Annotated in this window: 39 protein-coding genes and 8 pseudogenes (1 of these 47 running past the window's edge); 24 read left to right on the top strand and 23 right to left on the bottom strand. The window is 73.7% G+C overall.

Annotation, left to right across the window (positions count from 1 at the left end; all coding sequences use genetic code 11):
- Positions 1-100: 100 nt before the first annotated feature.
- The 3 genes from ABGB16_RS06450 to ABGB16_RS06440 form a co-directional block, all read right to left on the bottom strand.
- Positions 101-427: a hypothetical protein gene (locus tag ABGB16_RS06450; RefSeq protein WP_347667017.1), complete on the bottom strand. Its 327-nt coding sequence runs from the start codon at positions 425-427 to the stop codon at positions 101-103.
- A gap of 129 nt (positions 428-556) precedes the next feature.
- On the bottom strand, positions 557-1,153 hold the full coding sequence (locus ABGB16_RS06445) for a hypothetical protein (protein WP_347667016.1): 597 nt from the start codon (positions 1,151-1,153) through the stop codon (positions 557-559).
- Between the two features lies 1 nt (position 1,154).
- Positions 1,155-5,327: a hypothetical protein gene (locus ABGB16_RS06440; protein WP_347667015.1), complete on the bottom strand. Its 4,173-nt coding sequence runs from the start codon at positions 5,325-5,327 to the stop codon at positions 1,155-1,157.
- Between the two features lie 380 nt (positions 5,328-5,707).
- On the opposite strand from ABGB16_RS06440, the pseudogene ABGB16_RS06435 reads away from it, so the two are divergent.
- From ABGB16_RS06435 to ABGB16_RS06420, 4 genes and pseudogenes are all read left to right on the top strand, one after another.
- Positions 5,708-6,103 (top strand): annotated as a pseudogene (locus ABGB16_RS06435) (type II toxin-antitoxin system RelE/ParE family toxin).
- Positions 6,100-6,414, top strand: a complete 315-nt coding sequence (locus ABGB16_RS06430) for a helix-turn-helix transcriptional regulator (protein ID WP_347667014.1) — start codon at positions 6,100-6,102, stop codon at positions 6,412-6,414. Before ABGB16_RS06435 ends, ABGB16_RS06430 begins: the two are co-directional and overlap by 4 nt.
- 240 nt (positions 6,415-6,654) lie before the next feature.
- On the top strand, positions 6,655-7,008 hold the full coding sequence (locus ABGB16_RS06425) for a hypothetical protein (RefSeq protein WP_347667013.1): 354 nt from the start codon (positions 6,655-6,657) through the stop codon (positions 7,006-7,008).
- 2 nt (positions 7,009-7,010) lie between these two features.
- Positions 7,011-7,250: pseudogene (locus ABGB16_RS06420) on the top strand (nucleotidyl transferase AbiEii/AbiGii toxin family protein); the annotation flags it as partial.
- A 305-nt stretch (positions 7,251-7,555) separates the two neighbouring features.
- On the opposite strand, the gene ABGB16_RS06415 reads toward ABGB16_RS06420, so the two are convergent.
- Complete coding sequence (locus tag ABGB16_RS06415; protein WP_347667012.1) at positions 7,556-8,311, bottom strand: DUF4157 domain-containing protein; 756 nt, start codon at positions 8,309-8,311, stop codon at positions 7,556-7,558.
- A gap of 219 nt (positions 8,312-8,530) precedes the next feature.
- Here ABGB16_RS06415 and ABGB16_RS06410 point away from each other — a divergent pair, with 219 nt between their 5' ends.
- Positions 8,531-9,337 carry a hypothetical protein gene (locus ABGB16_RS06410; RefSeq protein WP_347667011.1) on the top strand — a complete coding sequence of 269 codons (807 nt, stop codon included), beginning with the start codon at positions 8,531-8,533 and terminating at the stop codon, positions 9,335-9,337.
- 9 nt (positions 9,338-9,346) lie between these two features.
- Here ABGB16_RS06410 and ABGB16_RS06405 read toward each other — a convergent pair whose 3' ends face one another.
- The 4 genes from ABGB16_RS06405 to ABGB16_RS06390 form a co-directional block, all read right to left on the bottom strand.
- Positions 9,347-11,425, bottom strand: a complete 2,079-nt coding sequence (locus ABGB16_RS06405) for an ATP-binding protein (RefSeq protein ID WP_347667010.1) — start codon at positions 11,423-11,425, stop codon at positions 9,347-9,349.
- 3 nt (positions 11,426-11,428) lie between these two features.
- On the bottom strand, positions 11,429-12,055 hold the full coding sequence (locus ABGB16_RS06400) for a DUF4255 domain-containing protein (protein WP_347667009.1): 627 nt from the start codon (positions 12,053-12,055) through the stop codon (positions 11,429-11,431).
- Positions 12,056-12,059: 4 nt separating this feature from the next.
- Entirely contained in the window at positions 12,060-15,797 is a 3,738-nt protein-coding gene (locus ABGB16_RS06395; protein ID WP_347667008.1) for a VWA domain-containing protein, read from the bottom strand.
- 71 nt (positions 15,798-15,868) lie between these two features.
- Positions 15,869-16,492 (bottom strand): response regulator transcription factor, encoded by a 624-nt coding sequence (locus ABGB16_RS06390; protein WP_347667007.1) that lies wholly within the window; start codon positions 16,490-16,492, stop codon positions 15,869-15,871.
- A 158-nt stretch (positions 16,493-16,650) separates the two neighbouring features.
- Between ABGB16_RS06390 and ABGB16_RS06385 the strand changes: the two genes are divergently transcribed.
- Positions 16,651-17,961, top strand: a complete 1,311-nt coding sequence (locus tag ABGB16_RS06385; protein WP_347667006.1) for a hypothetical protein — start codon at positions 16,651-16,653, stop codon at positions 17,959-17,961.
- A gap of 580 nt (positions 17,962-18,541) precedes the next feature.
- On the top strand, positions 18,542-19,327 hold the full coding sequence (locus tag ABGB16_RS06380; protein ID WP_347667026.1) for a S1 family peptidase: 786 nt from the start codon (positions 18,542-18,544) through the stop codon (positions 19,325-19,327).
- Positions 19,328-19,345: 18 nt separating this feature from the next.
- On the opposite strand, the gene ABGB16_RS06375 is transcribed toward ABGB16_RS06380, so the two are convergent.
- From ABGB16_RS06375 to ABGB16_RS06365, 3 genes are all read right to left on the bottom strand, one after another.
- Positions 19,346-20,311, bottom strand: a complete 966-nt coding sequence (locus ABGB16_RS06375; RefSeq protein WP_347667005.1) for a sensor histidine kinase — start codon at positions 20,309-20,311, stop codon at positions 19,346-19,348.
- A gap of 143 nt (positions 20,312-20,454) precedes the next feature.
- Complete coding sequence (locus ABGB16_RS06370) at positions 20,455-21,252, bottom strand: TAXI family TRAP transporter solute-binding subunit (protein WP_347667025.1); 798 nt, start codon at positions 21,250-21,252, stop codon at positions 20,455-20,457.
- A 26-nt stretch (positions 21,253-21,278) separates the two neighbouring features.
- A complete protein-coding gene (locus ABGB16_RS06365) occupies positions 21,279-21,632 on the bottom strand; it encodes a DoxX family protein (protein WP_347667024.1) in 354 nt (117 codons plus the stop codon).
- 376 nt (positions 21,633-22,008) lie between these two features.
- Here ABGB16_RS06365 and ABGB16_RS06360 point away from each other — a divergent pair.
- Both ABGB16_RS06360 and ABGB16_RS06355 read left to right on the top strand, forming a co-directional pair.
- A pseudogene (locus tag ABGB16_RS06360) lies at positions 22,009-22,779 on the top strand (Gfo/Idh/MocA family oxidoreductase); the annotation flags it as partial.
- Positions 22,780-22,883: 104 nt separating this feature from the next.
- Positions 22,884-23,510 (top strand): maleylpyruvate isomerase N-terminal domain-containing protein, encoded by a 627-nt coding sequence (locus ABGB16_RS06355; protein WP_347667004.1) that lies wholly within the window; start codon positions 22,884-22,886, stop codon positions 23,508-23,510.
- Here ABGB16_RS06355 and ABGB16_RS06350 read toward each other — a convergent pair.
- Positions 23,507-24,479 (bottom strand): annotated as a pseudogene (locus ABGB16_RS06350) (IS256 family transposase); the annotation flags it as partial. The gene ABGB16_RS06355 and the pseudogene ABGB16_RS06350 sit on opposite strands and share 4 nt — an antisense overlap.
- A gap of 3 nt (positions 24,480-24,482) precedes the next feature.
- On the opposite strand from ABGB16_RS06350, the pseudogene ABGB16_RS06345 reads away from it, so the two are divergent.
- The 7 genes and pseudogenes from ABGB16_RS06345 to ABGB16_RS06315 form a co-directional block, all read left to right on the top strand.
- Positions 24,483-24,876: pseudogene (locus ABGB16_RS06345) on the top strand (NUDIX hydrolase); the annotation flags it as partial.
- 245 nt (positions 24,877-25,121) lie between these two features.
- Positions 25,122-26,318: a helix-turn-helix transcriptional regulator gene (locus ABGB16_RS06340; RefSeq protein WP_347667003.1), complete on the top strand. Its 1,197-nt coding sequence runs from the start codon at positions 25,122-25,124 to the stop codon at positions 26,316-26,318.
- A gap of 151 nt (positions 26,319-26,469) precedes the next feature.
- The gene (locus tag ABGB16_RS06335; RefSeq protein WP_347667002.1) at positions 26,470-26,715 is read left to right on the top strand and encodes a hypothetical protein; all 246 of its coding nucleotides are present in this window, start codon (positions 26,470-26,472) and stop codon (positions 26,713-26,715) included.
- A gap of 59 nt (positions 26,716-26,774) precedes the next feature.
- Positions 26,775-27,038 (top strand): hypothetical protein, encoded by a 264-nt coding sequence (locus ABGB16_RS06330; RefSeq protein WP_347667001.1) that lies wholly within the window; start codon positions 26,775-26,777, stop codon positions 27,036-27,038.
- Positions 27,035-27,409 (top strand): hypothetical protein, encoded by a 375-nt coding sequence (locus tag ABGB16_RS06325; protein ID WP_347667000.1) that lies wholly within the window; start codon positions 27,035-27,037, stop codon positions 27,407-27,409. Before ABGB16_RS06330 ends, ABGB16_RS06325 begins: the two co-directional genes overlap by 4 nt.
- A gap of 86 nt (positions 27,410-27,495) precedes the next feature.
- Positions 27,496-27,663, top strand: coding sequence for a hypothetical protein (locus ABGB16_RS06320; protein ID WP_347666999.1), 168 nt, complete (start codon positions 27,496-27,498; stop codon positions 27,661-27,663).
- 518 nt (positions 27,664-28,181) lie between these two features.
- Positions 28,182-28,271, top strand: a pseudogene (locus tag ABGB16_RS06315) (NUDIX hydrolase); the annotation flags it as partial.
- A gap of 16 nt (positions 28,272-28,287) precedes the next feature.
- On the opposite strand, the gene ABGB16_RS06310 reads toward ABGB16_RS06315, so the two are convergent.
- Together ABGB16_RS06310 and ABGB16_RS06305 are read right to left on the bottom strand one after the other, a co-directional pair.
- A complete protein-coding gene (locus tag ABGB16_RS06310; RefSeq protein WP_347666998.1) occupies positions 28,288-28,917 on the bottom strand; it encodes a hypothetical protein in 630 nt (209 codons plus the stop codon).
- A 43-nt stretch (positions 28,918-28,960) separates the two neighbouring features.
- Entirely contained in the window at positions 28,961-29,419 is a 459-nt protein-coding gene (locus tag ABGB16_RS06305; RefSeq protein WP_347666997.1) for a cold shock domain-containing protein, read from the bottom strand.
- Between the two features lie 121 nt (positions 29,420-29,540).
- Here ABGB16_RS06305 and ABGB16_RS06300 point away from each other — a divergent pair, with 121 nt between their 5' ends.
- A complete protein-coding gene (locus ABGB16_RS06300; protein ID WP_347666996.1) occupies positions 29,541-30,203 on the top strand; it encodes a 4'-phosphopantetheinyl transferase superfamily protein in 663 nt (220 codons plus the stop codon).
- A 14-nt stretch (positions 30,204-30,217) separates the two neighbouring features.
- On the opposite strand, the gene ABGB16_RS06295 is transcribed toward ABGB16_RS06300, so the two are convergent.
- Positions 30,218-31,627 (bottom strand): acyl-CoA synthetase, encoded by a 1,410-nt coding sequence (locus tag ABGB16_RS06295; RefSeq protein ID WP_347666995.1) that lies wholly within the window; start codon positions 31,625-31,627, stop codon positions 30,218-30,220.
- Positions 31,628-31,693: 66 nt separating this feature from the next.
- Positions 31,694-33,958 carry an ATP-dependent RecD-like DNA helicase gene (locus tag ABGB16_RS06290; RefSeq protein WP_347666994.1) on the bottom strand — a complete coding sequence of 755 codons (2,265 nt, stop codon included), beginning with the start codon at positions 33,956-33,958 and terminating at the stop codon, positions 31,694-31,696.
- 203 nt (positions 33,959-34,161) lie between these two features.
- On the opposite strand from ABGB16_RS06290, the gene ABGB16_RS06285 reads away from it, so the two are divergent.
- Positions 34,162-34,287 carry a hypothetical protein gene (locus tag ABGB16_RS06285; RefSeq protein ID WP_347666993.1) on the top strand — a complete coding sequence of 42 codons (126 nt, stop codon included), beginning with the start codon at positions 34,162-34,164 and terminating at the stop codon, positions 34,285-34,287.
- A 9-nt stretch (positions 34,288-34,296) separates the two neighbouring features.
- Here ABGB16_RS06285 and ABGB16_RS06280 read toward each other — a convergent pair whose 3' ends face one another.
- Positions 34,297-34,812 (bottom strand): 2'-5' RNA ligase family protein, encoded by a 516-nt coding sequence (locus tag ABGB16_RS06280; protein ID WP_347666992.1) that lies wholly within the window; start codon positions 34,810-34,812, stop codon positions 34,297-34,299.
- A gap of 81 nt (positions 34,813-34,893) precedes the next feature.
- Here ABGB16_RS06280 and ABGB16_RS06275 point away from each other — a divergent pair, with 81 nt between their 5' ends.
- Together ABGB16_RS06275 and ABGB16_RS06270 are read left to right on the top strand one after the other, a co-directional pair.
- Positions 34,894-35,403, top strand: a complete 510-nt coding sequence (locus ABGB16_RS06275) for a DUF664 domain-containing protein (RefSeq protein WP_347666991.1) — start codon at positions 34,894-34,896, stop codon at positions 35,401-35,403.
- Positions 35,404-35,479: 76 nt separating this feature from the next.
- Positions 35,480-35,659: pseudogene (locus tag ABGB16_RS06270) on the top strand (hypothetical protein); the annotation flags it as partial.
- Between the two features lie 58 nt (positions 35,660-35,717).
- Here the strand turns inward: ABGB16_RS06270 and ABGB16_RS06265 are convergent.
- A complete protein-coding gene (locus tag ABGB16_RS06265) occupies positions 35,718-36,482 on the bottom strand; it encodes a hypothetical protein (protein ID WP_347666990.1) in 765 nt (254 codons plus the stop codon).
- A 142-nt stretch (positions 36,483-36,624) separates the two neighbouring features.
- Between ABGB16_RS06265 and ABGB16_RS06260 the strand changes: the two genes are divergently transcribed.
- Entirely contained in the window at positions 36,625-37,539 is a 915-nt protein-coding gene (locus ABGB16_RS06260) for a DUF72 domain-containing protein (RefSeq protein WP_347666989.1), read from the top strand.
- Between the two features lie 25 nt (positions 37,540-37,564).
- Here ABGB16_RS06260 and ABGB16_RS06255 read toward each other — a convergent pair whose 3' ends face one another.
- Genes ABGB16_RS06255 through ABGB16_RS06245 form a run of 3 tightly spaced genes read right to left on the bottom strand, consistent with a single transcriptional unit; the run spans position 37,565 to position 40,043 of the window.
- Positions 37,565-38,806 (bottom strand): cytochrome P450, encoded by a 1,242-nt coding sequence (locus tag ABGB16_RS06255; RefSeq protein ID WP_347666988.1) that lies wholly within the window; start codon positions 38,804-38,806, stop codon positions 37,565-37,567.
- A 47-nt stretch (positions 38,807-38,853) separates the two neighbouring features.
- Entirely contained in the window at positions 38,854-39,330 is a 477-nt protein-coding gene (locus ABGB16_RS06250; protein ID WP_347666987.1) for a hypothetical protein, read from the bottom strand.
- 32 nt (positions 39,331-39,362) lie between these two features.
- Positions 39,363-40,043 (bottom strand): hypothetical protein, encoded by a 681-nt coding sequence (locus ABGB16_RS06245; protein WP_347666986.1) that lies wholly within the window; start codon positions 40,041-40,043, stop codon positions 39,363-39,365.
- Between the two features lie 159 nt (positions 40,044-40,202).
- Here ABGB16_RS06245 and ABGB16_RS06240 point away from each other — a divergent pair, with 159 nt between their 5' ends.
- On the top strand, positions 40,203-40,373 hold the full coding sequence (locus ABGB16_RS06240) for a hypothetical protein (protein WP_347666985.1): 171 nt from the start codon (positions 40,203-40,205) through the stop codon (positions 40,371-40,373).
- A gap of 84 nt (positions 40,374-40,457) precedes the next feature.
- Here ABGB16_RS06240 and ABGB16_RS06235 read toward each other — a convergent pair whose 3' ends face one another.
- Positions 40,458-41,324 carry an alpha/beta fold hydrolase gene (locus ABGB16_RS06235; protein WP_347666984.1) on the bottom strand — a complete coding sequence of 289 codons (867 nt, stop codon included), beginning with the start codon at positions 41,322-41,324 and terminating at the stop codon, positions 40,458-40,460.
- 61 nt (positions 41,325-41,385) lie between these two features.
- Entirely contained in the window at positions 41,386-42,603 is a 1,218-nt protein-coding gene (locus ABGB16_RS06230) for a glycosyltransferase (protein WP_347666983.1), read from the bottom strand.
- A 395-nt stretch (positions 42,604-42,998) separates the two neighbouring features.
- Here ABGB16_RS06230 and ABGB16_RS06225 point away from each other — a divergent pair, with 395 nt between their 5' ends.
- Positions 42,999-45,056: a DNA topoisomerase IV subunit B gene (locus ABGB16_RS06225; protein ID WP_347666982.1), complete on the top strand. Its 2,058-nt coding sequence runs from the start codon at positions 42,999-43,001 to the stop codon at positions 45,054-45,056.
- Positions 45,057-45,091: 35 nt separating this feature from the next.
- A pseudogene (locus ABGB16_RS06220) lies at positions 45,092-45,188 on the top strand (DNA gyrase subunit A); its annotated part runs 311 nt beyond the window's last position; the annotation flags it as partial.

Below are 45,188 nucleotides of genomic sequence, written 5' to 3'. Positions count from 1 at the left end.
GTTCAACAAGCTCAAGCAGTTCCGGGCGGTCGCGACCAGGTACGACAAGCGCGACTACATGTACCAGGCCACCGTCGACATCGCCACGATGAAGATCTGGCTACGCGACCTCACCCAAGATCGACGAGACACGGCCTAGGCGACCACCTTGTACGTGTCGAGGATCGCCGCCGACCCGCACGGTGTACGCGGCTCCGCCGCCCTGCATGAAGTACCCGTAGACGGCGTGGCCCAGGTAGCAGTCGGGGGCGAACTCGCCGAAGATCTGCGAGTGCTGGCTCCAGTTGGTCACCAGTGTTGGGGTGTTGAACGGGCCCTGCGCGGCGAAGCCGACGAACGCGGCGACGGCGGTGCCGACGCCCTCGATGGGGCGGGAGGCGGACTCCACTTCCTCGACGTACACGCCCGGCGCCAGGTAGTTGGGCATCACGCCTCCTCGTCCCTCGTCAGGGTCGAGTCGAGCGTCCCGCGTGCGTGGCGCCGGTCAAACGTCCGGTGGGCCGCTTGATCGGGAACCCTTCACTGCCCGTACGGGCAGGTCGGCTGGAAAGGAGGTCTATGGCCGCGGGTTCGCGTCTCCCGAGCGCTGCTGTTCCTTGATCGATCCGATCGCGTTCTCGGCGCCCTGTCGGATCACCTCTTCAGGCTCTCGGTCCGTGGTCAGTTCGGTCAGATCCGGAATCAGCTCGGCCCATGGCAGGTAGAAGGAGGCGATGACCGCGGCCAGGCGTACGTCTTTGTGACTGTCATGTAGAGACGACGACAGCAGTTGGTAGGTCTCCTCGTCGTACGCCACTGGCGCGGTTACCGCCATCATGGGGATGAGGAAGACCTTCTTGTCCCAGCTGTCGGCCGCCCGATACCAGTCCCGCACTTCTCGCGGGTCATATGCCGAGAAGCGAGAGGTGATCAATTCCTTGGTCTCACGGATTGATTCCTGCGCCTCGGGTGGGCCGTTCAGGGCCGTGTAGGAGAGGCCGAGTATCTCATCGTTCACACGATGAACATCGACTCCCGTGCCGGTCTCCCAGATGAATTCCTCGGGCTGCCCCGGCTCGGCCGGCCAGTGGTCCACGAGGGTCCATTTGTTCGCCTCGGCGAAGGCGACGAACTCAGCTGGGAGCACGCTCTGCTTGAACAGCAGTCTGATCATCTCAGACTCTACCCATGTAATGTCTGAAATCTTTTCGCAGCCGCATGGTCAGTTGCTCCTCCACTAGCTTTCGAATGTCCGCAGCGAACTGTTCCTCAGTCTGGTATACGACCTGACTGTTTTTGAGCATCGCGTACACGTAGGCGGTGGTCGCCGCCTTTTCCTTCCTGACCATCTCCTGCTGGGTCGCGGACCGGAGGTTCTCCGGCAGCCTAGGTGCGACTGGCTGCTTGCGGAAGTTTCCCGCCGCCAGCCTCTTCTCGTAGCGCTCCGTTCGTCGCTTGAGTGTCGCCTGGTGACGGACGAGCGAGGCGTCCGTGGCCCTGGCCCGCTGGCCCGCCAGCTGGTCCGTCATCGGCATCCAGTGGTCAATGGCTTGCCCTATGGTGCCCTCCCCCGCGGCCACTGCGGCAAACGACATGTAGTTGGTGGTCAACGATCCAGTGTGCCTTCCCGGCTCGATGTCCAGCAGGAGGCGGGTGAGATTGTTGACGAGTTTGGTCGCGTGCGGGTGACTCGTCAGTGTCGGGTCTAGGGGCTGTCCCGCTGCCACCTTAAGTGCCGCGCCGGCTATCTGTGCATCGGATAGGCCCGTGGCCTTGCGGATCGCGGCGACGTCATTCTTGACCTCTGCGTACGAACCGTCGTTGGGGAATCCCTCGAAGAACATGAGCCCGGGGATGCTCGGGGGATAGGCGTCTCTGGCTGGCGGTGTTCTCCCCTGCTTGACCGCCTCGTCCGCTGCCCGGTCCTGAGCGTCCTGCCATGCTTGCCGAATGTCCGGGTTCTGGATCCGCGCCCGTCGCTCTCGGGTCGGGTCGCCCGGTCCGTGAGAAATGTGCTCACGATCATGTTCGTAGCGTATCGACCTGCCGAGTTGGTTGCGCGCCGCGAGCTGCTCCGGCGTGTCCAAGGGTGACGAGAGGTACCTGTCGTAGTAGAGCGACGGGTTGTTCTTGATTGCCAGGGATTCCGCAGCCGGGCTCTGTCGTGCGCGCGGAGCGTCGAAGCTGCGACCCTGGCCCGCCGCCCAGTCGCTCTTGATCTGCTCGTACTGCTTGCTCACGCCACTGTCCTGCTGCAGTTCGTCGGCCATGTTCCGCAGGTCGAGATGGAGCTGCAGGCCGATGCTGTCGACGACGCGTTCGACATCTGCGCGGGTGACCTGATGGGCGGTCCCGACCTGTTTCTCCGTAGCGCGTGCGACGACGATTAGGTGACTCGACTGAGTCCGGGCGGAGAGTGCCCTGATGCCGAATTCTGCCTTCCACCGCCGGTTTGTCGACGCCACTTGGCGGCGACTCGGCTTTTGGCTGAAGAGATTCTCGTAGCGCCGGGGAAGCTCCCGTTCGGCGCGGGCGAGCTTCTTCGCGTATTCCCCGTCGCTCTCGTGGTGATCGGGGTGGGTATTTTTCCCGTTGGCCCGCCGGCCTGCGCGAGCCTTGATTTTCGCCCAGAGTTTCTTGCCGAGTCCGACGATCTTTCCGACCACCCAGTCCACGGCCTTCATGACCGGTTTGCTGAGGGCCTTGAAAAACTTCTGGACCTTTTGCGCGATCCCGCCGATGCCCAGCACCGCCGCCAGCACCCCGATCAGCACCGGCACGGACCGCGCCAGGGCCTTCTCGATCAGCGCCGGCACCCCACCAGTCCCGCCGCCCGCGATCGCGATGATCGCGTCGAGCACCGAGTTGACGAATTCGAGGATCTGGGCGCCCTGGGTCACGATGAACGTGACGAAGTCGATGATCATCTTGACCGCGCGGACGAACGCCGACGCGGGGTTGAGCAGCGAGATGATCCAGGTGATGCCGGCCATGAGCACGGTCGGGATCAGGTATTCGCTGATTTTGGAGAACAGGTTGGCCTTGAGGTCGCCGACCTTGTCCTGGATCTCCTCCCACATGCCGCCGAGGCCCTGCGCCTGGACCTTCTGCACGAGGGGCACCGAACTCTCGACCGCGCTCATGGCCGGCTCAGGCACGCCCTTCTGGATGATCCGGCCGCGGATCGATGCCCAGGTCAGGCCGAGCAGGGAGCCGATCATCAGGACGATGCCGCGCAGGTCGAACTTCGCCGGCAGTTCCAGCCCGGCCCCGGCCATCGCCCCGGTGACCCAGCCGACGAGGCCCTTCTTCAGGTGCTCGCCGATGTTGGCCAAAAAGGCCCGCAGCCCCGCGCCGACGGCGCTGACCAGGTTGCCGAGGAAGCCGATCGGGTCCTTGATGATCGCCATGACCGCCTGGGCGGCCTTGGCCAGGACGCCCATCAGCATGTCCTTGAGCTGCATGATCGTCTTGATGACCCCGGCGACCGCGTCGACGGCCTTGGCGACCAGGCCCTTGTTCTTCTCCTTCTCGGCGGCGATCTCCTCGTCGACCGATTTGAGCGCCTCGTTGTACTTGGACGCGAGGGTCTGCACCAGCTCGGTGCCCTTGCTGTCGACCTGCTCGGTCAGCTCGTCGAACTTCCCGGCGAACTCGCCGGCCGCCTCCTTGCCGATCGCCTGGAGGTCGGCCGGGAGCTTGCGCACCTCGGCCTGCAACTCGTTGCGGCCGGCGGCGATGCGCTGCTTGGCCCGGGTCAGTTCCGCGCCGATGACGTCGGCGACGCCGGAGATGACCTGCTGCATCCGGTCGACGTAGCCCTTGCGGGCGACGACGAAAATCTGGTTGGCCTCCTCGGGCAGCCCGGCGAACTTGTCCTTGATCCACCGGCCCTTGCCGACGATCCCCGAGTACCGCTTGTCCTTGTACTCGTCCATCCGCCGCTTGTGCTCGGCGGTGAACGCGTCCCGCGCCGCCTTCTCACCCGCGCTGAACTTGTCGTCGACCTTCTTGTCCAGCCCGGACAGGATGTCCTCGACGTCCTTCTTCGTGGCGTCGAAGACCTTCTGCAGAACGGCCGTGACCTTCGCCCGCTTGGCCTCGTCTGCGGACTTCGCCTCCTCCTTGCCCGCCCCGACCTGCGCCCCGGCCTGCTTGCGGTCGGTGGCGAGGGCGGTCATGGCCGCCGCCCCGGCCTGGCCCGCCGCCGCCTTCGCCCCGGCCAGGGTCTGCGCCTCGGTGGCGCGCACCTGGCCGGGGGCGGTGGCCGCGTGCTGCTCGGCGGCGTTCTTCTCCTTCAGCGCACCGGTGAACTCCGGCTCGTTGGACCTGGCCAGTTGCTCCTCGGTGACCTGCGCGTCGGCCATCTGCTGGTCGACCTGCTGCGGCCCGTCCGAGAAGTCGGTCGCCGCCGGCGGAGCCTTGTCCGGTACGGCCTTCGCCGGGTCGGGTGTGCCCGGGGTGCCCGGCGGCTTGTCCGCCACCAGCGGCGTGACCTGCTTGTCGACCGCCTTCGAGGTGTCCGGCGGGGCCTTGGTGGTGGTCTCGATCGCGTTCGCAGAGGCTTTCTTGCCGTCGGTGACCTGGCCCTGCACCTGCCCCTTGACCGCGTCGGCCTTGCCGGAGTCGCCGAACTTGTCGGCCTCGTCGAGGTTCTTCGGCGCCTGCGCAGCGATGGCCTCGTTGACCGCGCGGACGAACGCGGCCTTGTCGAACTCGCCCGGCTTGGCGGCGTTCATCTTCTCCGCGTTGGCCGCCTTGCCCTGGGCCTCCTTGTCGTCCTGTGGGGGCTTCGCCGCGCCCTGCGCCTTCGCCGCCTCCGTCTGCGCCGGCGGGTGCGCCGACAGCAATTGCTGCTTGCCGCGTACGTCGGCCTTCAGCGTGGCGAACTTCGGGTCGGCCTGCGGCCCGGGCTGGTGTACGGGGCCGGCGTCGGTCTCCAGCCGCTGCACCGGTGCGGCCTCCACCGGCCCGGCGATCCCAGGGGCGGCGGCGGAGGAGGCGGACGTCGGGACGGCACCGGAGGAGGCTGGTCCGGCGGCGCGCTGGGCGGAGACGGCCGGACCGCGCGCCGCGCCGCCCGAACCGGGCCGTCTCGCGGCGGTGCCGGCACCGGACCGGGCGGCGGGCGTACGGGGCGCGGCGGCGCGCCGCTGGGCGACCAGCGCCGCCACCGCCCGATTGCCGGCCGCCGACTGCAACCGCTGAGCGACCGCCGGACTCAACGGACGCGGGCCGGTCCCGCGTACCTCGGTGGTGGAAGGCTCCGGGTCGACGGCCGTACGCGGGGGTGGGGCCGGCGCGGCGCGGCGCGTGGACTCGCCTCGCTCCTCGGCCGGTGCCTTCACCTCACACCTCCCGGCTCGGGGCGGTCCACCAGCGGCCCAACGAGAGGCCCAACGAGTCGCCAGCGCCCAGGACGCTGGATCAGGCGACGGAATCGGGCCTGGTACCGACCTGGACCAGGGCGGTCAGCCCGTGAGTGAGCGACCTGGCGCCAGGCAGTTGGACATCACGTCTCCTCGTCCATCAGGACGATCCGAGCGTCCCGCGCATGCGCGCGTGTCCAGATGTCCGCTGGGCCGGGCAATCGGGACGAATTCGTCGCCCCTTCGGGCATCGAACGCAGCGGCGGCCTGTCGATCTGCGCGTCGGACGTCGAGTTGCCGGCCACCGATGACGCGCTGTGCCTGGCCTGCAGAGGTTTAGCCTGAGCTATAGTTGCGCCGTGCCTACCGAACCTTCTCGGCGTTGGGCGATCAGGGCGACGGTCGATGTCCGCGAGTGGCTGCGGTCGCTGCGTCAGGCAGACCCGGAGACGTAACGGTCGGTGAATGTCGCGATCGACATGCTCGCCGAGATCGGTCCGGGACTCGGTCGGCCGCTGGTGGACACGCTACGGGGTTCGAGCGTTGGCAACCTCAAGGAATTGCGGCCGAGGTCTGGCCGTGACGTCGCCATCCGCGTTCTCTTCGTCTTCGATCCGTGGTCGCAGGCGGTGCTGCTGGTCGCCGGCAACAAGGCGGGTGACTGGTCGCGGTGGTACAAGGTGGCGATCCCTCTGGCAGAGGTCGCGTACGAGGGCTGGTTGGCCGTCGAAAGGAAACGAAGGGAGGGGGCATGACCGAGTTCCATGACTGGGACGACATCCGCGCCGAGCTGCACGACGGGGACGACGAGGCGCTCGCTGCCGAGCGTGCCCGGACCGAAGCATGGATCAGCGCGTTCCACCTTGCCGAGGAACGGAAGCGGCTGGGGCTCACCCAACGTCAGGTTGCCGACCTGATGGGCGTCAGTCCTGGCCGGGTAAGCCAGATCGAGAATGGTGATCTGGAAGCTAACGAGGTCGCGACCCTGAGTCGGTACGCGCGCGCTTTGGGTGCTCGAATGCGAATCATATTCGACTACGGCGACGACCTCCGGCAGATCGCCTAATCAGCGACATCGTCGCCGCAGCCCTGCAATTGACCAAGCTCATTGATTGGTGGCACAAGGTGTTGCGGGAAGGTCGCTCGCAACTGCCCATAAGGGCGGAACGCCAGCAAGCGGCGCTGTCGCGCACTATGGGCGCTGCGTGGGCCTGCGCCTCGACGGTGGCGCGTGACCTTGGCGGGGCGTGCCGTCGACGGTGCGCCGCCGGCTTTGGACGTACGATCGGGGTCGGGAGGTGCGGTGATGGTGAGGGCAGGAGGCGCGCCGCCTGGTTCACGGTACGTCGACCAGCGGCACTACGTCGTCCCCGCGAGCCTGGCCGATCTGCGCGGACCGGTCAGCGGCGTGGTGACGCTCGACCGCTGGCTGGACTGGTCTGGCGACAGCACCTATGACCTGGACGACACCGGGGATCTCCAGGTGATGTACCAGACGGTGCTGAACCAGGCCGTCACCGTGGCAGACCTGTGCCGGTGGCTCGACGGCGACACGCTGCGTCGGCTGTGGCCGAGCCTGTGGCTGCCCACCCGCCTGCGCGCGCTGTGGCAGGCGCGATTCTCTGAACTGGCCGCTCCGCCGCAGGCGCTGGCCGGCTGAGCGTGGACCCCGTTCACCTCCGGTTGGCGGAGATCGGGCTTCGGGTGGCCGGCCGATACGGCTTCGCCTTGGCCGGCGGGTACGCCGTGCAGGCACACGGGATTCTGGACCGGCCGAGCGAGGACGTCGATCTGTTCACCGCGTGGGAGCGCCGCGGTGACTTCGCCGTAGCGGTGGATGCCGTTGTGGGCGCCTACCGTGCCGGCGGATACATCGTCGAGGTCACGCAGCGGTTCGAAACCTGAGCGATCTGAAGCACGGCTTGTTCGCGGCGTGCCGCCCGGGGATGCCCGGCGACTGACTGTCCTCGATCGGACACGGGCATTCCGGATGGGCAACCGCGATCTCCGCGACGGGATCGACAGCGCATCTCCGCAGCTCATGCCGCTACGAGGACGGCACCACGGTGGTACTGAAGTCCACGATCCTCGGGCCCTACCTGAGCATCTCTGAATACTCGATCCACCGGCTCGGGACGGCCACCGTTCCCAACTGATCCGGATCACCACGCGGTCGTGGGCGGCGTCGGCGGGCCCGCCACAACCGCCTACTCCGCCGGCTCTTCCTCTTCCTCGCCGGACTCCTGGCGCTGGACGTACGTCTGCGCCGACTCGTCCTCCTCGGACATCTCCTCGGCGCGCTGCACCGCCGGGTGGTCGTGCCCGTCGTGGTCGGCGGACCGCTGGACCGCCGGTGCCGGGGCGGGCGACGCCGGGGCGGACATCAGCCGGTCGGCGGTGGCGACGGCCTCCCGCTCGAAGCGGTCGGACGGGTCGCTGACCTTCACCCCGCCGCCGGTGTCGGTGCCGTCCACCGGCCCGCTGCGCTGCTGCACCACGTGCGTCAGCTCGTGGGCGAGCATGTGCTGCCCGGCGGGCGAGGCCGGGTCGTAGCTGTCGCGCTGGAAGACGATGTTCGACCCGACGGTGTACGCCTGCGCGTTGACCGACTTCGCGGACTCGTGCGCGGCGCCGTCGGTGTGCACCCGGACGTCGGAGAAGTCCTGCCCGCCGAAGCGGGTCTCCATGTCGGCCCGCACGTCGGTCGGCAGCGGCGACCCGCCGCCGGAGTTGACGACGTCGTGCACGGGGGAGCGCTCCTCGGCCGGCTCGACCAGCTCGCCGACGGCCCGGTTGCCGACCGCCCGTTGCAGGCCGAGCAGCCCGGACGCGCCGAGGACGTCGGGGCGGCCGGCCGTGGCGGCCTGGTACATCAGCGCGTCGTTCTCCCGGTCGACCGGGCCGATCCGGTCACCGGCGGGGCGCACCGCCGCCCCGGAGTCGAACTCACGATGCCCGCGCATGGTTACCCCCTGTCGCCGGGTGCATCTCGACCGTGCACCCTGCGGCGGTTCCCCCGCCCGGTCCACCCGGTCCGCAGGAAGGGCAGGCCCGCTGCCCGAAAGGGCGGCGCCACCGAGTCGGGCACCGCGTACGCCTGGCGGTTCGACCCAGTGGCGGGCTTGCCGGGCGCACATACCATCGGCGCCAGCGGGGACCGTCCATGTTGTACGGGAGAACCCATGCGCCTTCCTCGCTCGGCACGTCGTACCCCGTCCCAGCGGAGGCGTCCCCGGCCCGGCGAGCCCGCCCGCAAGAGGTGGTGGCAGGGCCTGGGGCTGAAGACCGCCCTCATCGGAGCGCTCGTCCCGCTCGTCGTCACCGCCGCGTGGACGCAGGGCCTCGTCCTGGTGCGTGCCGTGGTCGGCCCGGCCCCGAGCGCCTCCGCGTCGCCGTCGCCCTCGGCGGCCACCGGAGGCCCGGGTTCCGGGCCGTCGAGCGCGTCACCGTCGCACCAGGAGCCGGAGCCCAGCGGCGATCCGACCGGCGATCCGACCGACGAGCCGGACCCGACCCCGACCGGCGGGCACGGCCCGAAGCCGTCCCCGACGGTGAAGTCACCGCCGCCGTCGCCGACCGGCCCGGTGACCGTCACCGATCCGGTGCGGCGGAGCGGGACGCTGGTCATGGCCGACTACACGGCGTACGACCTGGACTCGAAGGCCGCCGACTGGAACCCGACCAAGGACGACTGGGGGCCCAACCGCGACGTCGGCTACGCCTCGTGGTGGGACGACGTCCAGAACGACGCTGTGGTCAGCCGCGAGGACCCGAGGTACGCGGCGTCGCTGCCCAAGGACAGCGGCCCGTGGCGGCGCGCCGACTGCGTCCGCGCCCGGTACGGGGAGCCGTCCGCCCGCCCCGTCGGGGAGCGGCTCCTCGAAGGGCGGGGCATCTGCGTCGTCACCTCGGACGGCCGGTACGCGCTGCTGGTGGTGACCAGGTCCGTCCAGCATCAGCTCACCGTCCGGGTCACCGTGTGGGAGTGAGCGGCCCGGTCAGACGGCCAGCCCCAGGTACGGGCCGAACTCGCTCTCCAGCGTGAGCCGGCCGAGCTTGCGGTACTCCCGGCCGACCGCGCCGATCAGCTCCGCCATCCCCACCGGCCCGCCCGCCCCGGCGGCCAGGTAGCCGGCGGTGACCGCGGCGGAGCGGATGTGCCCGCCGGCCAACTCGAACGCGCCGGCCAGGAAGTCCAGGTCCACGTCGGCGGCGCGGGGCACCCGGTCGCCGAGGCAGCGGTCCCACAGCGCCCGCCGGGCAGCCTCGTCGGGTACGGGGAAGTCCACCACCACGTCCAGCCGGCGGGTGAACGCCTCGTCCAGGTTGGCCCGCAGGTTCGTGGCCAGCACCGCCAGCCCGTCGAACGTCTCCATCCGTTGCAGCAGGTACGCGCTCTCGATGTTGGCGTACCGGTCGTGCGCGTCGCGGACCTCGGAGCGCTTGCCGAAGATCGCGTCCGCCTCGTCGAACAGCAGCACCCCGTTCACCCCGGCCGCCTCGCCGAAGATCCGCTCCAGGTTCTTCTCGGTCTCGCCGACGTACTTGTCCACCACCGTGGCCAGGTTGACCGTGTACAGGTCCAGCCCCAGGTTGCCAGCCACCACCTCGGCCGACATCGTCTTGCCGGTGCCCGAGTCGCCGGCGAACAGGGCGGTCACCCCGTGCCCGCGCCCGCCGCCGGGCCGCATCCGCCACTCGCGCAGCACCCGGTCCCGGTGCCGGGCCCGCCCGGCCAGCTCGCGCAGCAGCGACAGCGTCGGGGCGGGCAGCACCAGGTCGTCCCAGCCGACCTCCGGCACGATCCGCCGGGCCAGCCGCTCCAGGCCGGCCGCGTTCTGGGTACGCGCGCCCGCGCGCAGGTGCGCCTCGCCGACCGGCTCGCCCGACACGGCGGCGAGCTGGACGGCCACCGAGGCGGCCCGCCGGATCGCCGGCGCGCCCAGCACGAACTGCGCGGTGGCGGCGGCCGGGTCCAGTCCGTCGGCGAGCCCGTCGGGCAGGGCGGCGCGCCACACGGCCGCCCGCTCGTCGGCGGTCAGTGGCGCCACGTCCACCTGCACCGGGGCGAGCGCCGTCCACGCCGGATCCCACGGCTGCGTCCCGTACGCCAGCACGGGCACGGCGCCGGCGGTCAGCCGGGACCAGACCGCCCACGGCTCACCGCCCTGCACCGGCCCGACGACCAGCCCCGCGCCGGTGAGCAGGGCCTCCCGCACCAGCACGGTGGCCAGCTCCGCCGGCTGCGGGTCCGCCGCCAGCCGGGGCAGGTCGACCGCGAGCGCGCCGCGACCGGCCCGGTCGAGCGCGGCCACCGCGAGGGCCAGGGCGCTGCCGCCGGGCCGCTCCCGCAGGTACGCCAGCCGCGTCCCGGCCCGCCCGAGCCGCGCCGCCCCGGGCGGCTCCGGTCCGGCCGCCTCGACCGGCTCGGCGAGCCCGACCAGCGCCGGCTCGGGGGCGTCGGCGCCGAGCAGCCAGCCGCCCACCCGGTCGGGCACCCACAGCCCCCGGGACAGCAGCGACCGGTCGGGGGAGTCGACGCGCAGCAGGGCCAGGTCGACCAGCGGGGCGCCGGCGGCGAGCCGCAGCCGGCCGGCGGGGGCCGCCTCGGGCAGCCCGCACAGCCGCAGCGCCAGCCCGACCGAGGGGCGGCGGCGGGTCACGTCGTCGTTGAGGTAGCCGTAGAACTGCTCGAACCGGCTGTCCACGTCGGGGGCGAGGGCCACCAGCAGCAGCGCCTCGTCCAGCGGGGTCAGGCCCGCCGCCCGGGCCAGCGCCGCCAGCCGGTCCGGCCCGTCGGGCGGCCGGTCCGCCGGGACGTACGGCGAGCCGTCGGCCGGCCGGGCCACCGGGACGTACGGCGACCCGTCGGCCGGCCCGTCCGGCGGGTCGGGCCACGGGTCGTACGGCTCCCGGCCGGCCGCCAGCGCGGCGTCGACCGCCTCGTCCGACAGGTACAGCCCGCGGAACGGGTCGTCCGGCTGCGGGTCGGTCTCCCGGCGACGGGCCACCGCGGCGCGTACCGCGAGTTCCACCCGCTGGAGGCGGCGCAGCAGCGCCGGGGACAGGCCGACCACCGCTCAGCCCCCGGACCGGGAGGGGCGGTGCCCGACCCGGTCGCCCGGGCCGTCGCGGGTGGTGTCGGCGACCTCGGCGGCCAGGCCGTCGCGGGCCGGCGGGCCGGCCTCCACCACCCGGCCGCTGTCCACCGGCGCGCTGATCACCACGTCGAGCGAGGGCTTCAGCTCCCCGCCCAGCGCCGTCCACACGTCGGCGAACGCGCGGTCCTCGGGCGGCGGCAGCGCCACGGTCATCGGCACCGGCATGCCGAGCGCGGCCACCGAGCCGGTCAGCACGGGCGGCGGCAGCGCGTCGAGGCGCAGGAAGCACAGCAGCAGCGAGGAGAGCAGCCGGTGCTCGTCCTCGGGCCGCTGCGTCCACGCGGTGACCAGGTAGGACAGCTTCACGTAGCGGGGCGGGGCCACCCGGCGGGTGACCTGGCCGCGCTCGTCGTACTCGTTGACCAGGCCCCGGGACCGGCGGCGCAGATCCTCACGGATGTCGTAGAGGTAGACGTTGACGGTGGGCGCGTTGCGTCGGGCCGCCCACTCCTTCGTCGGCGCCTCCAGCACGATGTCCACGCTGGCGCCGGCGAGGGCCTCGTCGCGGACCAGCCGGCGCAGCGCGTCGTCGATCTCGTGGATCACCCGGTCACCCCCGCCCGCGCAGCAGCGGCGGGGCCAGCCCGCGCGGCACCACCAGGAACGGCTCGTCGGCGCGTACCGCACCGAAGGCCCGGCCGGTGACCCGGGTGGCGGTCAGCTCCCGCGGGCCGAGCTGGTCCTTGCGCAGGATCAGCACCTGCGCGCGGAACGTGCCGTCCGCGCCGGCCGTCACGGTGTCCGGGGTGGCGGTGATGCCCGGGCTCCAGCGCAGCCGCACCCGCGCCCCCGGCGGGAAGCCGGTGCCCACGGCGGCGGTGACGAACCCGGGCGGGCCGATCGCCGGGTCGAGGCGTACCCGGGGCGCCAGCACCTGCACCGGCGCCCGCGCGGTACGGGTCGCCGACACCTCCCGTACGGTCGCCGTGAGCCGCCCGGTGACCACGGCGGCGACCGCCGCCCGGGCGGGCAGCGTGACGGTGACGACCTGCTGCCCGCCGGGGCCGAGCGTGCCGAGCAGGCAGAGCCGGCGGCTGGCGCCGCAGCGCGGATCGGCGCCGGCCGCGGGAAGCAGCGGATCCGGCGGGGTGACCTCCAGCCAGACGTTGTCGGCGGGCAGCCGACCGCCGTTGCGCACCGTGAACGTGACCGGGACGGCGTCGCCGCCCAGGTAGGCCGGTTGGTTGCCGACCGAGACGGTGAGGCCGAGGTCGGGCACCGGCAGGCGCTGGAAGGCCGGCTCCGCGCCGACCTGGCGGATGACCGTGGTGGGCCGGCCGCCGCCGCTGGGCAGCACGACGATGTCCGGCAGGTCCTCGGCGTACTGGAGGGTCACCGCGATGCGCCGCCCGTCGGGAGACCATGCGGGGTCCGCCACCGACCGGCCGGCCCGGTCCTCGGGGGCGAGCGGGTGCCGGGCGGCGGAGCCGTCGGGGGCCACCACGCACAGGTCGGACGGACCGCTGCTGTCGGCGAACGCGATCGCGGAGCCGTCCGGCGACCAGGCCGGCGACGTGTCCGTGGCGCGGCTCGGGCAGCCGGCGCCGACCCGGGCGCTGAGGTCGGTCTGGTCGCCGACGGTCAGCGCGCCGCCGGCGCCCGCGTCGAGCCGGGCGAGCCAGATCCGGGTGCCGGTGGCCCGCGGGTCGGCCACCACGATCAGGGCGGTGTCGGAGCCGGTGCGCCCCGCGTCGTCGGTGGCCGTGCAGGTCACCACGGTCTGCCCGATCGGGAACAGCGAGCCGGACGGGGGCTCGCACCGGACGGGCAACGGCCGGCCGGTGCTGTCCACCGCCGTGGCCTGGTAGGTCACCCGGGTCCCGGCCGGCCCCGTCGGCGCCACCTCGACGTCGTCCACCTGCACGAACGGCAGCGCGGGATCGGCGACCCGGACGACCAGCTCCTGCGTGGCGTCCGCCTCGGGATCCGGCGGCTCCAGGTCGAAGCGGATCGTGCAGCGCAGCACCGAGCCGGGCACCGCCGCGGGCGCGACCGACACGATCTCCTCGAACTGGGCCGGGGTGCCGGCTTTCACCTCGTCGGCGTCGGGGTCGAACGCGACGGAGAGTCCCTCGTCGCAGCTCGGGCGCGGTTGGACGGTGATCATGAGATCCCGGATGGCTTTCTTGATCGCGCCAACCATCTCCGTCGCGGTGCTGTCTTCCGTGAATTTTCCGCCCGTCTCTTTGGCCAGCCTTTCGGCCACCCCGTCGAACTTCATTCCGTTCTCACCCGCGGTGCTCTTGATCGACACCGCGATGAGGGCGATCCCGGTGTCCCGCAGGCTGGCCAGCAGGGTGCTCTCCTCGATCACGGTGCCGTCGGGCGCGGTCTTGTCCCGGCTGTAGGTGTCGCTGATCAGCACGACGATCCGGCTGCTGTCGGGTCGGAAACCGACCCGGTCCTGCGCGGCGATCTGCCGCAGCGCGTAGAACCAGTTCTCCTCGCCGAAGTCGCTTCCCGCGTCCAGCGCCCAGACGGCCCGGAGCATGGCGGCGTCGTCGGCGGTGATCTGCTGCCGGGGCCGGTACATGTTCGGGTCGTAGGCGCCGGTCTCACCGTCGCGGCCGCTGAAGGTGGCCAGGCCGAACTGCGCTTGCGACTGGCTCTTGCGGACGTCCGCGATGACGTCCGGCAGTCGCGCCTTGAGCTGGCTGATGACGGTTTCCCCGCCGGGCTCCGCGGGCTTGCCCATGGAGGAGGTGTCGTCGACCAGGAAGAAGATGTCCGGGCGGGGCGGGATCGCGGGCGTCTCGACCGACTGCTCCACCTCGAACGTGCCGCCCGGGAGCGCCGGCCGGTCCACGATGGGGACCGCCAGGTCGCTGTCGCGGGGTTCGGCCCGCCGGGAGAAGGCGATCCGCGTGCCGTCCGGCGACCAGGACGGCTCGGCGTCCTGCCCGTCCAGATGGGCGGGCATCGGGATCTCGGCGAGCAGCCGCCCGTCGGCGACGGCGACCGTCAGGATCCGGGACGGGTCCTCGCCGTTCGCCGGGCGGCGGGTGAACGCGATCGCGTCGCCGGTCGGGGACCAGGCCGGGTCGGTGTCCCGGTCTTCGTCGACCGTGCCGGGCGGGGCGAGCGTGCGCGGGTCGGCGCCGGAGGCGTCGGCGACGACGATCCGGGCGCCCCCGCCCGGCTGGCCGGCGCTGTAGGCCAGCCGGGTGCCGTCCCGGCTGAACGCCGGCCCGGCCTCCTCCAGCCCGGGGCGGGCCGTGTGGTCGCGGCGGTCCCCGCCGGTGGCGTCCGCGGTCCACACGTCGGTCGCGGCGGCCCGCTCGGTGGCCGTCCAGAGCAGGTCGCCGCCCCGCCAGGCCGGGCCGTGCTCGGGCAGTGGGCCGACGGCCACCGGGGTCAGCCGGCCCGCCCGGGCGACGTAGACATCCCCGGCCGGGTCGTCCCGCGTGGAGGTGAAGGCGATGGCGGTCCCGTCCGGGGACCAGGCGGGCTCGGCCGCGTCGCGGGTCCCGGGCACCGCGCGGATCACCGGGCCGCCCGCCACGGCCACCGTCGCCACCGTACGGGCGGTCGGGTCGGTCGGCGGCGCGAACCGGGTGGTGGTGAAGGCCAGCCGCCGCCCGTCCGGGGACCAGGCCGGCTGCCCCTCGGCGGCCGGGCCGTCGGTGACCCGTACGGGCGCGCCGCCCGCCGCGGGCACCGTCCAGACGTCCCCGGCCGGGTCGGCGCGGGTGCTGCCGAAGGCGATCCGCCTGCCGTCGGGGGACCAGGTCGGCCAACTGTCCTCGGCCGGGTGGTCGGTGAGCCGGCGCAGCCCGGAGCCATCGACCGCCACGATCCAGACGTCGGCGTTGCCGGCCCGGTCGCTGGTGAACGCCACCTGCCGGCCGTCGGGGGACAGGGCCGGATGCCGGACCGTGCCGGGGCCGCCGACCAGCCGAAGCGGGGCCGCGTCCGGCCGGCGCAGGTACAGCCCGCCGCCCCGGTCGGCCCCGCCCACGGCGGCCTGGCGCCCCACCCACACCAGCCGGCCGGCGCGCGCGTCGACGTCGGCCTCCGCGTCGACGCGCTCGGCCGTCGTCAGCAGCGGCCGCGGGTCGCCCCCGGCGGCGGGGCGCAGCATCAGGGTGGGGCGTTCCTCGCCGCGGTAGCCCAGCCGGTAGCCCACCTCGGCCGCCGGCGGCGCGGCGGCCGGCGGCGGCGGACCGGGCGGCTCGGGCGCGGCCAGGGCCGGCCCGACCAGCACCCCGAGCGCCATGACTGCCCAGCGGCGGTTGCCCCAGCGCACGACACCTCCCGTGGTCACCCCTGCCACCACGGTGGCGAGCACCGGCGGGTCGGGTAGCGCCGGTCCGTGCCGGCCTGCGGGCAGCGCGGTCTGCCCGAACGGGCAGCGCCACCTCAGATCAGGCCGTTGCGCAGCGCGTACGCCACGGCGTGGCAGCGGTTGCGCAGGTGCAGCCGGTTCGTCACGTCGTGCAGGATGTTCTTGATCGTCCGCTGGGAGTAGGAGAGCTTCGTGGCGATCTCGGCGGTGTCGAAGCCGTCGGCGACCAGGCGCAGCACCTCCACCTCCCGGTCGGCCAGCCCCGAGAACGTCAGGCCGCGCGGCCCCAGCACCTCCCGTTGCAGCGTCCCGACCTGCTGGAGCAGCCGGCCGAGCAGGTCCGGCGGGACGGCACCCTCCCCGGCCGCGGCGGCCCGGATCACCGCGACGAGCCGGTCGGCGCTCGCCTCCGACCGGCGGACGATCCCCGCGACGCCGTGCTCCACGGCGGCGACCAGCCCGGCGTCGTCCACCTGGGTCACCACCAGCACCAGCGCGGACGTTCCCCGGCTGCGCAGCGCGCGCAGCGTCCGCAGGGTCGGCTCGTCGATCCCGTCGGTGACGACCACCGCCACGTCGGCCTGGTCCGCCTCGGCGTCGTCGAGCAGCAGCACCTCCGGGCGGGGCCGCAGCTGACTGACCACGCCGGCGCGGGAGATGACGTCGGTGGAGGACAGGTGGACAGGCACACGTCGCATGAGTTCCCCCAAACGCGCTCGGTGAGGCGATCGATGCGCCGAGTATCGCGGCCGGCGCCAATCGTGCAGTCAACGTGGACTCAACGGACCCCGGTTCGTGCCCCAAGGTCTTCCTCCGCGGCGGATTGAACCGGCGTCGGCGTCCCTAGAGTCACGTCATGACCACGGACGCGAACCTGGACGCCGACCTCGTCGAGGTCAGCCCGGGCGGCGAGGCGACCTGCCGTCTGGAGGTGCGCAACGACGGCCCGATCGTCGAGTCGTACACCATCGAGGTGCTCGGGGACGCGGCCGGCTGGGCCCGGGTCGAGCCGGCCGCCGTGGCGGTCTATCCCGGCTCGACCGAGTCGGTCACCGTCCACTTCGGCCCGCCCCGCTCGCCCCGGGTGCCGGCCGGCGAACGCCCCTTCGCGGTGCGGGTCACCCCGGCCGAGAACCCGGACGCCCGGGTCGTGCCGGAGGCCGTCGTACGGGTGCTGCCGTACGCCGAGATCGCCCCCGAGATCCTGCCGCGCACCTCGCGCGGGCGCTGGGGCGGCCGGCACGAGGTGTCGGTGGCCAACCTGGGCAACGCCCCGATCGGGGTGGCCCTGGCCGCCGGCGACCCGGACAACCGGCTGCGCCTCGCGGTCCGCCCGGCGCAGCTCGCCGTCGCCCCCGGCGAGGCGGCCTTCGTCCAGGTGCGCGCCCGTTCCCGCCGGCTGCTGTGGCGCGGCCACCCGGTGACGCTGCCCTTCCAGGTCGCGATCACCTCGGACGACGCGCCTCCGGCCACCATGGACGCGGCCACCGTGCAGGAGCCGGTGCTGCCGCAGGGGCTGGGGCGGGTCGTCGCGGCGTTGGTGGTGCTGGCGCTGCTGGGCGCCGGCCTGTGGTACGCGCTGCTGCGCCCCACCGTGAAGTCCCTGGCCGAGGAGGCCGCGCAGGATCAGGTGGCTCCCGTCGCACGCCAGGCGAGCGCGGCCGACACCAAGGCCCAGCAGGCGGTCGATGCGATCTCGCCGCGCCCGTCGGGGCCGACTCCGGGCAACCCGGTGCTGCCACCCTCGCCGACGCCCACCACGCGCCCGGGCCTGCCCGCGGTCCCGCCCGGCGGCACGTCCTTCAGCCGCCGCCTGGCGGTCACCGCCGGCGGCGGCAGCACCCGCACCGACCAGTACACGGTGGCCTCCGGTCGGGTCTTCGTCCTGACCGACATCTTCCTGCAGAACCCGCAGGGCGACGAGGGCCGGCTGGACCTGGTGGTGGACGGCACGACGGTGCTGACGGTGGCACTGAACAACTTCCGGGACCTCGACTACCACATGGTCTCGCCGATCGAGGTGCCCGCCGGCCGGGTGATCAGCCTGCGGGCCACCTGCCGTCGGGCGGGCACCGCCCTGGACGGCGCGGGCGGCGGCGGGGGCCAGTGCCGGGACTACGCCCTGCTCAACGGCTACACCCGCCGGTCGAACGCGGCGGCACCCTAGGCGCCGAGGGCTCGGCCTCGGCGGGCTGAAACGGCAGGCGGGCCCCTCGGCGGGGCGGCGGCGGTGAGCATGCGGGCCCTGTGGAGCTGCCCCGTCGGTGCTATCGGCGCGGCGGCGGTGCCCGGGCCTCCCGCATCTGCCCGAGTTTCCGACTGCGCCCGCGCCTGCAGGCGGGGTGACCCCGCCGAACGGGGATGGCCGGCCCACCCGTGCGGCCAGGCCGGCCGGGCCCTGCGCCGGCAGTGCGAGCGGTGGCGTAGGTGGGGCAGCTCCACAGCGGGCGGGAACAGGTTCCCGCCCGCGGCCCGGTCGGGGCGAGCGGTGGCGTAGGTGGGGCAGGTACACAGCGCGCGGGAACAGGTTCCCGCCGGCGGCCCGGTCCGGCTCGCGGCTCGGGTCGCGTACCCGTCGGGGCGCTTGAACCGGGCGGGCCCGGCGCGGATGCTGTAAGGCATCCATCTCTGCCGATGTTCGGAGGCCCGGATGCGTCGCCTTCCCCTGCTCGCCCTCCTGCTCGCCCTTCCCCTGCTCGCGCCGCCGACCGGCGCCCGCCACGTCCGCCGTGCCCGCCACGTCCGCCGTGCCCGCCACGTCCGCGCCGTCCGCGCCGTCCGCCGCCGCGCTGGCGGCCACCGGCCCGGCCGGCACCACCTGGACCGTGGAACCGGCGACCGGCCGGACCACCGTCACCGTCGACGACACCGTGAGCGGCAGCCAACTGGCCGCCCTGCGCGCCAAGCTGGCCGGCACCGACGCCGTGGTCCGGCGCGAGCCCGGCCGGCTGAGCACCCTGATCGCCGCCGGCCAGGCGATCTACGCCGGCGGCGGGGGCCGCTGCTCGCTGGGCGCCAACGTGCGCAGCGGCACCACGTACTACTTCGTCACCGCCGGCCACTGCACGTCGGTCGGCTCGACCTGGTACGCGGACAGCGCCGGCGCCACCGTGCTCGGCACCCGCACCGGCAGCAGCTTCCCCGGCAACGACTACGGCATCGTCCGCTACACCTCGTCGGTCAGCCACCCGAGCGCCGTGTACACGTACCCGGGCCTGCTCACGGTCAACAGCGCCGGCAACGCGTACGTGGGCCAGTACGTGTGCCGCAGCGGCTCGACCACCGGCGTGCGGTGCGGCTACGTCACCGCCCTCAACGCCACGGTGAACTACGCCGAGGGCACGGTGTACGGCCTGATCCGCACCAACATCTGCGCCGAGCCCGGCGACAGCGGCGGGCCGCTCTACAACCCGGCCACCGGCCAGATCCTCGGCATCCTGTCCGGCGGCAGCGGCAACTGCACCTCCGGCGGCACCTCCTTCTACCAGCCGATCACCGAGATCCTCGCCGTGTACGGCGTGACCATCCCGTGAGCCGCCGGCCGGGCGGCCTCAGGCGGTGAAGTGCGGGGTTCCCGCGGTCAGCCGCACCGTGAAGCCGTCCGGCCCCCGGTGCGACGTGACGTGGTTGCAGGACTGGTGGGCGATCCAGAGACCGAGCCCGCCCACCACCACGCCGTCGCCGGCCGGCAGCAGCCCCGCGAACGGGTCCTGCGGCCCGTGACCGCCGTCGGAGACCGTCACCACGACGCGGTCCGCCCCGACCCACAGCCGCATCCGCACCGGCGGCCGGCCGTGGCGCAGCGCGTTGCTCACCGTCTCGCTGACCGCGACCACCAGGTCCTGGACGTCGTCGGCGGGCAGCCGCCCCCGGGCCGCGCCGTGCACCGCGGCCCGGGCCTGCGCCGCCGTGGGCGAGGTGAGGTCCACGTCCGGCGGCGCCGTCTGGAGCGGGTCGGCCGGCGCCGGCCGGTCCTCCAGCAGGTACGCCGCCGGCTCCAGGTAGGCCGGGCTGGGCACGTGCCGGCCGTCCGGCATGACGTGCCGGGGGTGGGTACGGGCGACGTCGTCCAGCACGTGCGCCGGCGTCGTCCGAGTGTCGTACGCGCACATGCTCCACAGCGGGAACTCGTCGTACGCGTGGTTGACGGCCGACTCGTACCGGGCCCACCAGTCCCAGGTCGCGCCCAGCCCGACCGGCGGCACCTCGCCGATGATCCGGATCTGCCCCGCCCCCTGCTTGACGTACGAGGCCAGCAGGTCGCGGTACGACCGGATCGCCGCGGTCGGCCGGGCGTAGACGCCGTCGCCGGGCAGGAAGGTGACCCCGGAGTCGGCCGGCAGGGCGGCGCGGACCAGGGCGGCGTTGCGCGCCCCGAGGGCGACCACGGTCGGCTCGCCGGCGGCGACCCCGCCGAGCAGGAACGGCACGGCGATGGCAAGTAGTTCCTCGTCCGAGCCGTAGCAGGCAGCCTCGTGGTAGTGGCCCCGGTGGCCGGCGACGGCGCCCGTCCTCATCGCGTCCCGACGGCGGCGCGCGCCAGCGGGCCGACACGGCCGGCGGGCAGGGCGGAACGCGGGCTGGTCACGCGTTCCGCCTCCATGCCGGCAGTCTATGTCGGCCCCGGGCGGCCGACCCGCCCAGGCTGCCCCCGCCGGCCTCATCCGCCCTGGTAGAACCGGGACGCCCCGGGGTGCAGCGGCACCGGATCCGTGTTGGCCGCGCTGCCGCGGTCGAAGTTGCGGCCCGCCGGGTGCACCGCGCCCAGGTCGGTCTGGTACGCGAACAGCAGCCCCGTCAGGTCGTACGCCAGTTTGTCCGGCATGTCCTTGTCGACCAGGAGGAGATTCGCCACCGTGATCGTCGGCACCGCCGCCGGCGTCCCGTACGCCTCCCGGGGCAGTTCGGCGGTCGTGTAGACCGGCCCGAACTCGGCGGCCAGCGCCTCGACCAGGTTGGCGATCGGCAGGAACCGGAACCGCCCCGGCGCGGCGGCCAGCAGGTCGGCGATGCCCGGCGTGGGCAACCCGCCCGAGAAGAACATCGCGTCCAGGGTGCCGGCCCGCAGCCGGGCCGTGGTGTCCGGCAGCGAGAGCCTCGCCCGCCGGACGTCCTTCTCCGGGTCCAGGCCCGCCGCGGCGAGCAGCCGGCTGGCGATGACATCCGTGCCCGACTGCAGGGAGCCGGTGGAGACCCGCATGCCCCGCAGGTCGGACATCCTGCTGACGTCGGCGTCGGCGCGCACGAGCACCTGGATGTAGTCGCTGTACACCCGGGCCAGGGCGCGCACCGGCTGCGGATGGCCCTCGAACCCGCCGCGCCCGGCGGCGGCGTCCGCCGCGTTGTCGATCTGGGCGAACCCGATCTCCATGTCGCCGCCGGCGACCCGGGTGATGTTGTCCACGGAGGCGCGGGTCGGCTCCGCCCGCGCCTCGTAGCCGGGCAGGTGCCGGGTGATCAGGTCGGCGTACCCGCCGCGGGCGCTCAGCCGTTCAGCAGGTGCAGCACCGCGAGGGCGGCGGACGCGAGCCCGAACACCAGCGGCATCGACGCCACGGCCATCGGGTCCTTCGCGCGCAGGTGGTAGACCGTCGCGCCGATCATCTGGAGGGTGAGGCCGACCGCCGCGGCGATCCCGGCGGGCGCCCAGAACAGGCCGACGATCAGGCCGATGGCCGCGGCTCCCTCCAGCGTTCCGATGGCCTTGGTGAGGCCGACGGAGACGGCCAGGTGGGCCATCCGCTCGCGCATCTGGGACTGGCCGGTCACTTTGGGTACGGCCAGCGCCGCGAAGACGGCGGCCAGGATGAGACTGAGGACGAGGAGGGGGATCTGCATGTCGTTCCTTCTTGTTCTGTCCGCTGGTCGGGCGACGGTGGTGGCAAGGCGCGGGCGGCGAGCCGGTAGCCCGGCGAGCCGAGCGGGTCAGCGGGGCCGGCACCGACCCGTGCCGGCAGTTCGCCCGCGCCCGGACGTCGAGCAGGTGGATTTCCATCCGGGGCGAAGGTAGTTGACTGGCGCATCCCGCAGGTAGGCGCTGTGACCAGTGCGGTGTCCGCTGACGTTCGCCGCGTTGCTGCGCGTCGATCATGGAGCTCTGGTGCCTGACAAAGTGGGGCATCAATCGCCTTTTCTGGCACCAAAACTCCATGATCGGCAAGAGTGAACCCGGCCCGACGTTGGCGGGCATCGCAGCAGAGAGGTTGTCGTCGTAGACCCGCAGCCCGCGCCCGCACCCGATGCCCACGGTGTGCCGCACGCTTACGCCGACGTCGATGCGCTGCCGGCTGGTGCGGCCGACATGGTCGTGGTGACCGTGCCCAACCACCTGCACGCCACCCTCGCCGCCCGGCTGCTGCGCCGCGGCGTGGAAAAGCCGGTCTGCCTCACCTCCGCCGAGGCGACCCTGCTGACCGACGCGGAGCGCGACGGCCGCGCGGTGCTGCTGGCCGGAAGCGCCGCCCGATACCGGGCCGACGTGCGATCGTTGGTCGAGGCGGCCGGCGAGCTGGGCCCCATCCGGCACGTCGACGTCGCCTGGGTACGCGCCCGGGGCGTGCCCGACGCAAGTGGCTGGTTCACCCGCCGCGACCTCTCCGGCGACGGACTACAGGGCCTCGTCGAGGACCTCCCGCACCTTTCCCGTGCCGCCATCCGGGTCGCTCAGGGTCCAGTGAATGGCCTGGAGGCTCACAGCGTCGATGGACGCTGCCCGAGTATCCAGTCGACACTGACCCATGACGGCGGCCTCACCATGCGGCCTATCGTCAATGCCCTTGTTGACGGTGAAGAACGCTGTAAACGAAACCGCAAACACATGGGGCACGCCAGTGCGGAGGTAGCTCGGTATGACGCCCCGGAGCACGATCGCCGGCCGTATATCGGTAGCCACGGGACTTCGTCGGAAGGCTTCCTGGGCTCGCGCCGCGATGAGATCCCTCACGCCGACATCGGGAGTAATTGTCAAGAGTTGTGGACCATGTGACTCGTGATTAGCGCTTGTCCGGCGGAGCAGCACGTCCCAGACGGAGCCGTGGCGATCTCGGACAGCGGATGGCACTGCGGCAGGCCAGCCGCTAGCCTCCCGGTGTGATCTCCGCATTTCTCGACACGGCCGAGGTCGCGTCCGGGCTGCTGCGTTCGCCGGTGCTGGCCGAACGTTGGGAGCAACCGAGCGCGCTGGCCCAGTTCCGGGTCAGCGGTCTGGCCGGGCATCTTGCCCGAGCGGTCTTCAACGTCGAGCGTTGGCTGGCCGAGCTGCCACCGGCGGGCGGGACGCTCATCGATGCTGTCGCCTATTTCCTGTCTGGCGCCGGTCCGGCGCCGCATCTGGAGGATGCGGTGCCACGCCGGATCCGCGAGGTGGGCGAGCAGGAGGCGGCCGGTGGGCCTGCCGCCCTGACCGAGGAGTTTGACGCCGCTCGCGCCCGGCTCGCAGCACAGCTGCCGACCATGCCGCTCGACCGGCCTGTCGGCGTGTTCGGCCGCGTACTTCCGCTCGACCAGTGTCTGCTCACCCGGCTCGTGGAACTCGTTGTCCACCTCGACGACCTGGCCGTCAGCCTGGAGGTGCCCACGCCGTCGGTGCCTGCCAAGGCCACCGACGCGGTCATTGCCTGCCTCACCCGCATTGCTGTGGCCCGTCACAACTTCCTTCCGGTAATGCGCACCCTGGCCCGCCGCGAACGTGCCACTGATCCAATCGCGGCTTTTTAGGCGGCTGCGTCCTCCGCTCGCTCGACGAGGACCCCGTTCTCGAAGCGGGCGCCCGCGCGGACCAGTGGCACAAGGTGGGCTCCGGTGATCGCCCGCCAGCGGGCCTGGGCGGACTCGACCAGCTTGAACACCATCGCGAGGGCGGCGGCTGGGCTGCCGGCGCCGCGGGTGACCTTGGTACGGAGCTTGACCGTGGAGAACGTGGACTCGATCGGATTCGTGGTCCGCAGGTGGATCCAGTGCTCGGCCGGGAAGTCGTAGAACGCCAACAGCTCCTCGGCGTCGTCGGTGATCTTTGCGACGGCCTTGGGCCACTTGGTGCCGTAGGTCTTCTCGAACGCCTCGATCGCCTTCTCGGCGTGCGCGCGGTCCTCGGCGTTGTAGATTTCCTGCATCGCCTTCGTCGCACCTGGTTGAGCGGACTTTGGAAGGCAGTTCGTGACGTTGCGGGCCTTGTGAACCCAGCATCGCTGATGCCGGGCAGCCGGGAACACCTCGGCCAGCGCCTTCCACAGTCCCATCGCGCCGTCCCCGACGACCAGCTCGGGGGCGCGCATGCCGCGACGGCGGCAGTCGCGCAGCAGGTCGGCCCATGACTCGGTGGACTCGCGCAGGCCCTCGGCAAGCGCGATCAGCTCCTTGGTGCCGTCCATCCGGACGCCGAGCAGGACCAGCACGCACGAGTGCGCCTGCCCGAGCCGGACCTTGGGGTGCACGCCGTCGGCCCACACGTACACGTAGTCGCACTCCGACAGGTCCCGCCTCCTGGAATGCGGCGTGGTCGTCCTGCCACTGCTTCGTCAGCCGCGTCACGGTCGCCGCGGACAGCCCCGCCGCGCCGCCGAGGAACTGCTCCAGCGCCGGAACGAAGTCCCCGGACGACAGGCCGTGCAAGTAGAGCAGCGGCAGCACCTCAGAGATCTTCGGCGACTTGCGGCACCACGGCGGCAGGATCCTGGAGGAGAACTGGGCGACCGGGAGCGTCTGCTGTTGATGCGGCGGCACCGGTTCGTGTTCGACCGTTGGGTGTGGGAACTGCCGGGTGGATACGTTGACGCCGACGAGGAGCCGGCGGTGTGTGCGGTGCGGGAGGTTGAGGAGGAGACCGGCTGGCGGCCGTGTGCGGTGGAGCCGCTGATGTCGTTCCAGCCGTGGGTTGCCACGGCGGACGCGCAGAACCTGGTCTTCCTCGCCCGGCACGCGGACTACACGGGTACCCCGGTCGACATGAACGAGGCAGAACGGGTCGCATGGATTCCGCTGACCGAGGCCCGGGCCCTGGTGACGGCCGGTGAGATTGTCGGGGCCGGCACGGTCATTGCGGTGCTGGAGCTGGTCGCGCGCCAGGGCGCGCGGAGAACTGTAGGCGTCAGCGGCACGGACCGTAGGTTGGCGGCTCGCTCCCGTCCGGCTGTCCTTAATTAACCTGAGCCAGCCTGGACGCCGATTGCGTCGGGCTGGTGGCGCGCGATCGGTGGTCCGCCCGACCTCTCCGGAACCCGGCTGCGGCGGGGTGTGATGAGGCTGCCACCCGGAGTACCGTCGACTGTGGCGGCCCGTCGGAGTAGCGGCCGGCGGCCCGCCGCCCAGACCGCTACCTGGGAGACGACGATGACCGACCCCAAGACATTCGGTGCGCGCCTCCGCGCCCATCGCGAACGTGCAGGAAAGACCCGCCCCGTCCTCGGTGGACTGGTCGGCCGCAGCGCCGAATGGGTCAAGGCCCTGGAGAACGGCCGCCTCCTTCCGCCGCGCCTGCCCATGCTGCTCCGCCTGGCCGAGGTGCTCGACATATCCGACCTGGCGGACCTGACCGGCGACCAGTCCCTGCCGGTGGCATCCGTGACCCGCGCCGGCCACGCCGACATCGACAACGTCGCCGCCGCCATGCAGCGCACCATCGTTCCCGCCGGCGATCCGACACCCGTCGACGCCCTGCGCGGCCTGGTTGACCAGGCGTGGGCGCTGTGGCATCGGTCCACCGCCGAGCGTACGGCCGTCGCCGCCGTGCTTCCCGGGCTGCTGGCGGATGCGCAACGCAGCGTCCGCAGGCTGGACGGCCTGGCTCGGCGGCAGGCGCTGGTCGAGTTGGCGCGCGTCTACCACCTTGCGCAGTTGTACGTCGCCCACCAGCCGCACCCGGAGTTGGTGTGGCTCGCCGCCGACCGGGCGATGCTCGCCGCTCAGGATGCCGACGACCCATCTGCGATTGCGGTAGCCGCCTGGTACTACGCCCACGTCTACCGTGGCGCGAACCAGGTCGACGCCGCCGAGCAGATGCTTGTTGACGCCGTCGGCTTGGTGGATCCTGCTGCTGGCAGTGAGCAGTTGGCTCGGTGGGGGCAGGCGCAACTCGGCATCGCCCTGGGGCACAGCAAGGCCGGTCGGGCGGGGCGCGCGTGGCGTGCGTGGGACGCCGCCGACGAGGCCGCGAGCCGACTCGGCAGCAGGTACGCGCACCCGTGGCTGATGTTCGGGCCGGCTGCCTGTGCGGCGTACGCGGTCACCATCGAGACGGACCTGTGTCGACCGGGTGAAGCTGTCCGGCGGGCCGACACGGCGGACTACCGGGCACTGCCATCGCAGACCCGTCGGGCTGGCGCCCTTATCGAGGCTTCCCGGGCACACATGCTGGACCGAGGCGAGGTCGCGGCGATGCACCTGCTTGGCCGAGCGCTGCGGGAGAGCGTTGACACCGTGCGGCACCACCCGTACGCCCGCACAGTCGCCCTTGAGCTGTCGAACCGGCCGGGCACGGTCGGGGAGGATGCCCGGGAACTGGCCCTTGCGATCGGGGTGATGGGGTAGCCCTCCCTCTGGTACAAACTCTCCCCGCCGACGCCGGTGACCGCTCGTAGCGTTCAGGTCACTGGTGGCGGCGGGGTCTTTGCGGCCTGACATCCGATAGGGATTGAGGAGACTCCGCCGCGCCTTCACGACTCAACGAGGGGGCGATCTGGTGGCGATCTGGTCCGAGCTGCGCGGCATTGTGCGGTGGCTGCTGCGGCGGTCCGAGCCGCCTCCGCCGCCCGGCGCCGGGCAGCGCCACCAGGCCGCCGAGCAGGCAGCCGCCCAACAGCGGCTGCTCGACCAGGCGCAGCGGTTGCGGGACAACCGCTGGTACTGCGAGCCGACGCAGATGATCCCGAATGTGCCGATGACCCTGGGCCAGCTCAGCGGATACCGCACGAGGGTCGAGCGGTGAGCCGGGTCGGACACCGTGACGGGCACCCGGACCGGGATGGTCCGCCCGGGGCCGGGCCGGTGAGCGCGCTTCCGGCCGTGCCGCCGGACACGAAGCTGTCGTTGCCGGCCGGCGAGTGGGCCACCGACGGGAACGTGGTCGGCGTGACCCAACTGGACGTTCGGACCGTCCGCGTCGGCGGCAGCCCGGAGGGCATGGCCGGCTGGATCTGGGTACGCGGCCACAACCTGGAGTGCCGGTGGCCGTCGGTCGCCTGCGCCCGGGACTGGTGCGTCAAGGTGGCGGTGCGGGCCGAGGCCCTGTACGACGCGTTGGCCCGGTGACCGGCCGTGTCCGGGCGCGTCTCGTACGAGGAGTACCTGCTCGCCGCCGCCCTGACCTTCGCCCGGCGGCATCGGCCGGTGTGGTGCTGGCGGAGGTGGCGTCGGGTCTGCCGCTGCGGCGCCGAGTTGCCCTGTCGTGCCCGGCACCGGATCCCGATCAACCGTGGCCACTGGCCGGCGGGGGAGAGCCGGTGAGCGACGAGCAGGAGCGGGTGATCCTCGCCGTACACCTGCGTGGGGTCGACGGGATGTGCGTCGGCTGTCGGGCGTGGTGGGCGCTGCTGGTGCCGTACCCATGCTGGCAGGTGGAGTGGGCGACCAGCCGGCAGGCGCGGACGATAATGGCGCGGTTCCTGGGGGTGCGGGCGTGACCGCGCACGGGCCGGTACTGCCGATCTGGAGCTGCGGCGGCTGCGGCGCGCCCTGGCCCTGTCGGACCCGCCGTCAGGAGTTGCGGGTGGAGTTCGCGGACGCGCCGATGTCCCTTGCGTTGTACATGGGGGCGCAGTTCGCTCGCGCCGCCGAGGACCTGACGTGGGCGCCGGCCGGCACCCTGCACCGGCGTTTCCTGGGATGGCTGCGGGGAGGTCACGAGGACGACGCGCTCGGTACCAGAACGCCTTGATCACGGCGTCTTCCGCTTGCGCTGCCCGCCCGTAGAAGGTGCTCAGGCCGTTGTGGTAGCCGAGAAAGTCGTTCCTGGCCGCGTCCTCGTCCTCGTGGACCGGGCCGAATGCCTTGCAGATGGACTCTCCGGGACCTCGTCGGAGGCTGTGGCCCGCAGGTGCATGTGGAAGCTCACTCGGCTGCTACTCCTTGCCGTGACCTGCATGGGACCTGCGAGCGACTGCCCTGGCCGCTGCCCGTCGCCGGGTTCACGGGCTTTGATGCCCCTGCTCTACTGGCTGGCATGAATGGGCGACGACTCGTATACCTTCTCGCTGCGATCGTTGGCGCGCTGATGGGCGTCGCTGGGCTGGTCGTGACCCTCGACCTTGTCGAGACCGGTAGGCTGTTGTGGGCCCTTCCGCTGTGCCCCGTCGGTGGAGGGCTCCTTGGCATCGGTATCCGAGGCATCAAGAGAAACTCTCGGCCGTCCAGGGGGCGAAATGCAGCCGGTGGGACCGGCTGAGCATCGCCGAGATGGAGCTGCCGGATGGCGTCCGGTTCGAGCAGTATGTGATCCGGGGGCCGTTGTCGGCGATGGTCGCCGTGCTGGACGACCGGGAGCGTCAGCGGGCATCAGCGGCTACGTGGCTGCCGGCTGTCGCGGTTCGCCGACCTCGGAGCGCGGCAGGTGGGCGCAGTGCGCGACCGTGGCGTCGTCCGGGACCCGAGCGTCGGGGCCTCCGGCGGCGCGGGCTTCGGCCCGCCGGACGCGGCGGATGACGTCGATCGGCCCGTCGGCGTCGAGCAGGTCCAGTACGCCGGGCCAGTCGTACTCCGGCGTCCCCTCGGCAACGCCGGCCAGGGGCGCTGAGCAGGCACGTCTGGCGTTGGCCTCCCGCTCGTCGGTGAGGACCTGCGGGCCGCCGTCGGGCTGGTCGAGGACGAGGAAGGAGTCCGCGAGCAGGAGGTAGTCCAGGCGGCCCCGGCGGGCGCGGACCATCGCCACGGTCGCCTGCGGGCTGCTGGGGTGCCCGACGTCGCAGGTGCCGCGGTGCATGGCGGCCACCTCGCCGATCGTGGCGGCGAGGATCGCCCCGAGGTCCCGCCCGTCGTCCCGCGACAGCCGGCCGAGCAGCGCGCCCCCGAGACGGTGCGTGTACCAGGTGACACCGTGGGCGCAGATCGACTCGGTGCCCGGGATGCCGGCACCGTCCAGCAGCACCACGGCCGGGCCGCTGCGGCGGCGATAGCACGAACGGGGCAGCTCCACAGCGCTTCAACCCGACGGTACCCCGGCAAGGTGAGTCGGGCCGTCAGCCCTCCACCCAGCCGTGCCGCCGGGCCAGCGCCAACACCCGGGCGCGCACCGCCACGATCTGCGCCCCGGTCAGGTCCGGTACGCCGCTCAGCAGCGCCTCCGTGGTCTCGGCGCTGAGGGCGCGCTCGGAGAGCACGTCGCAGAGGCCCTCCTCGTCGTCGGCCCCGCCCGCCTGCCCGGGCTCCCGGCCGCGCCCGGCCACCGCCGTGCCGGACCGGACCGGCCCCGCCCGCTCGCCGGCCGCCGGGGCCGCGCCGAGCACCCGTACCGTCCGGGCCTTCGGGCCGCGGTCGCTCTCCACCGCCTCGTACTCCACCGGGACGCCGGGCGCCATCGCCCACTTGTCACCGTCCACCGTGTTCGCGTGCACGAACACGTCGTCGCCGCCCGCGTCCGGGGTGATGAAGCCGTAACCCCGCATTTCGTCGAACCGCACTACCCTGCCAGTCAGCATTTTGTTCCCGCATCCGTCGGACCACTCCGCCGCTCCGACCCCGTACACTACCTCCACCGGCGCAGCCCCCGTCGGACGGCGGGGCGACGCGCGTCCGTGCGGCGCTTTAGCATCGGCGGATGTGATCGAGCAGATCCTGCCTCCCGCCGTGGCGGTGGCCGAGTCCTTCACCGACCCCGCCGGCCTGACGCCGCATCCCGAGGAGGAGCCGCTGGTCGCGGCGGCGGTGGAGAAGCGACGCCGGGAGTTCACGACCGTGCGGCACTGCGCCCGCCGGGCGCTGGCGGAGCTGGGCGTCGCCCCGGTGCCGATCCTCACCGGTACGCGCGGCGCCCCGGTCTGGCCGGCCGGGATCGTGGGCAGCATGACGCACTGCGACGGCTACCGGGGTGCCGTCCTCGGCCGCGTGTCGGCGTTCGCCACCCTCGGTGTGGACGCCGAGCCGCACGCGCCGCTGCCGGAGGGGGTGCTGGAGGCGATCGCGCTGCCCTCCGAGCAGACCCGCGGCGCCGCGCTGGCCGCGACCCACCCCGGCGTGTGCTGGGACCGCCTGCTGTTCAGCGCGAAGGAGTCCGTCTACAAGGCGTGGTTCCCGCTGACCCGGCGGTGGCTGGACTTCTCCGAGGCGGACATCACCGTCGACCCGGCCGGGACGTTCGTCGCCCGCCTGCTGGTGCCGGGTCCCGTCCTCGGCGGCGTGCCGGTCACCGCCTTCCCGGGCCGCTTCCTGGTCGACGGCGGCCTGGTCCTCACCGCCATCGCCATTCCCGCGGTCGCCGGCTGAGCTGGGCACCCCGGTCAGTCGGCGACCAGCCGCGACTTCTGCACCTTGCCCATCGCGTTGCGCGGCAGCGCGTCGACCAGCCGTACCTGGCGGGGCCGCTTGTGCGCCGACAACTGCCGGGCCACGAAGTCGATCAGCTCCGGCCCGTCCACCCCGTCGGCCACCACGTACGCGGTGACCTGCTGGCCGAGGTCGGCGTGCGGGGTGCCGACCACGGCCGCCTCGCGTACGCCGGGGTGCGCCAGCAGGGCGTCCTCCACCTCGCCGGCCCCGATCCGGTAGCCGCCGCTCTTGATCAGGTCGGTGGCGGCCCGGCCGACGATCCGGTGCCAGCCGTCCGGCTCGACCGTGGCGACATCCCCGGTGCGGAACCAGCCGTCGGCGGTGCGGGTCGCCGCGTCGGCGTCCGGGCGGTTCAGGTACCCGTCGAAGAGGGTCGGCCCGCACACCTGGAGCTCGCCCATCGCCGTCCCGTCGGCGGGCACCGGCATGCCGTGCTCGTCGACCAGCCGGGTCCGTACGCCGGGCAGCGGCACCCCGACGGTGCCCGGCCGGCGCGGCGAGTCCGCCCGGGCGCTCACCGTGATCAGGGTTTCCGTCATCCCGTACCGCTCCACGATCCGGTGACCGGTCAGCGCGGCGAGGTCGGCGAAGACCGCCGCCGGCAGGGCGGCGCTGCCCGAGACGAGCAGCCGCGCCGAGCGCAGGGCGCGGGCCGAGCCGGGGTCGGCGGCGATCCGCGACCAGACCGTGGGGACGCCGAAGTGGACCGAGCCTCCGGCGGCGGCGTACCGCTCGGGACGCGGCCGCCCGACGTGGTGCAGCCGGCTGCCCAGGCGCAGCGGCCCGAGGACGCCGAGCACCAGGCCGTGCACGTGGAACAGCGGCAGGCCGTGTACCAGCAGGTCGTGGGGCGTCCAGGCCCAGGCGTCGGCGAGCCCGTCCAGGCAGGCGGCGACCGCCGCCCGCGAGAGCACCGCGCCCTTCGGTGCCCCGGTGGTGCCGCTGGTGTACAGGATCAGGGCCGTGCGGTCCGGGTCCGGCTCGGGGTGGACGGTGTCCGAGCGGCGATTCAGGGCGACGGGGAACCGCGGCGGGCCGGCGGCGTCGGCGCCACGGTGCCCGCCGGCCGGGACGAGCAGCGCGGCGGCGGCGGAGTCGCGCAGGATGTGGTCCCGCTCCATCGGCCCGGCGTCCGGCGGCACCGGCACCACCGCCGCACCGGCCAGCAGTGCCCCGACGACGCCGACGACCGTCTCCAGGCTCGCCGTGGCCTCGACCGCCACCCGGTCCACGCCGCGCAGGTCGTCGGCCACGGCCGTGGCGAGTCGCCGCAGCTCCACCCAGGACACCGCGCGGTCGTCCACCCGGATCGCCTCGGGGCGCTCGTCGGCGGACTCGGACAGCCAGGTCAGCAGCGGCATGGTCGGCGCACCTCTCCACCTGCCCGGGCGAATCCCGGACGCCCCGACCGTAGCCGGGCAGCCGGCTCAGCGTCGGTCGGGGGTGAGCCGGTGGGTCAGCGCGGTGTGCCGGCGGCCCGTGCCCGCCGTACGGACCGCGATGGCCAGGGCCTTGCGCGAGCCGGCCAGCACGACCAGGCGCCGGGCCCGGGTGACCGCCGTGTAGAGCAGGTTCCGCTGCAGCATCGTGTACGCGCTCATGGTCACCGGAACCACCACCGCCGGGTACTCGCTGCCCTGCGAGCGGTGCACGGTGATGGCGTACGCGTGCTGCAACTCGTCCAGCTCGTGGAACTCGTAGCTGATGTCCTCGTCCTCGTCGGTGCGGACCACGAGGGTCTGCTCGTCGAGGTCGAGGGCGGTGACCACGCCGACCGTGCCGTTGAACACCCCGGCCGCGCCCTTGTCGTAGTTGTTGCGGACCTGGATCACCTTGTCGCCGACCCGGAAGACGCGTGCGCCGTGCCGCCGCTCCGGCGTGCCCTCGCGCTGCGGGGCGATCGCCTGCTGGAGCAGGGTGTTCAGGTTCGCCGCGCCGGCCGGGCCGCGCAGCATCGGGGTGAGCACCTGCACGTCGCGGGGACGCAGGCCGAACCGGCGGGGGATCCGCCGGGCCACGATGTCCACCACCTGCTCCGCGGTGACCTCGGGGTCGTCGCTGGGGAAGAGGAAGAAGTCCGGGTGCTCGCCGAACAGCGGGGCCTGCCCGGCGTTGATCCGGTGCGCGTTGACCACCACGCCCGACTCCTGCGCCTGCCGGAAGATCCGGGTCAGCCGGATGCGGGGCACGCCGTCGGCCGCGAGGACGTCGCGCAGCACCTCCCCGGCACCCACCGACGGCAGCTGGTCGACGTCGCCGACCAGCAGCAGGTGCGCCCCGGGCGGCACCGCCTTGACCAGCTTGTTGGCGAGGATCAGGTCCAGCATGGACGCCTCGTCGACCACCACCAGGTCGGCGTCGACCGGGTTGTCCCGGTCGAAGGTGGCGTCCCCACCCGGGCGCAGCTGGAGCAGCCGGTGCACGGTCGTCGCGGGGTGCCCGGTCAGCTCCGTCAGCCGCTTGGCGGCACGGCCGGTCGGCGCGGCCAGCACGATCTTCGCCTTCTTCGCCGCGGCCAGTTCGACGACCGACCGGACGGTGAACGACTTGCCGCAGCCCGGGCCGCCGGTCAGCACCGCCACCCGGGAGGTCAGCGCCAGCCGTACCGCCTGCTCCTGCTCCGCTGCCAGCTCCGCGCCGGTGCGGGCCTTCAGCCAGGCCAGGGCGCGCCCCCAGTCCACGCCGGCGAACGCCGGCATCCGGTCGACCGGGTCCCGCAGCAGCCGCAGCAGGCTCGCGGCGAGCGCCGACTCGGCCCGGTGGAAGGGGACCAGGTACACCGCCGGGATGACCCCGCCCTCGCTGCTCGGGTTGGGCACCGCCTCGCGGACGACCCCCTCCTCGGTCGCCACCAGCTCGGCCAGGCCGGCGGCCACCAGCTCCGCCGGCACCTCCAGGATCGTCGCCGCGTCGGCGACCAGGTTCGGCTCGGGCAGGTAGCAGTGCCCGGCGTCGGCGGCCTCGGAGAGCGTGTACCGGATGCCGGCGCGCACCCGCTGCGGGCTGTCGTGCGGGATGCCGACGGCCCGGGCGATGCCGTCGGCCGTCCGGAACCCGATGCCCCACACGTCGGCGGCCAGCCGGTACGGGTCCTCGCGCACCACGGTGACCGAGGAGTCGCCGTACTGCTTGAAGATGCGTACCGCGTGCGACGTCGAGACGCCGACGCCCTGGAGGAAGACCATCACCTCCTTGATGGCCTTCTGCTCCTGCCAGGCCGCGCCGATCGCCGCCGTGCGCTTCTTCCCGAGACCGTGCACCTCGACCAGCCGCCCGGGCTCCTCCTCGATCACCCGGAGCGTGTCGACGCCGAAGGCGGCCACGATGCGGGCGGCCATCTTCGGGCCGATCCCCTTGATCAGGCCGGAGCCCAGGTAGCGCTCGATGCCCTGGACGGTGGCGGGCAGCACCGTGGTGCAGCTGTGCACCTCGAACTGCCGGCCGTACCTCGGGTGCGACCCCCACCGGCCGACCAGCCGCAGCCGCTCGCCCGGCTGCGCACCGGGCAGCGGGCCGACCACGGTGAGCAGGTCGTCGCCGGACCGGTCGGTGGCCACCCGGGCGATGGTGTACCCGGTCTCCTCGTTGATGTACGTGACGCGTTCCAGCACCGCCTCCAGCACGGCGCCCCGGGCGGGGGCGCCGGCCGCGGTCGGCGGGCCGGCGGTCGGCGCGGTCGGGTTGGCGGACATCGCAACGATGATGGCAGACTGCCGGCCCGTGACGATCACGGTACGACCGCTGACGCTCGCCGACTGGCCGCGGGTGTGGCCGATGCTGCGCGACATGGGGGTGAACGCCGAGCCCGCCGAGTCCCACCGCGACCGGTACGCCGCCCTCCTCGCCGACCCGCGTTGGATGCTGCTCGGCGCCGAGGACGTCGACGGGCTGGCCGGTGGAGTGGCAGGCGCACCGGGAGCGGGCGGCGCCGTTCTACGAGCGGCTGGGCCACCGGGGCGATCCCTGCCCGCAGCCGGAGTACCCCACCTTCCTGGTCGACTTCGCCGCCCACCGGGGCTGACGGTCGCGACTAGGGCAGGGGACGGCAGATGCCCCGCGCGTGGTCGGTGACGGCCGCGCCCACCACCGTGGCCTCCAGCGGCAGCATCTCCAGGCAGCGCCGCACCGCGGCGGCCATCAGCGCGTTGGGCACCCGCATCGACAGCGTGCAGTGCGGCACCCAGCGTCCGGGCTGGTAGTGCTCCACCAGCCCGATGCCCGCCCGGGCCAGCCGGTCGTGTACGAGGGCCTGGTGGGCCAGCAGTTCGGCCGTGGGGGCCGGCCCGAGCCACAGCACCCGGCCCACGAACTGCCCGGCGTGCTGGAACGACAGCCGCAGCGGGGCGGCCACCACCGTGCCCTCCAGCGCGGCGGCGACCCGGTCCGGGTCCAGGCGCGGGGCGACCGCGAGGGAGACGTGCGGCCGGTGTCGCTGCTCCAGCAGGGAACGCATGCTCTGCACCCCCTCGGACTCCAACGCGTCCCACAGCACCCGGATCCGCCGGGTGGCGTCGGTGTCCAGATACAGCTCCAGTGCCGCGACCACGTCGATCACCCTAGGGCCCGAGGTTTGCCCGGCCGGCGCTGCGGTACTGCGCGGGGAAGGCCGACGCCGGGGAGGACCGCCGTGGACGTGAACGACGTGCTGACCGAGACCTACGGTCGGCTGCCCGGGCTGGTGCGGGCGGCCGTCGACGGGCTCTCGCCCGAGCAGCTGCGCCGACCGCCGCTGCCGGGGGCGAACCCGGTGGGCTGGCTGGTGTGGCACCTGACCCGGATCCAGGACCACCACGTCGCCGACCTGCTGGGCGCCGAGCAGGTCTGGGTCACCGGGAACTGGGCGGGCCGCTTCGGGCTGCCCGCCGACCCGGACGACACCGGCTACGGGCACACCCCGCAGCGGGCGGCGGCCGTCCGGCCGGAGAGCGCCGCCGCGCTGGTCGGCTACTTCGACGCGGTCGCGGAGCGGACCCGGACGTTCCTGGCCGGACTGCGGCCGGCGGATCTGGACCGGGTCGTCGACGAGGCGTGGGATCCGCCGGTGACGCTCGGGGTCCGCCTGGTCAGCGTGGCCGAGGACGACCTGCAGCACGTCGGCCAGGCCGGGTACGTCCGTGGACTGCTCGGGGCCGGCTGAGTCGGCTCCGCCCGCGTACCCGGATCTCACCCCGACCGGGTGAGTCCGGCTCACCCCGTTCCCGGGCATGCTGCGGGGCGCGGTCTGGCCGTCGGACAACGCCATCATCGCGGCCGGGCTGCGCCACTACGGCCACGCCGAGGCGGCGGCGCGGATAGCCGCCGGCACCTTCGACGTGGTGGAGGCGATGGGCAGCCCGGTGCCGGAGGTGATCGCCGGGTACGACCGCGACCTGACCGACTACCCGGTGGGGATCGTGCCCTCACCGCCCGGGGTCGTCGCGTCCGGCGGAGCTGAGGCGGGAAGGCGGGGCTTCAGCCGACGGGCGGCAGCCCCGGGCCGGTGGGGGCGACCGGCCGGGACGGTGGCACCGGCGCCGCCGGGGTGGCCGGCAGGGTCGGGGTCCGGGAGGGCCGCCCGTCCGGTCGACCGTTCTCGTCGGGTCGATCGCGGTCGCCGGCTGGGCCGGTCGGCTCCGAACCGGCCGCCGCGTCCAGCGTTTCGGCGCACCAGGCCGCCACCCTGTCCGGGGCGCCGGCGGCGGCCACCAGTTCGGCGTAGCGCGGCTCGGCCAGCACCCGGCCCGGGTCCTTGGGGGCATTGGCACGCAACTGTCGGCACAACCGCACGAGCGGCGCGGCGGGGACGCGGGTGCCGGCCGGGGACCCGGCGGGGTGCGGGCTCGGCCCGCCGGACGCCGAGGGACGGCCCGTGGCGGGGGGCGAACTCCCGGGGCCGACGGCGGGCCCGTCCGGCCCGGGCGCCACCGCGTGCGCGGCGGCGAGCGCGACCCCGCCGGTCGCCGCGAGGGCCAGCGCGGCGAGGGCGGCCTTCCCGCTGACCAGGCCGGCGAGGAGCGTACGCCGGCCGTCGAGGGCGGTCACCGGCGCGGGCGGCGCCGCGCGGGCCACCCGGTACGCGTCCAGGGCGGCGCGCTCGCCGCGCAGTTCCTCGGGGCGGGCGGCGGCGCGGAGGGCGGCCAGTAGCCGCACGAGCGGGTCGGCGCCGTCCCGGGAACCGGCGGCGCGACCACCCAGCAGGCGCTCGAGGGTCTCTTGGTCCATCCGCTGCGAACTCATCTCGTGTCCCTCAGCGCCGCCGTCCGCCGGGACGTCACATCGGATCCGCCCAGCTCGGTGCAGGCGGAGAAGGGGACACCCGCGGCCCGGCGGGCGGGCGCTCGGGTTGCCGATCCGGCCGGGGCGCGGTCCACTGAACTACATGGGTGGAATTCGGATGGGCACGGCGTCCTGGGCCGACCGGATGCTGCTCTCCTCCGGCTGGTATCCCCGGGCGGTCAACACCCCCGCCGGCCGGCTCGGCTACTACGCCCAGCGGTTCGGACTGGTCGAGGTGGACACCTCGTACTACGCGGTGCCCGCGCCGGAGACGACCGCCGGGTGGGTCGACGCCACCCCGCCCGGGTTCACCTTCGACGTCAAGGCGTTCAGCCTCTTCACCGGCCACCCCACCCCGGTCACCGCGCTGCCGAAGGATCTGCGGCCGGCCGCCGGCCCCGCCCGGATCCGGTGGCGGGACCTGCCCGCCGGGGCGTACGACGAGCTGTGGCGCCGGTTCCGGGCGGCGCTGGAGCCGATCGCGGCGGCCGACCGGCTCGGCGCGGTGCTGCTGCAGTTCCCCCCGTGGCTGGCGCGCGGCGCCGCCGCCGAGCGACGCATCGTCGAGCTGGCGCAGCGGCTGCGGCCCTGGCGGGTGGCCGTGGAACTGCGGCACGGCTCCTGGTTCGCCGACGACGCCGCCCTGCGCACGCTGGCGCTCCTGCGCGAGCACGACCTCTCCTTCGTGTGCGTCGACATGCCGCAGGGGTTCGCGTCGTCGGTACCGCCGATCCCGGTCGCCACCGCCGAGCTCGCCGTGGTCCGGTTCCACGGCCACAGCGACGCGTGGGAGAGCGGTGACAAGCAGGACCGGTTCCGGTACGCCTACGGCGAGCGCGAGCTGCGGAACTGGGCGCAGCTGCTCGTCGAGTTGGCCGAGCGGTCCGCCGAGCTGCACGTGCTGTTCAACAACTGCTGCGGCGACCAGGCCCAGCGGGACGCCTCCCGCCTCGCCGGCATCCTCGCCGAGCGGGGCGCCCCGGTCGGCGCGGCGGCGGGGCCGGCCGGCCACCCCTGATCCGGCTCGCGGGCGCCGGTATCCGTCAGGCCGGGCGGCCGACCTCGACGACGACGCCGCTGGCCGGGCGGGTGGGGATGCGGTGCAGGGGAATCGTCAGGTCCTGCCCCGGCAGCCGGTGATCCAGGCGGGCCAGCCGGACGGACAGCTCGCGCAGCAGGGCCACGGTGATCTTCTCGCCGGGGCACCGGTGCCCGGTGCGGGGATCGCCGCCGCCCTGCGCCACCAGCTCGAACTCGCCGATCTCCCGGCCGACGAAGCGGCCCGGGTCGAACCGGTACGGGTCCGGCCAGAGCCGGGGGTCGTGATTCTGCCCGTACAGGTCGAGCAGCACCAGCGCGCCGGCCGGGATGCGCACGCCCCGGAATTCGAGGTCGCCCACGGCCTTCCCGCCGACGAACGGGGCGAACGGGTAGAACCGCCGCACCTCGTGGGCGAACGCCTCCGCGAACGCCGGATCGCCGGCGCGCAGCCGCTCCCGGTGCGCCGGCCAGCGGTGCAGGGCGTGCGCGGCGAAGGCGACGAACCAGCTGACCGCCACGGCCGGCCGCAGTATGTTGAGCAACTCCACGGCGGCGCTTCGGGCGTCCAGCGGCCGGCCGTCGGCGTCCCGGTGTCGGGCCACGGCCGTCACGGCCGAGCCGTCGGGCACCCGCACCGTGCCGGCGCGTACCGCGTCCACCAGCCCGGTGAGCCACGCCTCCCGGCGCCAGCGCGCCGGGCGGGCGCGCCAGTGCCGGGGGCCCGCGGTGGCGAAGCCGTCCACCATCGCCACCAGGTCCGCCGCGAGGCCGGGCACCTCGCCGGCCGCCAGCGGCACGCCGGCCCAGTCGCACACCGCCCGGGTCAGCACCTCGGCCGTGGCGTCGAACAGCACCACCCGGGGCCGGCCGGCCCAGTGGCGTGCCGCCTCCGCCCAGGCCGCGCCGGCCCGGTCCACCAGCCCCGCGACGTCCCCGGCCATGAGCAGGCCGGTGAACAACGCCTTGCGGACGCGGTGCGCCTCGCCGTCGAGGGTGTGCACCGCGCCGTGCCCGAACAGGGTGGCGCGCACCGGCTCGGGGATGGCCCCGTGCCGGCGGACGTGCCGCTCGTCGTAGAAGAAGCGGGCCGCCTCCGGGCCGCGCAACGCGACGGTCCGCAGGCCGAACAGCCGGGTGACCAGCACGTCGCCGCCGGACCGGCGCAGCCGGTCCGGCAGCCAGGCGTACCCCCGTAGTGCCAGCGGCAGGGTGCCGTCGAGGAGGAGCCGACGGTGATCGGGCATGACGCCCTGGTGCCCCGCTCGCCGGTCGGCAAACGCCCGCCGAGGCGTCACCGGTCCGTCGAACCGTCGCGGCTGACGCCCTCGGGCCGCATGCGGGTCGCCTCCTCCAGGGCGTTGTCGGGCAGGTCGCCGTCGGCGTCCTCGGTCGGGAAGGTCCGCCGGGACGGCGCGGGGTCGGGCGGCGCCCCGGGGCCGGCCTCCGGGACCCGCGACGGCTCGACCGTGCCGAAGCCGTGCCGCCCCGCCGGTGGGGTCGGCGCGGACGGCTCGCCGGCCCGCTGGTCGCCCCGTCCGCCCGGCGCCACGGCGGTCTGCTCGCTGCCCTCGTTCATCGGCGAGTCCTCGCCGGCGCCCCACGGCGGGCCGGCGTCGAAGTCGTCTCCGCTGGTGCCGTACGGGCCGGGGGACTGGGGCCCGCGCGTGCTCCCGCCGCTCGTCGATCCGTCCCTGCTCGTCATGGCCACCTCGCTGGTCGGCTCGGGTGTGGCGTACCGGTGCTGGTTGCCCGTCCCCGCGCCGCGCATGCCCCGACTGTGGGGCATGCGCGGCGGGGCGGTCAGCGGCCGGACATGGCCATGCGGCGCTTCCCCATGCCGGTCGCGGTCATCTTGCCGTTGCCCCCGGCCATGCGGCGCCCGGCCATGCCGATCGCCGCCATCTTGCCCATCGCCTTCGGCGCGCCGCCCAGCATGCCCGCGCGGGCCAGCATCCCCCGGAAGACCTGGCCGGGCTTCTGCTGCTCGCCCATGTACGCGCTCACCACCACGAGCGCGCCGGTGAGCGCCGGGACGGCCCACTGGAGCAGCTTCATCTGCCGCTGGCAGGAGGCGACGTTCGCCGGGGTGTGCGAGTTCGGTTCCGTCGTCCCCTCGACCGGCGGGCCGCCCGCCCTCTGCAGCCGCATCCCGAGCAGCCGGCTGTACCCGGTGACCGCGAGCGCGCCGAGCGTCAGGCCCGTCTTCAGCGCGCTGACCCGCCCCACCCCGCGCTGGGCGAACATCCGCGGGCTCTCCGTGGCCAGCTCGCCGACCGCGCCCGCCAGGTGGGCGCCGATCGCGGCGGCGTTGACCGGGGTCCACCGGGCCCACCCCGCCGAGGCGACCGGAAGCCGCTGGCCCGGGTCGTTGACCTTGGCCGCCGCGCTGTTGACGCCCAGTGCCCCCATCAGCGAGCCGCCGAACCAGGCCGCCAGCCCCAGGTCGTGCATTGAACGCAGTGCCGTGTGCGTTTCGGACATCTGATCCCCTTCCACCGTACGGGCGGTGCCGCATACCCGCCGCGCGCGCGAGTACTCCTGGTGTCGGAGCCCTTCTCGTCCGTGTTAGGGGGGTCGGACAGGAGTCGACCGTGGCCGCGTGGGTAGGCCACCGGTGACGACGAGCGGGAGGAGACGGGCGTGTCCCAGCCGGACGAGAACCAGAGGAAGACCGCCAAGACCGACGCGGTGCTGATGCACCCGGGCAACGACCCGAACCGGGAGCCCTCCCAGGTGCCGCCGCCGGCGGAGCGGGGCCAGGTGCGGGTCGAGCGCGACGGCGAGATGGTGCCCCTCGAACCGGAGCAGTGAGTGCCGGCGGCCGGCGGGCGGGCACCCGCCCGCCGGGTCCGGCCACCGCGACGCGCCTGTCGAGCGCCCGGGAACGGCGGCGGGTCAGGCCCGGCGGGGGAGGCCGGCCGCGAAGGCGGCCACCCGGGCGGCCAGCGGCCCGCCGGCGCGTACCCAGGTGAAGTGGTCCAGCGGGGCGCCGGCCTGCGCGGTCGTGTACCGCTCGCGGACGACGGCGGCCGCGGGCAGCTTGCCGCACAGGTGGTCCAGCGTGGCGTGCGGGGTGTACTGGTCGTCGTCGACGCTGACCGCCAGGACCGGCAGGCGCAACGCGCGCAGCGCCGCCTCGGTGTCCACGCCGTCCAGCGCGGGGAACCGCCCGGTGCGGGCCGTGTGCGCCCAGTCCCGGATCACCCCGCGCGCCTGGCGCCCGCCGAAGCCCCAGCCCGGCCACACGCCGAGCAGCCGCGCCACCGCGGCGATGCCCTGGGTGGACGCGAGCACGCCGTACCGCCGGGCGCCCGGGTAGCTGCGCCAGTACGGCAGGCCGACGGCGACCAGGGCCAGCCCGTCCACCGCGTCCGTGCCGTACAGGGCCAGGTGCAGCAGGGCGGCCTGCCCACCGAGAGAGTGCCCGAGCAGCAGTCGGTTCCGGCCGTCCAGCCGCGGCTTCAGCGCCGCCAGCACCGCGCCGACGTCGCCGGCCAGCTCCGCGTAGCCGTACCGGCAGGCGCGGCTCGGCGCCGGGGTGCTCGCGCCGGTGCCGCGCAGGTCGGCGACGACCACGGCCAGCCCGGCGGCCCGCAGGGCGGCGGCGAACGGGCGGTAGTAGCGGGCCCGCACCCCCATCGCCGGCCAGATCACCACCACCGGCGCGCCGGACGGCCCCGCCGGCTCCGGGTACACCTGCACCCCCAGCCGGGCGCCGTCGACGTCGACGAACTCCTGCGCGTACTCCGGGTTGGCGCTCACCGGCCCAGCGTACGAGCGCAAGCTACCCGCGGGTAGCGCGGGTGGCGGGGTGGGGCGGGCGTCAGGCCACGGCGGGAACGGGCCGGGCGACGCGGGCGACCGCGCCGTACACCGCGCCGAGCTGCTCCGCGCAGCGCTTCCAGGAGTACCGGCTGCGGATGCGGTCCAGCGCCGCCGTGGCGTACGCGAAGCGGCGGACGTTGTCGGCGAGCAGGCGGCGGACGGCGGTGCCCAGCGCCCGCGGGTCGCGCGCCGGCACGAGGTCGCCGGTGAGGCCGTCGACGACGGTGTCGGCGATGCCGCCGACGTTCGTGCCGACCACCGGGACCCCGCACGCCATCGACTCCAGGGGGGTCATGCCGAACGGCTCGTACCAGGGGGCGGCGACCAGCAGGTCCGCCGAGCGGTACCAGGCCGGCATCTCCTCGCGCGGCACCGCACCGACCAGCCGCACCCGGTCGGCGACGCCGCACGACCGGGCGAGCGCGTCGAGCCGGCGGGCGAAGGCGTCGGCGGGCAGCTGCTCGGCCCGCGGGCCGCCGACGACCACGCACTCGGTGTCCGGCACGGCGGGCAGCGCCCGGATCACGTCCGCGAAGCCCTTGCGCTCCACCATCCGGCCGACGGTCAGCACCCGGGGCCGGGCCGGGTCGCGCGGGACGGCCGGGCCGTCCGGTCGGAAGATCCGCTCGTCCACCCCGGCCGGGACCAGCGCCATCCGGGACCGGGGCACGCCGAGGCGCACCAGCTCGCCGACCTCGTCCTGGCACTGCGCGACCACCCGGTCCACCGCCCGGCCCAGCGCGCGCTCGTAGCCCACCCGGCCCGCCGGGCCGCCGTCCCGGCCGCCGTGGTGCCGCCGCCGCGCCGCGCCCAGCCCGTGGTACGTCAGCACCACCGGCACCCCGGCGCGGCGGCCGGCGTGCACGCCGGCCAGCCCGCTCGTCCAGTGGTGGGCGTGCGCGACATCGGGCAGCCACGCCCCGTCGCGCCACTGACCGGCCAGCCACCGGCCGAACTCGCCGAGGTGCGGCAGCAGCTCGTCCACGGGGACCCGGTCCGGCGGGCCGGCGGGCACGTGCACCACCTGGTAACCGTCCGCGGTGGACACCGCCGCCGGCAGGGCGGGGGAGTCCCGGCGGGTGTAGACCCGCACGTCGTGGCCCGCCCCGGCCAGCGCCGCCGCCAGGTCCGCCAGGTGGGCTCCGCGCCCGGCGGTGTCCTCCCCGCCTCCCACCGCGAGGGGACTGGGGTGTACCGAGACCAACCCGATCCGCATGTTTCTCCTCCTCCATCAGGCGCGGGGCACCACACGTCCGTACCCCGGGCTCCGCCGGCTAACCGGTGCCGGGGGAAGGACGGGCCCCTTGTCGACGCCCGCGGTGGCGAAGGGCGCCCCCCCACGCCCGGCGTAGGGTCACCGCGGGTGGGATGAAGCGCCCGCCCCGCGGCGTTGACACGTTCCGTACGCGTCCTCCGGCCGCCGCGGGCGCGGAGTCCCGCGCGGCGCCGGCGCGGCCCGGACTGCGGGGCGCCGACGTCCTGTCCCACCTGCCGGTTAGGCTCGCTGCGGCGCGCCGCGCGAGGTGATCGCGCGCCCGGGGCGCCGCCCGCGTCCCCGGCCCGGCCGCCGGTGAGCGGCACCACACCGCCGAGACCTGGGAGTACGACCAGTTGACCGCACAGCCTGAGACCCTCTACGGGGCCGACGACCTGACGCACCTGGAGGGGCTTGACGCCGTCCGCAAGCGCCCCGGCATGTACATCGGCTCGACCGACAGTCGTGGCGTGGGTCACCTCGTCAACGAGATCCTGGACAACTCGACCGACGAGGGTGTCGCAGGTCACGCCACCCGGATCGCGGTGACGCTGCACGCCGACGGCTCGGTGCAGGTCGACGACGACGGCCGGGGCATCCCGACCGATGTCCACGCGAAGTCGGGCATCTCCGGCGTCGAGCTGGTGCTCACCCGGCTGCACGCGGGCGGCAAGTTCGGCGGCTCGGGATACAAGACCTCCGGCGGCCTGCACGGCGTCGGCGCGTCCGCCGTCAACGCGCTCTCCCGGCGCTTCGACGTGACGGTCCGCCGGGGCGGCAAGGTGCACGCGATGTCGTTCCGGCACGGCGTACCGGGGATCTTCGACGGCCCCGGCGCGGACGCCCCCTTCACCGCCGGTCCCGGCCTGCAGGTCGTGGGCGCGATGAAGCGCGGCGAGCGTACGGGCACGTCGATCCGCTACTGGCACGACGCCCGCTACTTCGAGACCGGCGCCGCGCTGGACGCCGAGGCCGTCCGGCTCAAGCTGCGCAACACGGCGTTCCTCGTCCCCGGCGTCCGCTACCTGCTGCGCGACGAGACCGGCGAGGAGCCGGTCGAGGAGACCTTCCACTTCCCCGACGGCCTGACCGACATGGTGGAGTTCCTGGCCCCGGCCGGCGACCGGCCGGTCTCCGGCACCCTGCTCGTCACCGGCGAGGGCACGTACCGGGAGAACGCCGCCGACGCCAACGGCGTCATGCAGTCCAACGTGCAGCGGCGGGCCGAGGTCGAGATCGCGTTCCGCTGGGGCACCGGCTACGAGCGCACCGTCGAGTGCTTCACCAACACCATCCGCAACGCCCACGGCGGCACCCACCGCAAGGGCTTCGAGCGGGCCCTGGCCCGTACGCTGGCCGAGGCGGCCCGCAACGCGCGGGGCCTGCTGCGCCCCAAGGAGGACGCGCCCACCCTGGACGACGTCCTGGAGGGGATGACGGCCGTGGTGCACGTGCGCATCCCGGAGCCGCAGTTCACCTCCCAGACCAAGGACGAGCTGTCCACGGCCGGCATCACGAAGGTGCTCCAGGGGCTGGTCGAGGCGCACCTCAAGGCGTGGCTGGAGGACCGCCGCACCAAGGCCGAGGCGCGTACGGTGCTGCAGAAGATCGTCGACGCGGCCCGCGTCCGGCTGACGCAGAAGCAGCAGAAGGACGCCGCCCGGCGCAAGACCGCCCTGGAGGGCGCGGCGATGCCGGCCAAGCTGGTCGACTGCCGCTCGACGGGGGTGGACCGCAGCGAGCTGTTCATCGTCGAGGGCGACAGCGCCCTCGGCACGAGCCGGATGGCCCGCTCGTCGGAATACCAGGCCCTGCTGCCGATCCGGGGCAAGATCCTCAACGTCCAGAAGGCCACCCTCCAGCAGGTGCTGGACAACGCCGAGTGCGCCGCGATCGTCCAGGTGCTCGGGGCCGGCTCCGGCCGCACCTTCGACCTGTCCGCCCTGCGCTACGGCCGGGTGCTGATCATGGCGGACGCCGACGTCGACGGCGCGCACATCCGCACCCTGCTGATCACGCTGTTCGCCCGGTACATGCGGCCGCTCATCGAGGCCGGCCGGCTCTACGCCGCGATGCCGCCCCTGCACAAGATCACGACGAAGGGGCGCAACCCGCAGACGGTCTACACGTACACCCAGGCGGAGATGGAGGCGACGGTCCGCCGGCTGGAGAAGGCCGGCAAGCAGATCGTCACCCCCATCCCCCGGTTCAAGGGTCTCGGCGAGATGGACGCCGACGAGCTGTGGGAGACCACGATGAACCCGGCCACCCGGGCGGTCCGCCGGATCACCCTCGACGACGTCGAGGCCGCCGAGCGGATCCTGGAGCTGCTGATGGGGGAGAAGGTCGAGCCCCGCCGCAACTGGCTGATCGACTCCGCCGACCGGGTCGACCGCGAGGCGATCGACGCATGACCACGCTGGCCGCGCGCCGGGAAGGACGCTGAACGATGGCACGCCGCAAGGAATCCGCCGCGAAGGTCGAGCTGTCGGCCTTCGACCAGGCCGGCGCCCGGGTCTTCGACAACCCGCTGGTCACCGAGGTCT

It is taken from the genome of Micromonospora sp. B11E3 (assembly GCF_039871625.1).
Taxonomy (GTDB): Bacteria; Actinomycetota; Actinomycetes; order Mycobacteriales; family Micromonosporaceae; genus Micromonospora.
Note: the sequence above shows the minus strand (reverse complement) of the source record. Positions and strands in the feature narration are given on the sequence as shown.

Bases quoted from the DNA above. Each gene is read 5' to 3' on its own strand.
- ABGB16_RS06245 (WP_347666986.1), bottom strand. From the start codon at position 40,043: ATGTCCGAAACGCACACGGCACTGCGTTCAATGCACGACCTGGGGCTG.
- ABGB16_RS06230 (WP_347666983.1), bottom strand. From the start codon at position 42,603: ATGCGGATCGGGTTGGTCTCGGTACACCCCAGTCCCCTCGCGGTGGGA.
- ABGB16_RS06250 (WP_347666987.1), bottom strand. From the start codon at position 39,330: ATGCGCGGCGCGGGGACGGGCAACCAGCACCGGTACGCCACACCCGAG.
- ABGB16_RS06295 (WP_347666995.1), bottom strand. From the start codon at position 31,627: ATGCCGCTGCTGACCTGGCTGTCCGAGTCCGCCGACGAGCGCCCCGAG.
- ABGB16_RS06365 (WP_347667024.1), bottom strand. From the start codon at position 21,632: ATGCAGATCCCCCTCCTCGTCCTCAGTCTCATCCTGGCCGCCGTCTTC.
- ABGB16_RS06375 (WP_347667005.1), bottom strand. From the start codon at position 20,311: ATGAGGACGGGCGCCGTCGCCGGCCACCGGGGCCACTACCACGAGGCT.
- ABGB16_RS06260 (WP_347666989.1), top strand. From the start codon at position 36,625: ATGGGTGGAATTCGGATGGGCACGGCGTCCTGGGCCGACCGGATGCTG.
- ABGB16_RS06430 (WP_347667014.1), top strand. From the start codon at position 6,100: ATGACCGAGTTCCATGACTGGGACGACATCCGCGCCGAGCTGCACGAC.
- ABGB16_RS06340 (WP_347667003.1), top strand. From the start codon at position 25,122: ATGACCGACCCCAAGACATTCGGTGCGCGCCTCCGCGCCCATCGCGAA.
- ABGB16_RS06445 (WP_347667016.1), bottom strand. From the start codon at position 1,153: ATGATCAGACTGCTGTTCAAGCAGAGCGTGCTCCCAGCTGAGTTCGTC.
- ABGB16_RS06385 (WP_347667006.1), top strand. From the start codon at position 16,651: ATGACCACGGACGCGAACCTGGACGCCGACCTCGTCGAGGTCAGCCCG.
- ABGB16_RS06425 (WP_347667013.1), top strand. From the start codon at position 6,655: ATGGTGAGGGCAGGAGGCGCGCCGCCTGGTTCACGGTACGTCGACCAG.
- ABGB16_RS06410 (WP_347667011.1), top strand. From the start codon at position 8,531: ATGCGCCTTCCTCGCTCGGCACGTCGTACCCCGTCCCAGCGGAGGCGT.
- ABGB16_RS06255 (WP_347666988.1), bottom strand. From the start codon at position 38,806: ATGCCCGATCACCGTCGGCTCCTCCTCGACGGCACCCTGCCGCTGGCA.
- ABGB16_RS06415 (WP_347667012.1), bottom strand. From the start codon at position 8,311: ATGCGCGGGCATCGTGAGTTCGACTCCGGGGCGGCGGTGCGCCCCGCC.
- ABGB16_RS06265 (WP_347666990.1), bottom strand. From the start codon at position 36,482: ATGAGTTCGCAGCGGATGGACCAAGAGACCCTCGAGCGCCTGCTGGGT.
- ABGB16_RS06305 (WP_347666997.1), bottom strand. From the start codon at position 29,419: ATGCTGACTGGCAGGGTAGTGCGGTTCGACGAAATGCGGGGTTACGGC.
- ABGB16_RS06290 (WP_347666994.1), bottom strand. From the start codon at position 33,958: ATGTCCGCCAACCCGACCGCGCCGACCGCCGGCCCGCCGACCGCGGCC.
- ABGB16_RS06450 (WP_347667017.1), bottom strand. From the start codon at position 427: ATGCCCAACTACCTGGCGCCGGGCGTGTACGTCGAGGAAGTGGAGTCC.
- ABGB16_RS06390 (WP_347667007.1), bottom strand. From the start codon at position 16,492: ATGCGACGTGTGCCTGTCCACCTGTCCTCCACCGACGTCATCTCCCGC.